Origin of the sequence: Bradyrhizobium macuxiense (assembly GCF_007993935.1) — a bacterium.
Classification (GTDB): Bacteria; Pseudomonadota; Alphaproteobacteria; order Rhizobiales; family Xanthobacteraceae; genus Bradyrhizobium; species Bradyrhizobium macuxiense_A.
The window spans coordinates 170,286-227,096 of the sequence record NZ_VITY01000015.1 but is presented as its reverse complement, the minus strand read 5'-3'; the positions used below and the strand labels follow the sequence as shown (position 1 = coordinate 227,096).

Below are 56,811 nucleotides of genomic sequence, written 5' to 3'. Positions count from 1 at the left end.
AGCCGTTCGCAAGGCCTTCCCGGCCGCCGAGCACGTGGTCTACCTCGACAGCGGCTTCCAGACGCCGCTCTCCCGGCCGGTGAAGGAGGCCTTTGAGCGCTTTCTCTCGGAAGGCTTCGAAACCGCCGGCCCGAAGCAGGTCTGGCTCAATCGCCTCGAAGAGACCCGCGCGAAAGTCGCTGATTTCCTCGGGGTCAAGCCACATGAGATCGCCTTTACCAAGAACACGTCCGAGAGCATGAACATCGCGGCCAACGCGCTGCCGCTTCGTGCCGGCGACAAGGTTCTGATGATCCAGGGCGATCATCCCAACAATGCCTACGCCTTCCTCAATCTGCGCAAGAAGGGCGTCGAGATCGTCTTCATCCCGATGACCGAGGTGATCGACGCGGAGAGCTTCCGGCCACATATCGACGAGCGAACGCGCGCGATCTCGATGTCGCATGTCACCTTTCACGCTGGCCATCGCTTCGATGTGGAAAGCGTGGGCGAGCTCTGCGCGCAGCATTCGCTCTACTTCGTCGTGGACGTGATGCAGGGCATCGGCGTGGTGCCGATCGACGCCAAGACGATGAAGGCGACGTTCATCGGCTCAGGCACGCACAAGGGCCTGCTCGTGCCGCAAGGGCTCGGTCTGCTCTACTGGGACGCAACGCGGACCGAACTGGAGCCGGCCTACCTCGCGGCGGCAAGCCTCGCCGATCCGCCGCTCGACTTCATCGCGAGGCCGGACAACATGGCCCTGCCCGCGACCGCAGGCCGCTTCGAGCTCGGCAATTTCAATCTTCCGGCCGTCCAGGCCCTGGGCGCGGCGATCGATCTCATCAACCAGATCGGGATCGAGAAGATCCAACAGCATTGCTTCGAGCTCGGCGATTACCTGATCGAACGTCTCGATCGGCTCGATGTCGGCCTGGTCGGCCCGCGCGACCGGCAGCATCGCGCGCCGCACATCTATGTCATCGCCCTGCCGGCGGCCGACTGGCTGGACTACTTCACGCAGAACGGCATCCGGGTCTCGCCCGAGCGCGACGGCATCCGCGTGTCGCTCGGCATGTTCAACACGATTGAAGACATCGACCGCCTGATCGAGGCGATCCGCGCCCGCAACGCGCCAACGACCCAGGCTCGCACGGCTGTGCTGTCAAAGCTCGGTTAGCCGGACCGGCTCTCCGTTCGAACTGTTCTTGTTTGAGCATGATCTTGTCGGAAAACCGGTCTCCACTTTTCCGGATCATGCTCTAGCGGCACTCCGAGACGCCGAATGAGGCGCGCCACAGCTCGGATGCCGCAACTCCCCGGTGGCGCGAAGGATCACGTCATGCAGGCAGGCAACAGAGTCCAGACCCCGAACAAGCTGACCACATACATCATGGTGAGCCTGTTCCTCGGCATCGCCGTGGGTTACGCGTGCAACACGCTCGCTAGTCCGGACCAAGCCAAGGCGATCGCGGGTTACTTCGCCATTCTGTCGGATATCTTCCTGCGCATGATCAAGATGATCATCGCGCCACTGGTGTTCGCGACCATCGTGTCCGGAATTTCCAGTCTCGGCGCGAGCGGCGGTGCCGTCGGTCGCATCGCCGTCAAATCGCTGGCCTGGTTCATCACCGCATCAGTGGTGTCGCTGGCGGTCGGGCTCGCGCTGGCGAACCTGCTGCAGCCGGGGCACGGTCTCAGCCTTGCGCTGCCCGATGCAAATGCCACCGCCAATGTCCAGACCAGCAGCCTGAACGTCAAGGATTTCGCCGCCCACGTCTTCCCGATCAGCGTCGTCCAGGCGATGGCCGGAAACGAGGTGCTGCAAATCCTCGTCTTCTCGATGTTCTTCGGCTTTGCGCTCAGTGCGGTCAAGGGCACCCTTGCGCCCGATATCGCAAGGTCGATCGATCAGGTCGTTCCTGTCATGCTGAAATTCACCGACTACGTCATGCGCTTTGCGCCGGTTGGCGTCTTCGCGGCCATGGCTGCCGTCATCACCACGCAGGGGCTTGGGGTTCTCGTCACCTATGGAAAGTTCGTCAGCGCGTTCTACTTCGGACTGCTGGTGCTCTGGGTGATCATCATCGGCGCGGGCAGCGTCGTGCTCGGCGGGTCGATCAAGCACCTGCTTCGCCTGTTGCGGCAACCGATGATGATCGCCTTCTCGACATCCAGCAGTGAGGCGGCCTTCCCGAAGATGATCGAGCAGTTGATGAAGTTCGGCGTATCGGAGCGGATCACCGGCTTCGTCCTGCCGCTCGGCTATTCGTTCAATCTCGACGGTTCGATGATGTATCAGACCTTCGCCGCGCTGTTCGTGGCCCAGGCCTTCAACATCGAGATGCCGATCACGACCCAGATCGCAATGCTGCTGCTCCTGATGATCACCAGCAAGGGCATCGCCGGCGTGCCGCGCGCGTCGCTTGTGGTCGCCGCCGCCACCCTTCCCGCCTTCGGCCTGCCGGCAGGCGGCCTCGTGCTGCTGATCGGAATCGATGCTTTCCTCGACATGGGACGGACGATGACCAATGTCATCGGGAACGGCGTTGCGACCGCCGTCGTTGCGAAATGGGAGGACGAGCTGCGCGAGCCTGCTGAAGCAGACGCCAAATTCCTGCCGAATGCCGTTGCGGGGTAGCGAGCAATTTGCAGATCGCACGACGCGATGTGTCGGCCCCGAAACAATTCTCTGGAACCAGGCGGCCGTCGCTCGACTTCACATGACAGGATCGGCAACACCGAAAAAATATCTGACGATTGCCTGCGCGTCTTCGTATCTCCGCAATTCAGTCGGCGAATGGGTCATCCGATTGATCGCTCAGCAGGTTTGAAGATCGCGCACGCCGCTGCGTCGAAGTGCCGCAAATTTCTGTCATCTGCGCGTTAAAAACCTGCCAGATTCCGGCAACAACGCGCGGCTAGCGTCCCCGATACCAAACAGAAGCATTTGTCGACCATTGCGGTCGCAAGACGTGGACTGACGTCACGCGTGGCGTCGGTCGCGCGCTTGCGCGCGCGTGGCGGCGTATAAGCGGGGCGGCGTGGCACGACGACTTTCGACCGTTTGTTGTGTCATCGCCGCGGCTTGCCTCGGGCTGGCTGCGAGCGGCATGACGACATGGCTCGCCGCAGCAAGCTTGCAGGATGCGCCGCGAACGCAGCAGGACGTTTGTGCCCGGCCCGAGCCCGGAAGCGCGATCGCCGAACCCGCTGAATTGCGTAGCCGCGACGGCGTGCTTGAAACCGACCTCACCATCCACGACGAGAAGATGCCGGATGGAACGAGCCGCTACTGCTACCTGACACCGGACGGCAAGCCGTCGCCGACCCTGCGGCTGCAGCCGGGCGATCAGCTGGTGATCCATTTCAAGAACGACCTCGTCGACCTCGACACGGCAACGCCTGCGATCGACCGCCCACTCGCCGGCGCGCCGATCTGCACGACGCGGAAGCAGGCCGACATCTGCGAGAGCGGCGCGATGACGCCGATCTCGACCAATCTGCACTTCCACGGGCTGACCGTGCCGCCGGTCTGTCACCAGGACGATGTGCTGAAAACCTCGATCCAGCCCGACGATGCGCCGTTCGACTATCGTCTGCGGATTCCCGACAACGCGGCACCCGGCCTCTATTGGTATCACCCGCATCTGCACGGCTTCAGCAAGACACAGGTGCTCGGCGGCGCCTCCGGCGCCATCATCGTCGAAGGCATCGAGCGCGCCGATCCACAGCTCGCCGACTTGCCCGAGCGCGTGCTCGTGATCCGCGACCAGGACCTCGTCAATCCAAACGCACCGCCGTCGAAATTCGAGCCGGTCATGACCAAGAGCCAGCTCGACAATGACGGCGACGTCGCCAACTCCGGCACCGGCTTCGGCAAGCCGTCGAAGGATCTCTCCGTCAACTTCGTGCCGGTGCCCTATCCGAACTATCCGCCGGCCAGGCTGACGATGAAGCCGGGCGAGCGCCAGCTCTGGCGCGTGCTGAACGCGTCCGCGATCACCTATCTCAACCTCGCGCTGCTGGTCGGCCGCGCGCCGCAGGAGATCGGCATCGTCGGGCTCGACGGGGTGCCGTTGCAATTCCAGGGCAGCCCGTCGCCGCCGGTGCAATGGGTCAACCATATCGGCCTGCCGCCGGGCTCGCGCGCCGAGTTCATCGTCGAGGGACCGCCGGCCGGCGCGTCAGCCTTGCTGGTGACGCGCGCGGTCGACACCGGGCCGGCCGGCGAGAACGATCCCAACCGCGCGCTGGTCGCCATCACGGCCTCGGCCAACGCTGGCGAGCCACAGGCCGTCCTGCCCGCTCACGCCGAGCCGCTGCCGCGACCTGAGCGGCCGTGGGTCGGCAACGTCGCACCGGTGCGCGTCAGAAAACTGTTCTTCTCCGAGCAGCCGGAGAACCCGAACGATCCGAACAGCCCGACCAAGTTCTTCATGACCCTCGACGGCGAGACGCCGAAGCCGTTCGATCCGAATTCGGATGTTCCCGACATCACCGTGCGGCAGGGCGACGTCGAGGACTGGATCATCGAGAACCGCTCGATGGAGCTGCATGATTTCCACATCCATCAGCTTCACTTCCAGCTGCTCGACTGGTCCGGCGTCGCGGTCAACGAGCCGTTCCTGCGCGATACCGTCAACGTGCCCTACTACAACACCCGGATGCTGAAATATCCGAGCGTGCGCCTGCGCATGGATTTCCGCGATCCCAACATCGTCGGCACCTTCGTCTACCACTGCCACGTCCTCGAGCATGAGGACGGCGGCATGATGGGGCGGATCAAGGTCGTGCCGCGAGACACTGCAAGTTCCACCAAGCCGCTCAACCAGCAAAAAGGAGAGCTTTAATGCGCGACAAACGGAAGTCACGTTGGCTGCAGAGTTGCCGCCTCACCCTCAGCGCACTGGCGCTGGGCCAGTTCACCGCCGGCCCCGTCCTTGCGCAGGACTGGGACCACCACGGTGGACACGAGACCCGTTCGCCGATCAAGCACGTGATCGTCATCATCGGCGAGAACCGTAGCTTCGACCACGTGTTCGCGACCTACGTGCCCGAACGGCGCGGCGAGAGCGTGTTCAACCTGCTCTCGCAGGGCATCGTCAAGCTCGACGCTAGCAAGAATGCGATCCCGGGGCCGAACTTCGAAAAGGCGCATCAGCACGCGGCGATGGATAACGGCCCGAACGATGCGTTCCTGCTGAGCCCGCCGAAGCAGAACTTCCCGAAGGATCAGTTGCCGGCTCCGCTGGTCGGCGGCCCCAAGGTCTCCTACATCCCGAACAAGTGCGGCAGCTCGCCGATCACCACCTGCGAGGCCTCGCTGGTGCTGGCGCAGCAGTCGGAATCCGGCCTGCCGTCCGAGTATTACCAGTTCCTGCTCTCTGGTGGCACCGGCCAGACCTCGCAGACCCCCGACCAGCGCATCACCAATGTCAGCGCGCTGCCGGCCGGTCCGTTCCAGCTCACCAACAGCGACGCGATGCCCTACGACTCCTATTCGGCAAGCCCGGTGCATCGCTTCTACCAGATGTGGCAGCAGCTGAACTGCAACCACTCGGCGGCCAGCCGCGACAATCCGTCGGGCTGCGGCGCCAACCTGTTCGCCTGGGTCGAAGTGACCGTCGGCGCCGGTGCCAACGGCGCGGCGCAGCCCTCGAACTTCTCCACCGACTATTCGCCGACGGCGACGACCACGGGTGAAGGCTCGACGGCGCTCGGCTTCTACAATGTGCAGAAGGGCGACGTGCCCTACTTCACCTCGCTGGCGCAGAAATATGCGATGAGCGACAACTTCCACCAGTCCGTCAACGGCGGCACCGGTGCCAACCACATCATGTTCGGTCATGCCGACATGCTCTACTTCAGCGACACCTACGGCAACGCCGCGGTCCCGCCGAACGGCACGCAGGTGTTCGGCGGCACGCCCGACGCCGGCATCGTCCATGAGATCGAGAATCCGAACCCGGCTGCTGGCACCAACAACTGGTACACCGAGGACGGCTACGGCGCCGGCGGCAATGGCGGCTTCGCGCCGCCCTTCCAGACGAGCCCGGTGTCCGGCGGCGGCTCCTACAGCGACTGCTCGGATCCGACCCAGCCCGGCGTCAAGCCGATCCTGGACTATCTGAAGAACATCCGGATCAACGCGAATTGCGAGCCGGGCCACTATTATCTGTTGAACAACTACAACCCGGGTTATTTCGGCAACGGCAAGAACGCCTACACCGACACCAATCCGTCCAACACGCCGTTCACGATCCCGCCGTCGACCCGCAAGAGCATCGGCGACAGCCTGAACGAGCGGAATATCTCCTGGAAGTATTACGGCGACCAGTGGAACAACTACGTCAACGATCCCTACCAGCTCAACTGGGGCGTGGCCGGTCCGACCGCCGACGAGTACTGCAACATCTGCAATCCGTTCCAGTACGACACCTCGATCATGTCGCACCCGGAACAGGTCGCGGCCCATATCAAGGACTCGGTTGATCTGTACTCCGACCTCTCCAAGCACTCGCTGCCGGCGGTTTCGATCGTCAAGCCGAGCGGCTTCACCGACGGTCACCCGTCGTCGTCCAAGCTCAACCTGTTCGAAGGCTTCGCGAAGAAGATCGTCGACCAGGTCCAGGCCTCGGACTACGCCAAGGATACCGCGATCTTCATCACGTTCGACGAAGGTGGCGGCTACTTCGACTCCGGCTACGTGCAGCCGCTCGACTATTTCGGCGACGGCACCCGTATTCCGCTGATCGTGGTGTCGCCGTACGCGCGGCAGGGCCACATCTCGCATGAATATGCCGATCACGTCTCGATCATCAAGTTCATCGAGCGGAACTGGCGCCTGGAGCCGATCACCCATCGCAGCCGCGACAACTTCCCGAACCCGGTTGCGGCGCCCGGCAATCCCTACGTTCCGGTCAACAGCCCGGCGCTCAGCGATCTGTTCGACTTCTTCGACTTCGACGGCGGCGGCCATCACCACGGTGACGGCAACGACCAGGGCGGCAATTGGAACAACTGACGATTGCTTTTGACGACACACAGTCCGCCGGCCCGAAAGGCCGGCGGATTTCGTTTGTGCGAGCGTCAGAACAGCGCGGACCGCATGATCACAAGGTCTCGATGCGGTGCGGCCGAGCGCTTGTGACACGGCGCGAACTTCGGCAGTCTCTTCGATCATCGGAACGACACCGGAGCCGATAGCATGCGGCGCTTCTTGCTTCCGACGGCCTTGCTGATCGCGATCTGGCTTCCGCTTCCCGTCCTAGCCGCGCCTTGCATGCTCGTTACCTTGACCGGCACGATGAGCGGGCCGGCCCTCATCAACGGCGTCGCCGGCGCCGGCACCCTCGTGCGCTACGGCGACGACAGCGCCGGCTGCGGCACGACGAAGCTGCAGTTCGACGCCGGCCGCGGCACGGTCTTGCGGCTGTCGCAACTGAACATCGATCCCGGCCGGCTCGATGCCGTGTTCTTCACCCATATGCATTCGGACCACACCGAGGGCTTCGTTGACCTCCTGCTCGCGCGCTGGAACTGGAGTTCCAGCGGAGCCAAGGTCGATGTCGTCTGCAGCAGCGATGTGTCTTCACCGCTCGGCTTCACCATGAGCTGCGGTAAGTTCGTGACGCATATCGGTGACGCCTTCGTTCAGTCCGGCGAGATCGCGCAACGCGTCTCGGAGGACAAGCGACGATTGGCGGGCGGACCTGCCGAGCTCGCGCACCTCATCACGTTCGAGCCGCGCGACGAGCCGCAGGTGGTTTGGACGAAGGGCGACGTCAAGGTGAGCGCGATCCGCTCCACCCACGTCGCCGGTCACGCCTCGTTTCGCGTCGACACGCCGGCCGGCAGCGTCGTGATCGGCGGCGACGCCAGCAACGACAGCCCCGCGCCACCCCGCCCGACCTCGACATCGGCGCAAGTCGAAAGGCTGGCGCAGGGCGCCGAGGTGATCGTGCACTCGACCATGCATCCGGTCATGGGTCCGGAGCACGACAGCGGCATGCCGCCTCCGGTCTACTATCGCCAGAGCCTGACATCAGACCTTGGCGCCATGGCGAAACGCACGGGCGCCAAATACCTGATGCTGACCCATCTGGCGCCGCAGGTCCGGGCGACGCATCACGGACCCTACAAGGTGCCTGGTGGTGCGCTGACCGAAGCGGACTACCGCGCCGCCGCCGAGGCAGGCGGCTTCACCGGCACGACGATCGTCGGCTCCGACCTCGCGACGTTGCGCCTTCCCGCCCAATAGCGCGGTCGGGATTTGACGTGTCAGTCACGCGTGTTGGCGCAGGATCGCGAATAGGCGGCGCGATCGCCCTGGTTCAGGCCGCTGGCTGCGGCGTCGTCGAGACACCGGCTGACACGGTCGCCGAACGAGCTGCGCGCGGGAGCACGCAGGTTCGGCTGCGTGACCGCGTCCATCTTGGGGACCGGCGGCACCTCGATTTTGGGTGGCGGAGGTGGCGGTGGCGGCGGCGGCAGCGTTGGATTGTAGATCGAACCGCCGGGCCCGAGGATTTGCCTTTGCGCAAAGGCGCTCGGCGCGCCGATGACCCAGAGCAAAGTGCAGGCAACAATCAAGGATCGCTTCATGGCCTATATCTCGTGACGGCGCGGCACTGGTTCAAGTGATTGCCCGATGCGTCAACGCCGCCCTCGATATGCGAGTTCCCCGGCCGGCCTTCACGGCTTCTGATAGATCACGTGACCTGCGCGGATGGTGGTGCTCACTTTCGCGAGATTGGCGACATCGCTGAGCGGATCGCCGTCGAGCACCACGAGATCGGCGTCGAAGCCCTGCTCCACCTTGCCTTTCTTTGCCGCCTTGAAGAACCGTGCCGGATTGGTCGTCAGCGAGGCCAGCACCTGGCGCTCCGACAATGCGCGGTGCATCAGCTGATACTCCTGCGTGGTGTCGTACAGCTTGGTGAAGCCGACATCGGTGCCGAACAGCACCGGCCCGCCATTCTCCGAGAACTGCTTGAGCTGGTTGACGGTCGCGGCCAGCAGCCGGTTTGTCACGGCGGGATCGAGAACGACGGTCGTGAACAGCGACAGCGTCGGGATCAGTGCAATGCCCTGCGCCTTGAACCGCGCCAGCTGCTCCGGCGTATAGCCGCCCTCGCTCGGGTCGGTGTGCGCCATGATATCGACGCCGGCCGTGATCACCGTTTCGACGCCGGTCTTGTTCTGCGGATGGGCGAACACCGGCTTTCCCTGCGCATGCGCCACGTCGACCGCGGCCCTAGCGATCGCCGGGTCCATGTTCACGACCGGCTTGTTTCCCTTGTAGACACCGGTGAACAACTTCACGCCATCGAGGTTGAGATCCATGTAGCTGCGCGCCAGTTGCGTCGCCTCGTCCGGCGTGGACGCCTCGGGCAGCTGCATGTCGGCGGGCAGATAGGCCGGATGGCCGTCCTTCGGGAAGACGCTGCCGGCGAGGAAGATGTTGGGGCCGGCGACCTCGCCCGCGGCGATGCGCTTGCGCAGCGGCAGGATGTTCCGCGGATCGGAGCCGAGGTCCCAGACCGTCGTGAAGCCCCACCGCGTCAGCATCTCCTGCATATGCTGGGTCAGCGGCGCGGCCGGCGTCTCGCCGGCGTTGTGCCAGACGTGCTCGGTGAAATGCACATGGCTGTTCCAGAACCCGGCAACCACGGTCTTGCCGCTGCAATCGATGACGCGCGCGTCCGCGGGCACCTTGACGTCGCCGGACTTGCCGACCGCGCTGATGACACCGTCCGAGATCACGATCACCGCATCCGGCAGCGCAGCCGCATCGGCCGATGCGTAGAGCGTGCCGCCGCGAAGCACCATGGTCTCGGCATGCGCCGCCACCGAGGCGACGGCTGAGCCGATGAGAAAGAGCGCGATGCGTAGCCAGGTCCCGGTCATGGACAGCCTCTTTGATGATGGCATGCCGGCAACCACCGGCGCGCGGCAACATAGAGGCTGTGCGCGGCGCGGTTTGATCGTTCTTGCTGTCCGCGACGGATATTGCAGGGCGGCGCCCGGCCGGTCACTCCTCGGGCGCGTTCTCGATCGGGTCGAACCGGTCGGCCTCGAGCCCGAGCAGATTCCAGGATTGCAGCATGTGCGGCGGCAGCGGCGCGCTGACATCGATCACGCCGCCGCGCGGGTGCGGAATCACGATGCGGCGCGCCAGCAGATGCAGCCGGTTCTGCAAGCCGCCCGGCAGCTGCCAGTTCTCCTTGTTGAAATATTTGGGATCGCCGACGATGGCGTGATCGATATGCGCCATGTGGGCGCGCAATTGATGGGTACGGCCGGTCACCGGCTTGAGCGAGACCCAGGCGAGCTTGGTCGCAGAGGCCTCGACCACGGCGTAATAGGTCACCGCGTGGCTTGCACCCTCGTCACCATGCTCGGCGATCCGCATGATGCTGTCCTCCTCGCTCTCCTCCTTGGCGAGGTAGGTCGAGATCCGGCCCTGCTTCGGCTTCGGCACGCCGGCGACCAGCGCCCAGTAGATCTTGCGCGCAGAGCGATGGCGGAACGCGCCGGTGAGGAACGATGCAGCGAAACGCGTCTTGGCGATCAGCAGGCAGCCGGAGGTCTCGCGGTCGATACGATGCACCAGGCGCGGCTTCTGCCCTTTGGCGTCGCGCATCACCTCCAGCATCTGGTCGACATGACGCGTCATGCCGGAGCCACCCTGCACCGCGAGGCCGACGGGCTTGTTCAGCACCAGCACGTCGTCGTCCTCGTATAGCGTCATGTCCTTCAGCGCCTGCAGCGTCTTCGCCTCGGCCTCCGAGAGCGTGCCTGACGTCTTCGGCGTGTCGAGCCGCAGCGGCGGAATCCGCACGCTCTGGCCCTCCTCCAGCCGGTCCTTGGAATCGGCGCGCTTGCCGTTGACCCTGAGCTCGCCCTTCCGGACGATGCGCTGGATATGGGAGAACGACAGGCCCGGAAACCGCGCCTCGAGGAAGCGGTCGACACGCATGCCGTTCTCGTCGGACGTGACGACGACGGTCTGCACCTTGGTCGGCAATGGCTGCTCGGCCGCCTGCTTCCCAGCGGCAGGCTCCATCCGCTCCTGGCGGTCGCGGCGCGGCTCGGCAAAGCGCGGCGGCTTTCCGGGCGTGCGGTGCGCGAACGGCCGATCACCGGATTTGCGCTCACCGGACTTGCGATCGTCAGGCTTGCGGCTGCGCTGCGCCGATCCGCTCGTACCACGTTCCTTGCCGCGATCGCCGGCGCGGTCCCTGTCACGGCTCTTGTCGCGCCCTTTGGCACGGTCGCCCGGCGATGTGGTTCTCTTGATACGGCGGCTCATGGTGGTTTTTCGGCTCCAGACCTGCATTGTGCCTAGCGCAAATGCCGCGAATCGTCACGGCGAAATCGGTGTGAATCCGCCGCGACATCGGCCACGTTCGCGGCGGGCGCTGGCAAAATATCGAAAACAACCCCATGCAAAGCAGCCGGCGGCCGGCGTTCGACCAACCACCTTGACACGTCGGGCAACTCAGGGGTACATTTCTAATATTCAGAAGTCATGCAAATGCTCCACGCACGGCTGTTGCGTACGGCATTTGTGGGGGTCTGCAACTGCAGCTTCACGCCGCAGGCAGGAACGGACCGCGCGTTGTTCGCGGCCGCAGCCTCATCTCATCTTGGTTTAGCTCCTGCCCCGCTCCTTGCGCAGCCGCGCCCAGTAATCCAGCCGCTTGCGGATCTCGCGCTCGAAGCCGCGGTCGGGTGGATCGTAGAAGGTCTGGCGGCCCAGCGCCTCCGGGAAATAGTCCTGGCCGGAGAACGCGTCGGGCTGATCGTGATCGTACTGATAGCCGGAGCCATAGCCCTCCGACTTCATCAGCTTGGTCGGCGAATTCAGGATGTGCTTCGGCGGCAGCAGCGAGCCGCCCTGTTTTGCGGTCTGCATCGCCGCGCCGAACGCAGTGTACACCGCGTTCGATTTCGGCGCGGTGGCGAGATAGACCACGGCCTGCGCGATCGCGAGCTCACCCTCCGGCGAGCCCAGGAAATCATAGGCATCCTTGGCGGCGTTGCAGACCGCCAGCGCCTGCGGATCGGCCAGGCCGATGTCCTCGACCGCCATCCGCACCACGCGCCGCGCCAGGAACAGCGGATCCTCGCCGGCATCGAACATCCGTGCGAGGTAATACAGCGCCGCATCCGGATCGGAGCCGCGCACCGACTTGTGCAACGCCGAGATCAGGTTGTAGTGGCCGTCGGCCGACTTGTCGTAGATCGGTGCACGGCGCTGCAGGATGGCCTGCAACTGCTCGGCGTTGAACACCTCGCCCTTGCGCGCGGCGCGCCAGACCTCTTCGGCCAATGTCAGCGAGGCGCGGCCGTCGCCGTCGGCCATCCGCACCAGCACGGCGCGCGCTTCCGCGTCGAGCGGCAGGCTCTTGCCCTCGATCTTCTCGGCATTGGCAAACAGCCGTTCGATCGCAGCCGTATCGAGCGAGTGAAACACCAGCACGCGGGCGCGCGACAGGAGCGCCGCGTTGAGCTCGAAGGACGGGTTCTCGGTGGTGGCGCCGACCAGCACCACCGTGCCGTCCTCCATCACGGGCAGGAAGGAATCCTGCTGCGCGCGGTTGAATCTGTGCACCTCGTCGACGAACAGCAGCGTGCCCTTGCCGGTCTCGCGGCGGGCGCGCGCGGCATCGAATGCCTTCTTCAGGTCGGCGACGCCGGAGAACACCGCGGAGATCTGCTCGAAATGCAGCTCGGTGGCGTCGGCCAGCAGCCGCGCGACGGTGGTCTTGCCGGTGCCGGGCGGGCCCCAGAACACCAGCGAGCCCAAAGTGCGCGTCTCCAGCATGCGGGTCAGCGCGCCGTCGGGGCCGAGGATGTGATCCTGGCCGACGACGTCGGCCAGCGTGCGCGGGCGCAACCGGTCCGGCAGCGGGTGTGGCGCGTCCTGCTCCATCCCCGCCGCGGCGAACAGGTTGCTGGCCTCGCGCGGTTGTTTCGGGCTCATCCGCCGAGCGTCACGTTGATCTGCTGGCCGCCGCGCACCAGCGTGATGCGCCAGACCCGCGAGCCCGCCTTCGATACCTTGTCGAGGTCACTGGTTCGCACGATCTTCTCGTTGTTGACCGCCAGGATGATGTCGCCCTTCTGGAAGCCGACATTGGCGGCGGTGCCGTCATCGGCGAGCTCGGTCACCACCACGCCCTCGGCGCCGGCGTCGAGATGCAGCTCATCGGCCAGCGCCGGCGAGATGTTGGCGACCCGCGCGCCCTGGAACGGCGAGCGCGCGGTCAGCACGATCTCGTCGCGGTTAGTGTCCGGTGCGGTCTCCAGCGGCACGGTCAGCTTCACCGGCTTGCCGGCGCGCTGCACCTCGATCTCGGCGTTGCCGCCGAGCGGACGGGTCGCGAAGCGGTAGTCGAACGCGTTGGGATCGTCGATCGGCGTGCCGTCGATGCCGACGATCAGATCGGACAGCTTCAGCCCGGCCTTCGCCGCGGGGCTGTTCGGCGCGACGTTGGCGACCAGCGCGCCGGTCGGCAGCTTCAGTCCCAGCGTCTCCGCGATCTCGGGCGTCACGGCCTGCAGCCGCGCGCCGAGCCATGGCCGCTTCACGGCCTTGCCGCCGCTCTTGGCGGAGGCCACCACCACCCGCACCATGTTGGCGGGGATCGCAAAGCCGATGCCCTGCGAGCCGCCGGAGCGCGAGAAGATCGCGGTGTTGATACCGGCGAGCCGTCCGGTCATGTCGACCAACGCGCCGCCCGAATTGCCGGGATTGATCGCGGCGTCGGTCTGAATGAAGAATTGATAATCCGTGATCCCGACTTGAGTACGCGCCAGCGCCGAGATGATGCCATGCGTCACGGTCTGGCCGACGCCGAACGGGTTGCCGATCGCAAGCACCACGTCGCCGACTTGCAGCTGATCGGAGTTGGCGAAGTCGAGCGTCGCGAACTTCTCCTTGTTGGTACCCTTCAGCCGCAGCACCGCAAGATCGGTGCGGCTGTCCTTCAGCACGATCTCCGCCTCGTATTCGCGCTTGTCGGCGAGCGAGACCTTCACCTGGTCGGCGCCCTCGATCACGTGATTGTTGGTCACCACGAGGCCGGAGCCGTCGACCATTACGCCGGAGCCGAGCGAGCGCTGCATCTGCTCCGGCTGCTGCCCCGGCACGCCGAAGAAGCGGCGGAAGATCGGATCGTCCAGGAACGGATTGCGGTTCTGCACCGTCTTGGCGGCATAGACATTGACCACCGCCGGCTGCACCCGCTGCACGATCGGCGCATAGGACAGCTGGAGCTCAGCCTGCGACGACGGCACGCGACGATCCTGGGCCGCGGCCGGGGACAGATTCCCTATCAAAGCCAAGGTGCACAGAGCGGATATGGCAGCGAAACGGACGGGTTGGAGCATTCTCACCTCTCGTGGAAACGCCGGAATATAGGCGTGTTCGCCGGGCAAATGAAGGGCGCCGGGGCGGATAACTGGCCCCCCGCCGGACCGGTGCAAAACCCCTGGCCGCCGCGTTGAAGCGCGTCGCCAAGCTTCTATGATGGCTGTCATCTCACTGCGCCGCTCCGCTTGTTGCCTGCGGACAACAAGCGGAACTGCGAGGCTCGAAATCGCTGTCGTCCGTCAGTCACGTTCGACTCCTAGGACGTCTCAGTGAGTGAGTGGGGACTTCAAACACAACAGGGGTGCACAATGGGTGCGACAAAAGTTGGTGCAATCGCCATCGGGCTTGCAGGGGCGCTCGCCGCCTCACCGGCCTATGCGCAATCGGCCGGAAGCGGCAGCGACGCGGAGATCGCGCTGCTGAAGCAGCAGCTGAGGATGCTCGAGCAGAAGCTCGACAAGCTGCAGAAGCAGACCAATGCCAATACGGCGACCGCAGCCAGCGCAAACGCCAATGCGAAGGCGGCGGATGCCAAGGCAGCGCGCGTCGCAAGCGCCAATGCTGCGATCCCGGTGAAGGGCCCGGTCGCACCGTCCGGCGTCGTGGTGACGATGCCGAATAACCGGCCGACGATCTGCACCGCCGACGAACAGAACTGCGTCGCGATCACGAGCCGCGTGCACTGGGATGTCGGCGGCTACGATTATCGTCCGAACACCGCGAACACCTCGCCGCAGAAGCTCGACAGCGGCGAGAACCTGCGCCGGGCCCGCATCGGCATCGTCGGCAAGTTCTTCGGCGACTGGAATTACGCGCTGATCTACGACTTCGGCGGCTCGGCCGATGGCTTCGGCGGCGCAGCACCGGGATCGCTGCCCGGCGGCGGCACCTCCGGCGTCGAGAATGCCTATCTGAGCTACACCGGCTTCAAGCCGTTCGGCGGCAAGATGGCGATCGAAGGCGGCATCATGGACATCCCGTGGACGCTGGACGAATCGACCAGCTCCAACGACATCCTATTCATGGAGCGCGCCTCGGTCGGCATCATCGCGCAGAACATCGCGGCCGGTGACTTCCGCTCCGGCGCCGGCACCCGCTGGTGGAACGACCAGTTCTGGATCGGCGGCTATGTCACCGGACCGACGACAGGCGCGATCCACTCCGCGTCCTCGGTCACGCCGCCCGGCACCTCCGAGCAGTATGGCGGCGTTGTCCGCGTCGCCGGCAATCCGATCAGCGGCAAGAACTACTCGGTGCATATCGGCGCCGATGCGGAATGGCTGGTGCAGCCGCCGCGCAACCAGCTGACGCAGGCACAGACGCTCACGCTGAGCGACCGGCCCGAGCTGCGCATCGACCCGACGACGCTGATCTCGACCGGCACGATCGCCAACGTCTCGGGCGCGCAGGTCTACGGCGTCGAGGCGGCCGCGACCTACGGCCCGTTCATCGCGCAGGGCGAATACTACTGGTTCAACGTCGACCGCTCCGCGAATACCGGGCTGCCGCCGTTCGGCGCGCCGAGCCTGAAATTCGACGGCGGCTACGCGCAGGTCGGCTACGTGCTGACCGGCGAGAACCACGCCTACAACCCGGCAACGGCCTCCTATGGCGGTATCAAGCCGCACGATCCGTTCTCGCTCGCCGGCGGCGGCTGGGGCGCCTGGGAAATCGCCGGCCGCGTCAGCACGATGAACCTCAACGACCAGGTCGGCCAGGCGGTCGGCGTCGCGGGTGGACGGCAGACCGTCTACACCGCCGCGCTGAACTGGTACGTCAACAACAACGTCCGCTTCATGCTGAACTACCTGCACGGCGACGTCGCCAAGCAGGCCTCGGCAACCTCGAGCGCGGATGCCGGCTCGAAGTTCGACGCGGTCGCGCTGCGCACGCAGGTTGCGTTCTGAGACGACTTACCTCTCCCCTATGGGGAGAGGTCGAATTGCGAAGCAATTCGGGTGAGGGGTGCCGCTCCCTCGATGGAGTGTAATCCCTCACCCGGCTCGCATCTTGCGATGCGATCCGACCTCTCCCTCCGGGAGAGGTGAAGCGCGAACGCCCATCACGCCGCGCGCTTCTTCTTCACAACGACTTCCGGCGCCGGTGCGCAGGACAGCCGCTCCTGGTGGCCCTCGCCCCAGGCCTTCAGAATATCGATCACCGGACGCAGGCTCTCGCCGAGTTCGGACAGCGTGTATTCGACCCGCGGCGGCACTTCGGCATAGACCTTGCGGATCACGAGACCATCGTCCTCGAGCGCCCGCAGCTGCTTGGTCAGCATGCGCTGGGTGATGCCGGGCATCCGCCGCCGCAGCTCGCCGAAGCGCTGGGTGCCGGCCTGCAAATGATACAGGATCACGCCCTTCCATTTGCCGTCGATCAGGTCGAGCGCGGCCTCGACCGCGCAGCCCGGCCGGCGGGCGAAATTCTTCCGTTTCATCGGTAATTTCCCAATAGTATACAAACAGGGACTAGTTCCCTGTTTTTACAGTACTTGCCAAAAGGACGCCAGCGCGACAGGTAAGACGGCAGGCAATCGCCCACCAGGGAGACCAGGCATGAAGGCCGTCGGATACCAAAAGTCGCTGCCGATCGAGGCGGCGGATTCGCTCGTCGATTTCGAGATCGCCAAGCCCGAGCCGAAGGGACGCGACATCCGCGTCGCGGTGAAGGCCATCTCGGCCAACCCGGTCGACTACAAGGTGCGCAAGCGCGCGGCGCCGACCGATGGCGGCTACAAGATCCTCGGCTTCGATGCGGCCGGGGTGGTCGACGCGGTCGGGCCCGACGTGTCGCTGTTCAAGCCCGGCGACGAGGTGTTCTACGCGGGCTCGATCCTGCGCCAGGGTACCAACTCGGAATTTCATCTGGTCGACGAGCGCATCGTCGGCAACAAGCCGGCATCGCTGTCTTTCGCGCAGGCCGCCGCCCTGCCCCTGACCTCGATCACCGCATGGGAGCTGCTGTTCGACCGGCTCGGTGCGGTGCCGGGCAAGAGCCTCGATCCGCGCACGCTCTTGATCACCGGCGGCGCCGGCGGCGTCGGCTCGATCCTGATCCAGCTGGCGCGCCGCCTCACCGGGCTGACCGTGGTTGCGACCGCGACGCGGCCGGAGTCGGCGAAGTGGTGCCGCGATCTCGGCGCGCACGCCGTGATCGATCACTCGCAGCCGATGAAGGAGCAGATCGAGAAGTTGAAGCTGCCGCCGGTCGGCCTCGTCGCCAGCCTCACCTTCACCGACCAGCACTACAAGTCGATCGCCGACTTCATCGCACCGCAAGGCAAGTTCGGCCTGATCGACGATCCCGCCGAATTCAACGTTGCCGCCTTCAAGGGCAAAGCGGTGTCGATCCACTGGGAGTCGATGTTCACCCGCTCCTCGTTCCAGACGCCCGACATGATCGCGCAGCATCATCTGCTCAACGACGTCGCCGACCTGATCGACAAGGGTGTGCTGCGCACCACGCTCGACCAGACCTTCGGCACCATCAACGCCGCCAACCTCAAGCGCGCCCACGCCCTCCTCGAAAGCGGCAAGTCGCGCGGCAAGATCGTGCTGGAGGGCTGGTAGCCCTCCGATCCGTAGGTAGGTTGAGCTTACCGCGTCGCGGTTCTGCCCCCGCCGTCATTGCGAGCGAAGCGAAGCAATCCATCTGCCCGCAAACGCGGTTGGATGGATTGCTTCGTCGCTATCGCTCCTCGCAATGACGGTCGAACTCGCTCGCCGCAGGATCCGTGGCAAGCAGCTCCAAGGTAGTAAGAGCAGCTAACCCGCCCTACGCACCTCCCGAGATATCCCCACAGGCCGACGCGTGGCTTTTGCCAAAGCCACGATCGCCTGTATGATTTGCGCAACGATCACTCCGTCCTCAATCGGGCCGCGCATGACGCGGCCGAGCGGTGGTGACGCCCCAAGGGGATACAAGGGGATGGGAGGAAACCGATGAGTTTGCTCACGGCCGATCCGTCGCGGATCGATCCGGAGTGGATGACGCGGGCATTGCGCGAAGCCGGCGTGATCGACCAGATCAGGGTCATCGATCTCGCCTGCCAGCCGGTCGGCAACGGCCTCGTCGGCGACAGCTATCGGTTTCATCTGAGCTATGACGGCAACGAGCCGCGCGCGCCCGCGAGCGTCGTCGGCAAATTCCCGGCCGCAGATCCCGACAGCCGCCGCTCCGGTTCCGCGCATACGCTTTACGTCCGCGAGGTCGCATTCTATCGCGAGCTGGCGGCGACCGTCGCCATTCACACCCCGCGGCCGATCCTCGCCGAGATCGATCCGGCCACCGACGACTTCACGTTGATCCTGGAAGATCTGGCGCCCGCGCGACCGGGCGACCAGCTCGCCGGATGCGCGATCGCCGATTGCCTAACGGCGCTGACCGAGGCCGCCGCGCTGCATGCGCCGCGATGGAACGATCCGACGCTCGACACGGTGCAATGCTTCGTGGTTGCCGCCAGCCGGCGCAGAGACCTTCGCGCGCTGCTGCCCGCCATTATCGGTCAATACAAGGATCGCTATCGCGGCGTGATCGAGCCGGAATTCCTTGATCTGATCGACCGGCTTCCGGACGCGATCCCGCGCTACCAGTCCGATCGATCGACGCCGAGAACATTGCAGCATGCGGACTTCCGGCTCGACAACATGCTGTTCGAGGTCCGCGGCAACAGCCATCCGATGGCGACGCTGGACTGGCAGACGCTGACGGTGGGGCCAGGGATCGTCGACGTCGCCTATTTCCTGTCGGCCGGCATCGACCCGTCCGAGCGGCGATTACATGAAATTGATCTGGTGCGTTTCTATCATTCGGAGCTGATCCGCCGCGGCGTGCGGGACTATGGCTGGGATGATTGCTGGCGGGATTACCGCCGCTACACCCTGCATGGCATCATGATGGGCGTGGTCTCCGCGCTCAGCGTGCAGCGCTCCGAGCGCGGCGATGCGCTGTTCCTGAAAATGACCCGCGGCGCCTGCGCGCAAGCCCTGGATCACGACAGTTTTGCATACTGGCAGGACTGAGGCGTTTTCGAACGAAGTGATCGAAAGGGATCGGCGTGCTCAACAAACTTGACGACTTCCCCATCCACCAGACGCCCGAGCCGATCGCGGTTCCCTCAACCAGCGACCGCAATGTCTATGACCGCACCTGGTTCAACGGCTATACCGCCGACGGCGCGTATTATTTCGGCATCGGCATTGCGATCTACCCGCACCGCAAGATCCTCGACTGCGCCTTCAGCGTGGTGGAGCGCGGCGGACGGCAGCACTGCTTCTACGGGTCGCGGCGCGCGCCGCTCGAGCGCACCGAGATGCAGGTCGGCCCGTTCAGGCTCGAGGTCATCGAGCCGATGCTGCGGACCCGGGTGGTGCTCGACGACAATGCGACCGGCCTTTCCTGCGACCTGACCTTCTCGGCACGCACGGCCGCGATCCAGGAAGCGCGCCAGACGCTCTGGTCGGGCGACCGCCGCGCGATGGACGCGACCCGGTTCGACCAGTTCGGCCGCTGGAGCGGCGTCATCAGCCACCCCGACGGCGAGATCAAGGTCGACGATCGCACCTGCTACGGCACCAAGGATCGCTCCTGGGGCGTACGCAATGTCGGCGAGCGCGATGTCGGCGGCGCGCCGATGCCGCCGCCGAGCGTGTTTTTCCTATGGGCCCCGCTGGTCTGGGACGATCACATCTCGCACGCGATCTTCTTCGACGGGACGCAGGGCGAGGCGCTGGTCCGCGAGGGCATCACCGCGCCGCTGTACCGCAGCGAGGCCGATATCCCCGGCGTCGTCGACGGGCTGGACCGCCGCATGGCGACCGCGCGGCATCGCGTCAAATACGTGCCGAACACGCGGCTGGCGCAGTCGGCCGAGATCGACCTCGTCGACATCGACGGTCACACCACGACCATCGCGCTCGATCCGATCCTCAAATTCCAGATGAAGGGCCTCGGCTACGGTCATCCGCAATGGGGCCAGGGCATGTGGAAGGGCGAGCTCGAGATCGGCGGCGAGTCGTTCGATCCTGCGACGCTCGACCCGCTCGCCCGCGAGAACGTGCATGTGCAACAGGTGGTGCGCGCTCGCCAAAGCGACCGGACCGGAATTGGCGTGCTGGAGCAGATATGCTTCGGCCCCTACCGTCCCGCAGGGTTCAGCGAGTTTCTCGACGGGGCCAAAGGATAGCCTGCTAGATCGGCGGCACACCGTCGACGAACAGCAGCCGTCGTTCCAGCGCGGTTGCGCGATGCTTCAGCGCTTCGGCGTATTCCGGTGACGCGTACCATTCGCGCAAACGCGCCATGGTCGGAAATTCGACGATGACGATGGCGTTCGGCGCCGGACCACCCTCCACCACTTCGGCCGCGCCGCCGCGCACGATGTAGCGACCGCCATACTGTTCGATGGTTTTCGCCGCCAGCGCGCGATAGGCCTCGAATGCCGCAGCGTCCCGCATCTCGACCTCTGAAATCACATAGGCCGCCATGCACCCTCACGCGATGGTATTGACGATGCCGCCCTCGACGCGCAGCGCGGCGCCGTTGGTTGCTGAGGCCTGCTTCGAGCAGGCGTAGACCACAAGGTTGGCGATCTCCTCGGTGCTGGCAAACCGTTGCAGCAGCGAGGTCGGCCGGTGCTGCTTGACGAAGTTGGTGGCCGCCTCCTCGACCGACTGGCCGTTCTGCTTGGCGAGATCCTTGACGAAGGTCTCGACGCCTTCGGACATCGTCGGTCCGGGCAGCACGGAGTTGACGGTCACGGCGGTGCCCTTGGTCAGCTCCGCGAGCCCGCGCGCGACCGCAAGCTGCGCGGTCTTGGTCATGCCGTAATGGATCATTTCGGTCGGAATGTTGAGCCCCGACTCGGATGAGATGAAGACGATGCGGCCCCAGTTGCGCTTCAGCATGCCCTGCATGTAGCCGCGCGACAGCCGTACGCCCGACATCACGTTGACCTCGAAGAAGCGGCTCCAGTCCTCGTCCGGAATGTCGAAGAAGCCCTTCGGCTCGAAGATGCCGGCATTGTTGACGAGGATGTCGACCTCGGGCAGCGCCGCGAGCAGTGCCTTGCAGCCGGCCGCGGTCGAGACGTCGGCGGCTATGCCGCGCACCTTTGCGCCGGATACCGCCTGCGCGATCGCGACGACCGCTGCATCGACCTTGGCCTGGCTGCGGCCGTTGATGACGACATCGGCGCCGGTCCCGGCCAGGCCCTTGGCGATGGCGTTACCGATACCCGCGGTCGAGCCGGTCACCAGCGCGGTCTTTCCGGAAAGGTCGATCTTCATGAGAGGTCTCCTGTCTGCCTGTCAGGCATATTTGGATGCGCGCACACGGATGCAACCGGGGGTCAGGCAGGCATGCGCAAATTCGCGTAAATACGGAGCGGCATCTCAGCACCGCCGGCTGCCGACCGCAAGCAGGTCACGCGGATGACATGTGTGAGGCACGATGCACATTTTCGTCGCGAGTGACCACGCGCGATCTTGGTTGATGCATCGCTACTGCGACCTTCATCCAATCTTCATATGAAACATCGCGTGCGCGCTGAACGCTTTCACACATTGTCAATTCGCCGCCGCTAAGCGTCGCCGCAAACAGCGCGAGCTGTTGTGTTGGCAACCGGATGCGACCTTCGCTTCAACAACGACGTCCGGAGCTCCGCGACTGACAGGAATGCACCAGATGCTCGTTGTGTCCAGGATCAAGCCGTTCGCCGCTGATATCCTGAAGCGATTTCGCCCCAGCCTTAAAAGCCAGATCGCGATGCTCGGGATCGGCGGCGTCGCCATCGTCAGCGTCGCCTGCCTCGGCGGCCTCGACTACGCGGCCCGTGTTCAGCGCGGGTCGGACGACAGCATGCGCTTCAGGGCGCAGCTATCCGAGCTGTCGGACGGATTCCTGGAGACGCAGCAGATCGCGGCCCGCTTCCTGAAATCGCGCGATGAAGGGTTGGCGAAACAGCTCACTGGGCGCGTCGCCGACGAGCTGGCCCTGCTCGACAAGCTAGACGCTTTCGCTGCGACCGTGCCGGACGGCGATCCGATCCGGCAGGTTACGTCGCTACGCAGCGGCATCAATCTCTATGCGACACGCTTCCAGAATATCGTCGGCGCCCAGCGCATCCTCGGCTTGAACCCGAATGACGGCTTGCAGGGCAAGCTGCGCAGCGCGGTTCAGCAGTTCGAGACCAAAGTCGGACAGATCGATCAGCCGCGCCTGACCATCCTGCTGCTGACGATGCGCCGGCTCGAGAAGGATTTTGCGCTGAGCGGCGAAGAGCGGTTCGGCGACCAGCTCAACGAACGCGAGGACGAGTTCGAAACCGCGCTGGCGGCGTCCGCCCTCCCCACGGATGTGAAGACCGAACTGCTCGGCCTTGCCCGCGCCTACAAGCTTGCCTTCGCCGGCTTCCTGGTCTCGCGCCAGACGCTCGACGACCAGCTCGACGACCTCTCGCAGATCTTCGATCGCACCCGGCCGGCGCTGGTCAAGGTCGCGGACGCCGCCAACGCGCGCGCCGAGCTCGCCCAGCGCAAGGCGGACGCGTTCCGGCAGACATTCAGCTGGCTGATCGGGATTGTTGCCTTCGTCCTGACGCTGTTTGCGATCCTGTTCGGCCGGCGGGTCGCGGGCCTGATCAGCCGGATGAGCGCGGCGATGCGGCAACTCGCCGACGGACAGTTCGACGTCGTGCTGCCCGGCCTCGAGCGCAGCGACGAGATCGGCGGCATGGCGCGGGCGGTCGAAAGCTTCAAGACGAAGGCGCAGGACAAGGCACGCGCCGAGCTCGACGCCCGGCGCGAGGAAGACCGCCGCGCGGCTGACCGGCACAAGGCCGAACTGGCGCGGCTCGCGGCGGCGTTCGAGGCGAGCGCCGGCGACGTCATCGCGACGGTCTCGGCGGCCTCCGAGGAGCTTGCGGCGTCGGCCCGCGATCTGAGCGACACCGCCCATCACACCCAGGACCTGTCCGCCAATGTCGCAGCCGCCTCCGAGGAGGCCTCCAGCAATGTCAGGCTGGTTGCGGCAGCCACCGAACAGATGATCGCCTCGGCTGCCGCGATCGGACGCCAGGTCGGCGAATCCGCCAGCTTCGCCAGCGACGCCGTCGCGCAGGCGCAGCAGACCGACGCGCGGATGGCGCAGCTTGCGTCCGCTGCCGACCGCATCGGCAACGTGGTGCAGCTGATCGCCGCGATCGCGCGGCAGACCAATTTGCTCGCGCTCAACGCGACCATCGAGGCCGCGCGCGCCGGCGCGGCAGGCTCGGGCTTCGCCGTGGTCGCGCAGGAGGTCAAGACGCTCGCCAGGCAGACCGCCGAAGCCACCGAGGACATCCGCACCCAGATCGCGGACATCCAGGCCGCAACGCGGGAGTCCGCCGGCGCGATCAGCGGTATCACCGGCATCGTCCAGCGAATATCACAGATCGCTTCCGACGTGGCCGATGCCATCGAGGAGCAAGCGAGCGCGACGCGAAGCATCGCGGACAACGTTCAGATCGCCTCGGAGCGAACCGCGCAGGTCGCCGTCAGCATCGGACAGGTGGCCAGCGGTGCCTCTCGCACCGGCAGCGCCTCGTCGCAGGTGCTGAGCTCGTCGCGGCTGCTGTCGGACGGCAACGTCCGCCTGAGGCAGGAGCTCGACAATTTTATCGCGACGATACGCGCAGGCTAGCCACAAAACAAAAACGGCGCCCGAAGGCGCCGTTTTCAAAACCTTGGGCTCGAAGCCGGCTTACGCCGCCTCGGCTTCGTTGCCCTGGGCGGGACCGGAGTCCTGGCCCTTGGCGTCGACGTCGCGGTCGACGAATTCGATCACGGCCATCGCCGCGTTGTCGCCGTAGCGGAAGCCGGCCTTGATGATGCGGGTGTAGCCGCCCTGGCGGTCCTTGTAGCGGGTCGCCAGCGTGTCGAACAGCTTCTTGACCTGATCCTGGTCGCGCAGCTCCGAGATCGCCTGGCGGCGCAGCGCGAGGCCGCCCTTCTTGCCGAGGGTGACGAGCTTCTCGACGATCGGCCGCAGCTCCTTGGCCTTCGGCAACGTGGTGACGATCTGCTCGTGCTTGATCAGCGCGGCCGCCATGTTGGCGAACATCGCACGCCGGTGCTCGGCGGTGCGGTTGAGCTTCCGATGAACCTTGCCGTGACGCATTGACTTATTCCTTCTTCAATTCTGTCGCGGTGGTTCAGCGACAAGTGCAGGTGGGCATCCTGCGTTCGCCCATTAAAAAATCGTGGCCGGAGGTTCTCCGGCCACGACGGTGAAAATGGATCAGTAGTGATCCTCGAAGCGCTTGGCGAGCTCGTCGATGTTCTCCGGCGGCCAGCCCGGCACTTCCATGCCGAGGTGCAGACCCATCTGGGCCAGCACTTCCTTGATCTCGTTCAGCGACTTGCGGCCGAAGTTCGGGGTGCGGAGCATTTCCGCTTCCGACTTCTGCACGAGGTCGCCGATGTAGACGATGTTGTCGTTCTTCAGGCAGTTTGCCGAACGCACCGACAGCTCGAGCTCGTCGACCTTCTTGAGGAACGCCGGGTTGAACGCGAGATCGGGGATGATCTCCTGCGTGACTTCCTTGCGCGGCTCTTCGAAGTTGACGAACACGTTGAGCTGATCCTGCAGGATGCGCGCGGCGTAGGCCACCGCGTCCTCCGGCGTGATCGCGCCGTTGGTCTCGATCGTCATGGTCAGCTTGTCGTAGTCGAGGATCTGGCCCTCACGGGTGTTCTCGACCTTGTAGGAGACCTTGCGGACCGGCGAGAACAGGCTGTCGACCGGGATCAGGCCGATCGGCGCGTCCTCGGGACGGTTGCGCTCGGCGGCGACATAGCCCTTGCCGGTGGTGACCGTGAACTCCATGCGGATCTCGGCGCCGTCGTCCAGCGTGCAGAGCTGCAAATCAGGGTTGAGCACGGTGACGTCGCCGACGGTCTGGATGTCGCCGGCGGTGACGGCGCCCGGGCCCTGCTTCTTCACGACCATGCGCTTCGGGCCTTCGCCCTGCATCTTGATCGAGATGTCCTTGATGTTGAGCACGATGTCGGTGACGTCTTCACGGACACCGGCGATCGAGGAGAACTCGTGCAGCACGCCGTCGATGTGCACCGACTGCACCGCCGCGCCCTGCAGCGAGGACAACAGGATGCGACGCAGCGCGTTGCCGAGCGTCTGGCCGAAACCGCGCTCAAGCGGCTCGGCGACGACGGTGGCGAACCGGCTCGCGTCCGAGCCCGGCGTCACCTGCAGCTTGTTCGGTCGAATGAGTTCTTGCCAATTTTTCTGGATCGTCACTGTTTCACCCTTTGCCGGTCATCGGGCCAATCGATCGGCCAAACCTGGCGTTGGAGATCGCGGATCAGTCCGCGCGGTCAATTCCAAAAACCATCGCAGGGCGGCGAGATGCCGCCCGCGACTTACAGATCAAACGCGCCGACGCTTGCGCGGACGGCAGCCATTGTGCGGGATCGTGGTCACGTCGCGGATCGAGGTGACGGTGAAGCCCGCAGCCTGCAGCGCACGGAGCGCCGACTCACGGCCCGAACCCGGGCCGGCCACTTCAACCTCCAGCGTGCGCATGCCGTGTTCCTGCGCCTTCTTGGAGACGTCTTCCGCCGCGACCTGCGCGGCATAGGGGGTCGACTTGCGCGAGCCCTTGAAGCCCATCGTGCCGGCCGACGACCAGGCGATGGTGTTGCCCTGCGCGTCGGTGATGGTGATGGTCGTGTTGTTGAACGACGAATTCACGTGCGCGATGCCGGAGGCGATGTTCTTGCGTTCGCGGCGGCGTACGCGGGTTGCTTCCTTGCCCATTTCAAACCTTTCCTGTGATCTCAACGCCGCCGTAGTGCCAGCGGCTACACCTCAAAACGCAAATGGCGAGTAGCGAATTTCGATTCGCTACTCCCCACCTGCAATTCGCAAAACTTACTTCTTCTTGCCGGCGATCGCCTTGGCCGGCCCCTTGCGCGTACGCGCATTGGTGTGGGTGCGCTGGCCGCGCACCGGCAGACCGCGGCGATGACGCAGGCCGCGATAGCAGCCGAGGTCCATCAGCCGCTTGATGTTGATGCCGACCTCGCGCCGGAGGTCGCCCTCGACCAGATAGTCGCGGTCGATGACTTCGCGGATCTGGAGGACCTCCTGGTCGGTCAACTGGTTGACGCGACGATCCAGGGGGATCTTCACCTTCTCGATGATGTCGGCAGCGTTCTTCTGGCCGATACCATGGATGTACTGAAGCGCGATCAGGACGCGCTTGTTGGTCGGAATGTTGACGCCGGCAATACGGGCCACGGACTTCTCTCCTGTCGCCGCTCCATCACGGATACGGGCTTCTCAAGTTCTTGCTACTCGCGGGCTTGTGTCCACAAACGCGAACACGACGCCCACCCCTCGTGTCCTTTGGGGCCCGGCATCGTCATAAAACTATCCAACTTGGATGCGGGGCTTATTAAAGGATTCATGTCGGTTTCGTCAACCGCTCCTAGCGTTTAGCTCGCTTTTTCGTGAGCTTTTTTGCTGCCTTTTTGAGCGCTTTTACCCCCTTCCGGGCATTCGCAGCGCTGGCGGCCTTCTTTCCAGCCTTCTTGGCGGCTTTCTTCGTTCCCCTGGCGTTAGAGACCGCCTTGGTGGCCTTCCGGGCCGGTTTGGTGGACTTCTTAGCCGATTTAGCAGCCTTCGTGGTCGCCTTCTTCGCGGTCTTCCTGGCCGTCTTGGAGGCCTTCGACGCACTCTTGGCAGCCCGCTTGGGCTCCTCGTGCTCCTTCGGTTCCAGCGCGCCGAGCGCGGTCAGGATCCGGTTGATCTCGCGAGTGACGTGCTCGATGGTCATCATGCCATCGACCGTCAGAAGCTTCCGCCGCTCCGAATAATAGTGAATCAGCGGTTCCGTCAGCGAACGGTACTGCGCCAGGCGCTTGGTCAGCACTTCCGGCGTGTCGTCGAGGCGGACTTCCTCGCCGCGCGCACGGGTTTCCTCGGCACGTTTCTCGACGCGGGCGAGCAGCGCGCTCTCGTTGACGCGGAGCTCGACGACGGCGTCGAGCTTGAGATGCTTCTTCCGGAGCAGGTCGTCGAGCGCCTCGGCCTGCGGCACGGTGCGCGGGAAGCCATCGAGAATGAAGCCCTTCTTGGCATCGGGCTCCTCGATTCGGTCGGCGATGATTCCTACCACGACCTCGTCGGGAACCAGGCCGCCATTGGCCATGATCTCCTTGGCTTGCAATCCGACCGGGGTGCCCGCGGCAACCGCTGCGCGCAGCATCTCGCCGGTCGAGAGCTGGACGATGCCATGCCGGTGCACCAGCCGCTGCGCCTGGGTTCCCTTGCCCGAGCCCGGCGGTCCCAAAAGGATCAATCTCATATCTGTTTCGCCCCCCGGCTAGGTGGGCGACGTCCGCACACCTGTGTTTTGAGTTTGGCGCCGCGCCGCGATCAGCGGCGGCGGCCTCCCCTGAGCTTCGACTTCCTGATCAGCCCTTCATACTGATGGGCGAGCAGATAGCCCTGCACCTGCGACACCGTATCCATCGTTACGCTGACGACGATCAGGAGCGAAGTGCCACCAAAGTAGAACGGGACCGAGGCATAGGAAATCAGAATTTCCGGGATCAGGCAGACGATCGCGAGATAGATCGCGCCGAGCACCGTGATGCGCGAAAGCACGTAGTCGATATATTCCGCCGTGCGCTCACCGGGCCGGATGCCCGGGATGAACCCGCCATGCTTCTTCAGATTGTCCGCGGTCTCGGTCGGGTTGAACACGATCGCGGTGTAGAAGAAGGCGAAGAACACGATTAGCGCCAGATAGAGCAGCAGGAACAGCGGACGGCCGTGGCTGAGCTGGGTGGTGAGCCACTGGAACCACTCCGGCCCCTTGCCGGCGTTGAAGTTCGCAACCGTGGTCGGCAGCAGCAGCAGCGACGAGGCGAAGATCGGCGGAATCACGCCCGAGGTGTTGAGCTTGAGCGGCAGATGCGAGGACTGGCCCTCGAACATCTTGTTGCCGACCTGGCGCTTCGGATACTGGATCAGCAGCCGGCGCTGGGCGCGCTCCATGAACACGATGAAGGCGATCACGGCGACCGCCATCACGATGACGATCAGGATCAGGCCGGTCGACATCGCGCCCTGGCGGCCGAGTTCCAGCATGTTGGCGAGCGCCGACGGCAGCTCGGCGACGATGCCGGACAGGATGATCAGCGAAATACCGTTGCCGATGCCGCGCGAGGTAATCTGCTCGCCGAGCCACATCAGGAACATGGTGCCGCCGGTCAGCGTGATCGCGGTCGAGATCCGGAAGAACATGCCGGGGTCGCTGACGACATTGCCGGCGCCTTCGAGGCCGATCGCGATGCCGTAGGACTGGAACAGCGCCAGGATCACCGTCAGATAGCGGGTGTACTGGTTCAGCGTCTTGCGGCCCGCCTCGCCTTCCTTCTTGAGCGCCTCGAGCTGCGGCGACACGGTGGTCAGCAGCTGCACGATGATCGACGCCGAGATGTACGGCATGATGTTCAGCGCGAAGATCGCCATGCGGTGGATGCCGCCGCCGGCGAACATGTTGAACATGCCGAGGATGCCGCCGGACTGGCTGCGGAACACCTGCTCCCAGATGTTGGGATCGATGCCGGGCAGCGGGATGTAGGTGCCCAGCCGATAAACAAGCAGCGCACCCAGGGTGAACCAGATGCGCTTCTTCAGCTCGTCGGCTTTCGCCAGCTGTCCGAAATTGAGGTTGGCGGCAAGTTGTTCGGCTGCTGAGACCATGTTCGGCTTTCTCCCGGAGCCCGCTTCGCCGACGCCCCAAGAACTCGTTCTATCGGGGCAATCGGCAGACACCGGACATTATCTGGTGCTCGGCCTCGATAAGTCCATCATTCGATCTGCGGATTGCCCGCGCCGCGCGCGGGCAATGACGCAGATGTTACGCCGCCTCGCCTTCTTCCTTGGCGGGGGCCAGGATCTTGACCGAGCCGCCGGCCTTTTCGACCGCGGCAATGGCCGACTTGGAAGCGCCGTGCGCTTCGATGGTCAGCTTGGTCTTGATCTCGCCGCGGCCGAGCAGCCGCAGGCCGTCCTTGGCGCGGCGCAGCACGCCGGCCTTGACCAGCGTCTCGACGGTCACGGTCTCGCCGGCGTCGACCAGCTTGTTGTCGATCGCTTCCTGCAGACGGTCGAGATTGATCTCGGCGAAGTCGAGCCGGAAGATGTTGTTGAAGCCGCGCTTCGGCAGACGGCGATGCATCGGCATCTGGCCGCCTTCGAAACCCTTGATGCGGACGCCCGAACGCGCGGTCTGGCCCTTGCCGCCGCGGCCCGAGGTCTTGCCCTTGCCGGAACCGATGCCACGGCCGACACGCATGCGCTTCTTGCGCGAGCCGGCGTTGTCGGCGATATCGCTGAGCTTCATCGCCCTTCTCCTTATCTCTGCTTACTCGCCGACGACGCGGACGAGATGCTGAACCTTGCTGATCATGCCGCGAACTTCAGGAGTGTCCTGCAGCTCGGCAACCCGGCCGATCTTGTTGAGCTTGAGGCCGATCAGCGTCGAACGCTGCGAGTGATGGCGGCGGATCGCGCTGCCGGTCTGCTCGACCTTGATCGTCTTGCTGGCCTTGGCCATGACAGTAACTCCGAATAGCGCTTCGAGAAGCGCGCGTTGTTATTCCGCCACCACTTCGGCGTCGCCGCCGACGCGGCGCGACTGCAGGGTGGAGACCTTGATGTTGCGGCGCGCAGCCACCGAACGCGGCGAATCCTGATGCTTCAGCGCGTCGAAGGTCGCGCGAACCATGTTGTAGGGATTCGACGAGCCGATCGACTTCGCCACCACGTCCTGGATGCCGAGCGTCTCGAACACCGCGCGCATCGGGCCGCCGGCGATGATGCCGGTACCCGCCGGAGCGGTGCGCAGATAGACGCGGCCGGCGCCGTGACGGCCGGCGACGTCGTGATGCAGCGTGCGGCCTTCGCGCAGCGCGACGCGCGTCAGGTTGCGCTTCGCCGACTCGGTCGCCTTGCGGATCGCTTCCGGAACTTCGCGCGCCTTGCCGTGGCCGAAACCGACCCGGCCCTTCTGGTCGCCGATCACGACCAGCGCCGCAAAGCCGAAGCGCTTGCCGCCCTTGACGACCTTCGCCACGCGATTGATGTGGACGAGCTTGTCGACGAACTCGCTGTCGCGCTCCTCGCGCTCCCTGCTCCGTTCGCGTCCGCCGCGTTCGCGTTCACCTGCCATGGTGTTTTCCAATCTCTAGGAGGCTTGCGCCTCTTTCCTCGTAATCGTTCAAATTCGGTTAGAAGCTGAGCCCGCCTTCGCGCGCCGCATCCGCGAGCGCCTTGACGCGCCCGTGATAGATGTAGGCGCCGCGATCGAACACGACTTCCTTGACACCCTTCTGCGCCGCGCGTTCCGCCAGCAGCTTGCCGACGGCCTTCGCAGCATCGATGTCGGCGCCGGTCTTGCCGGCGTCGCGCATGGTCTTCTCCAGCGACGAAGCGGAGGCGAGCGTCTCGCCCTTCTGGTCGTCGATGACCTGAGCGTAGATGTGCTTGGACGAGCGGAACACCGACAGCCGCGGACGGCCGCCTGCCGAGCGGCGAAGCGCAAGGCGCACGCGCTGCTTGCGCCGGGCATTCGTAACCTTGAGTGACATGACCGGCTCCGTTACTTCTTCTTGCCTTCCTTGCGGAAGATGAATTCGTTGGCGTATTTCACGCCCTTGCCCTTGTAGGGCTCCGGCGGACGGTAGGCGCGGATCTCCGCGGCGACCTGGCCGACGCGCTGCGGATCGTTGCCGGTGATCGTGATCTCGGTCGGCTTCGGCACCGCGATGGTGATGCCTTCCGGGATCGCGTAGACCACGTCGTGGCTGTAGCCGAGCGCGAGCTGCAGGTTCTTGCCCTGCATCGCGGCGCGGTAGCCGACGCCAGTGATCTCGAGCTTCTTCTCGAAGCCCTTGGTGACGCCCTCGACGAGGTTGGCGACCTGCGCGCGCGCGGTGCCGTACATCGCCTGCGCGCGGTTGGTCTTGACGCGCGGAGCGACCTTGACCTGGCCGTTCTCGAACTTCACCTCGACGTCGTCATGCACGACGAACTGAAGCTGGCCCTTCGGCCCCTTCACCTTCACCGTCTGGCCCTCGACGGTCGCCGTCACACCCGACGGGATCGCCACCGGCCGCTTGCCGATACGTGACATCGTAAAATCCTTCCTCAGAACACCGTGAAGAGAACTTCGCCGCCCACGTTGGCGTCGCGCGCCTCGTGGTCAGCCATGATTCCCTTCGGCGTCGACAACACGGAAATGCCGAGACCGTTGTTCACGCGCGGCAGGTTCTTCACCGAGGCGTAAACGCGGCGGCCCGGCTTCGACACCCGCTCGATCTCGCGGATGACGGGCTCGCCGTCGAAATACTTCAGCTCGATCTCGAGCTCGCTGCGGCCCGAGGCATGCTCGACACTGGCGTAGCCGCGGATGTAACCCTCGGACTTCAGCACTTCGAGCACGTTGGCGCGCATCTTCGAGCCGGGGCTCGAGACCTTGGACTTCGAACGCATCTGCGCGTTGCGGATGCGGGTGATGAGATCGCTGATCGGATCGTGCGTAGACATTGTTCCGACCCTCCCCTTACCAGCTCGACTTCACGAGGCCGGGAACCAGGCCCTTGGAGCCGAGTTCACGCAGCGCGATGCGCGAGAGCTTGTTCTTGCGATAGTTCGAGCGCGGACGCCCGGTCAGCTCGCAACGGTTGCGGATGCGCGTCGGCGACGAGTTGCGCGGCATCTCGGCGAGCTTCAGCGTCGCCGCGAAGCGCTCTTCCATCGGCTTGGTCTTGTCGGCGATGATCGCCTTCAGCTTCTCGCGGCGCGGGCCGGCGTTCTTCGCCATCCGCTTGCGCCGGTTGTTCTTCTCGACTGAACTCTTCTTTGCCATGCTTGGCTCCTGGGTATCCGCGTTTGAGTGGCTTTGGCTCAGCTACTCACTGCCGGAACGGGAAATTGAAAGCGGTCAACAAGGCACGCGCCTCGTCGTCGGTCTTGGCGGTGGTGCAGACCGTGATGTCCATGCCACGCGCTTCCGAGACCTTGTCGAAGTCGATCTCGGGGAAAATGATGTGCTCCTTGATGCCGAGCGAATAGTTGCCGCGGCCGTCAAAGCTCTTCGGGTTCAGGCCGCGGAAGTCGCGGACGCGGGGCAGCGCCACGTTCACCAGGCGGTCGATGAACTCGTACATATGGGCCTTGCGCAGCGTGACCTTGCAGCCGATCGGCTGGTTCTCACGCAGCTTGAAGGTCGCGATCGCGATCCGCGAATAGGTCACGATCGCCTTCTGGCCGGCGATCTGGGTCAGCTCGGCGGCGGCGGTCTCGGCCTTCTTGCGGTCGTTGACGGAATCGCCCACGCCCATGTTGAGCACGACCTTGTCGAGGCGCGGCACCTGCATCACGTTGGCATAACCGAACTTCTCGGTCATCATGCCGCGGATCTTCTTGTCGTACTCCGCGCGCAGACGCGGCGTGTAAGCTGTATCAGCCATCGATCTCTGCTCCCGAGCTCTTGGCAACACGAACCTTCTTGCCATCGGCCTGAATCTTGAACCCGATGCGGGTCGGCTTTCCGTCCTTGCCGACATACGCAATGTTGGAAAGGTCGATCGGCATCTCCTTGGAGATGATGCCGCCTTCCTGGGTCTGGGTCTGCTTCTGGTGACGCTTCACCATGTTGATGCCGCGAACGAGAGCCTTGTTCTCGTCCGGACGCACCTCGAACACCTCGCCGGTGCGACCCTTGTCGCGGCCGGTGAGCACCATCACCTTGTCGCCCTTGCGGATCTTGGCAGCCATCACAGCACCTCCGGCGCGAGCGAAATGATCTTCATGTGGTTCTTGGCGCGCAGCTCGCGCGGCACCGGCCCGAAGATACGGGTGCCGACCGGCTCGGACTGATTGTTGATCAGCACGGCGGCGTTGCGGTCGAAACGGATGACCGAACCGTCGGCGCGGCGGATGTCCTTGCGGACCCGGACCACGACGGCCTTCATCACGTCGCCCTTCTTCACCTTGCCACGCGGAATGGCTTCCTTGATCGACACAACGATAACGTCGCCCACGGTGGCATAGCGGCGCTTGGAACCTCCAAGAACCTTGATGCACATGACACGGCGTGCGCCAGAATTATCGGCCACGTCGAGGTTGGTCTGCATCTGAATCATTGATGCACCTCGTCCTCTTTCTGCGCTTTAGCGCGCTCAAAATTTCCCTGAATGACTTCGGCCAGGCCGAGGTAATCAGGCCGTTTTCTTGTGTTCGCCCCGGACCACGGTCCAGCGCTTCAGCTTCGAGATCGGCTTCGATTCCTCGATCCAGACCATGTCGCCCGGCTTGAACTGGTTGTTCTCGTCGTGCGCGTGGTAGTTCTTGGAACGGCGGATCGTCTTCTTGTAGATCGGGTGGGTGAAGCGGCGATCGACGCGCACCACGATGGTCTTGGCTTGCTTGTCGCTGACGACCACGCCCTGCAGAGTACGTTTCGGCATAGCAGGCCCCTTACTTCTTCTTCGCGCGCAGCTGCGCGGCGATGGTCTTGATACGAGCGATATCGCGGCGTGCTTCCCGCATCCGCGAGGTGTTCTCCAGCTGCCCGGTGGCGCGCTGGAAACGCAGGTTGAAGCGTTCCTTCTTCAGGTTCAGGACCGCATCTTCCCGCTGGTCGTCGCTCATCGCGCGAATGTCTTCAACTTTCATCTCGGCCATGGCGATTACTCCGCAATGCGCGCAACGAAGCGCGTCTTGATCGGCAGCTTGGCGGCGGCGAGCGACAGCGCTTCCTTCGCGGTCTGCACCGGCACGCCGTCGATCTCGAACATCACGCGGCCCGGCTTGATCCGGACCACCCACAATTCCGGGGCACCCTTGCCGGAGCCCATGCGGACTTCGGCGGGCTTCTTCGACACCGGCACGTCCGGGAACACGCGGATCCAGACGCGGCCGGCGCGCTTCATGTGACGGGTCAGCGCGCGGCGGGCGGCTTCGATCTGGCGGGCGGTGACGCGCTCAGGCTCCATCGCCTTCAGGCCGAACTGGCCGAACGCCAACGTCGCGCCAGAGGTCGCAACGCCGTGGATACGGCCCTTATGCGCCTTCCGGAACTTCGTTTTCTTAGGTTGCATCATGGCTTTAAGCCCTCAAATTCCTGCTTTGCCTCAAGCGGCGTCGCGGCGCGAACGCGGCGTGTTGTCGCCCTCGGCCATCTTCTTGTCCTGGGCCATCGGGTCGTGCTCGAGGATCTCGCCCTTGAAGATCCAGACCTTGACGCCGCAGGTGCCAAAGGTCGTGAACGCGGTGGCGACGCCGTAGTCGACGTCGGCGCGCAGCGTGTGCAGCGGCACGCGACCTTCGCGGTACCACTCCATGCGCGCGATTTCGGCGCCGCCGAGACGGCCCGAGCAATTGATGCGGATGCCCTCGGCGCCGAGACGCATCGCCGACTGAACGGCGCGCTTCATGGCGCGGCGGAACGCGACGCGGCGCTCGAGCTGCTGGGCGATCGATTCAGCGACCAGGGTCGCGTCGAGCTCCGGCTTGCGGATTTCGACGATGTTGATCACGACGTCCGACGAGGTGATGTCGGCGACCTTCTTGCGCAGCTTGTCGATGTCGGCGCCCTTCTTGCCGATCACGACGCCCGGACGGGCCGAGTGGATCGTCACGCGGCACTTCTTGTGCGGACGCTCGATCACGATGCGGGCGACGGCCGCCTGCTTGAGCTCCTTGTGCAGGATCTCGCGGATCTTGACGTCTTCGTGCAGGAGCTTGCCGTATTCCTGCTTGCCGGCGAACCAACGGGAGTCCCAGGTCCGGTTGATGCCGAGACGCAGCCCGATTGGATTGATCTTTTGACCCATCGTCTTCTCCTGCGCCCTTCTTAAGCGCTTGCCTCGGCCTCGACCTGACGAACCACGATGGTCAGGTGCGAGAACGGTTTGAACACACGGCCCGAACGGCCACGGCCGCGCGGAGCAAAACGCTTCATCACGATGCCATTGCCGACATGCGCCTCGGCGACGATCAGATCGTCGACCTCGAGGTCATGATTGTTCTCGGCGTTGGCGATCGCCGATTCCAGGCACTTCTTGACGTCGACCGCGATCCGCTTGCGCGAGAACTGCAGGTCGGCGAGCGCAGCGGACGCCTTGCGGCCGCGGATCAGCTGCGCCACCAGGTTCAGCTTCTGCGGGCTGACGCGCAGCATGCGGGCGACGGCCTTGGCCTCATTGTCCGCGAGGCTACGTTCGCGCTTTGGTTTGCTCATCGTCTATTCCTCAAGCCTTCTTGGCTTTCTTGTCGCCCGAGTGGCCGTGGAAGGTCCGGGTCGGCGAGAACTCGCCGAACTTGTGACCCACCATTTCCTCGTTGATCGCCACCGGCACATGCTTCTGGCCGTTGTAGACACCGAAGGTCAGGCCGACGAACTGCGGCAGGATGGTGGAGCGGCGGCTCCAGATCTTGATGACGTCGTGACGGCCGGACGCGCGGGCGGCATCTGCCTTCTTGAGCAGAGAACCCTCGACGAACGGGCCTTTCCAGACTGAACGAACCATGTCCGGCGTTCCTTACTTCTTCCGCTTGTGGCGGCTGAGGAGAATGAATTTGTTGGTCGACTTGTTGGTGCGGGTCTTCTTGCCCTTGGTCGGCTTGCCCCACGGAGTGACCGGGTGACGACCGCCCGAGGTACGACCTTCACCACCGCCGTGCGGGTGATCGATCGGGTTCATGACGACGCCGCGGTTGTGCGGACGCCAGCCGAGCCAGCGGGTACGACCGGCCTTGCCGATCGAGATGTTCATGTGATCCGGGTTGGAGACCGCGCCGATCGTGCCGCGGCAACGGCCGTGCACGAGACGCTGTTCGCCCGAATTCAGGCGGACGATCACGTAGTCCTGGTCGCGGCCGACGATCTGGGCGTAGGTGCCGGCGGAGCGCGCCAGCTGGCCGCCCTTGCCGATCTTCAGCTCGATGTTGTGCACGATCGTGCCGACCGGCATGTTGCCGAGCGGCATGACGTTGCCCGGCTTCACGTCGACGTAGTTGCCGGCGACGACGGTGTCGCCCGCCGCCAGACGCTGCGGCGCCAGGATGTAGGCGAGCTCGCCGTCCTGGTACTTGATCAGCGCGATGAACGCGGTGCGGTTCGGATCATACTCCAGCCGTTCCACGACCGCCGGCATGTCCACCTTGTCGCGGCGGAAGTCGACGGTGCGGTAGGCCTTCTTGTGGCCGCCGCCGCGGAAACGCACGGTGATGCGGCCGGTGTTGTTGCGACCGCCATTGCCGAGCTTGCCCTCGGTCAGGGTCTTCACCGGCTTGCCCTTGTAGAGCGCCGAACGATCGACCATGACCAGCTGGCGCTGGCCCGGCGTCGTGGGATTGTAGGTTTTCAATGCCATCGTCGTTGCGCCTTATAGTCCGGTAGTCACGTCGATGCGGTGGCCCTCTTCCAGGGTCACGATCGCGCGCTTGGTGTCCGACTGCGAGCCGAGATTGCCGCGGAACACCTTGGTCTTGCCCTTGCGAACGAGCGTGTTGACGCTCTTCACCTTGACGTCGAACAGCTTCTCGACCGCTTCCTTGATCTGCGGCTTGGTCGCCTTGCCGGCGACCTTGAACAGCACCTTGTTGTGCTCGGAGGCGAGCGTCGCCTTTTCCGTCACGACCGGCGAGATGATGACGTCGTAGTGGCGCGGATCGATGTTCTTCATTTGAAGCGCGCCTCCAGCGCATCAACCGCAGCCTTGGTCAGAACCAGCTTCTGGCGGCGGAGAATGTCGTAGACGTTGATGCCCTGGATCGGCAGCACGTCGATGTTCGGAATGTTGCGGGCCGCGGTCGCGAAACCGGCGTTCAGCTCGGCGCCGTCGATGATCAGCGCGTTGGTGAGCCCGAGGCCGGAGAAGTGACCGAGCAGCGCCTTGGTCTTGGCGGCCTCGAGCTGCGCATTGTCGATCACGATCAGCCCGCCGTCCTTGGCCTTGGCCGACAGCGCATGCTTCAGCGCCAGCGCGCGCACCTTCTTCGGCAGGTCGGTCGCATGGGAGCGAACCACCGGACCGAACGCACGGCCACCGCCGCGGAACTGCGGCACGCGGGCCGAGCCGTGACGGGCGCCGCCGGTGCCCTTCTGCTTGTACATCTTCTTGCCGGTGCGCCAGACGTCGGCGCGGCCCTGGGCCTTGTGGGTGCCGGCCTGACGCTTGTTCAGCTGCCACTGCACGCAGCGCTGAATGATGTCGGCACGGGGCTCGAGACCGAAGATCGCATCCGAGAGCTCGACGGATCCGGCGTCCTTGCCTTCAAGGGTCGTGACTTTCAGTTCCATCTCACGCGCCCTCCTGCTCGGCCGCAGCCTCGACGGCTTCGCCGCCGGCAACCTTGAACTTGCCGGGCTTCGGGGCTTCCTTCGGCAGCGGCTTCTTGACCGCGTCGCGCACCGAGATCCAGCCGCCCTTGGAGCCGGGAACGGCGCCTTCGACGAGGATCAGGCCGCGCTCGACGTCGGTCTGCACCACGCGCAGATTGAGCGTGGTGATGCGGTCGACGCCCATGTGGCCGGGCATCTTCTTGTTCTTCCAGGTCTTGCCGGGGTCCTGACGGCCACCGGTCGAACCGATCGAGCGGTGCGAGATCGACACACCGTGAGTGGCGCGCAGACCGCCGAAATTCCAGCGCTTCATGCCGCCGGCGAAGCCCTTACCGATCGAGGTGCCGGTCACGTCGACGAACTGGCCGACCACGAAATGGTCCGCCTGGATTTCCGCGCCGACCGGGATCAGCGCATCCTCGGACACGCGGAACTCGGCGACCTTGCGCTTCGGCTCGACCTTGGCGACTGCGAACTGGCCGCGTTCGGCCTTGGGCATGTACACGGTCTTGCGGGCGCCCGAGCCGAGCTGCAGAGCGACATAGCCGTTCTTCTCGGTCGTGCGGTGGCCCAGCACCTGGCAGTTGCCCAACTTCAGCACGGTCACAGGGATATGCTCGCCGGTCTCCGTAAAGACCCGCGTCATCCCGACCTTTTGTGCGATCACTCCGGAGCGCATCGGCGTGCTTCCTGTCTTTCTGTCCGCAAGCGGCGGACGTAAAAATCCAAAACCTTAGAGCTTGATCTCGACGTCGACACCGGCGGCCAGGTCGAGCTTCATCAGCGCATCGACGGTCTGCGGGGTCGGGTCGACAATGTCGAGAAGGCGCTTGTGAGTGCGCATCTCGAATTGCTCGCGGCTCTTCTTGTCAACGTGCGGCGAACGGTTGACGGTGAACTTCTCGATGCGGGTCGGCAGCGGAATCGGTCCGCGAACCTGCGCACCGGTGCGCTTCGCCGTGTTCACGATCTCGCGGGTCGACGTATCGAGGATTCGATGGTCGAACGCCTTGAGACGGATGCGAATATTTTGGCCGTTCATTGCCGTATTCTTTCTTTAGTGAGTGGCGAGTAGCGAATAGCGAATGGTTACCCACCCGCTACTCGCCATTCCCTATTCGCGTACTTACTCGATGATGGCGGCGACGACGCCGGCGCCGACGGTGCGGCCACCTTCGCGGATCGCGAAGCGCAGCTTCTCTTCCATCGCGATCGGCACGATCAGGTGCACTTCCATCGCGATGTTGTCGCCCGGCATCACCATCTCGGTGCCTTCCGGCAGATGCACGACACCGGTCACGTCGGTGGTGCGGAAGTAGAACTGCGGACGGTAGTTGGTGAAGAACGGGGTGTGACGACCGCCCTCTTCCTTGGTGAGGATGTAAGCCTCAGCCTTGAACTTGGTGTGCGGCTTGACCGAACCGGGCTTGCACAGCACCTGGCCACGCTCGACTTCCTCGCGCTTGGTGCCGCGGAGCAGCGCACCGATGTTGTCGCCGGCCTGGCCCTGATCGAGCAGCTTGCGGAACATTTCGACGCCGGTGACGATGGTCTTCTGGGTGTCGCGGATACCGACGATTTCGATTTCCTCGCCGACCTTGATCACGCCGCGCTCGACACGGCCGGTGACGACGGTGCCGCGGCCCGAGATCGAGAACACGTCTTCGACCGGCATCAGGAACGGCTGGTCGATCGGACGCTCCGGCTGCGGGATGTACTCGTCGACATTGCGCATCAGCTCGAGGATGGCGTCGTGGCCGAGCTTCTTGTCCTTGTCTTCGAGGGCGGCGAGCGCCGAGCCCTTGATGATCGGAATGTCATCGCCCGGGAACTCGTACTTCGAGAGCAGCTCGCGAACTTCCATCTCGACGAGCTCGAGCAGCTCCGGATCGTCGACCATGTCGCACTTGTTGAGGAACACGACGAGCGCGGGCACGCCGACCTGGCGGGCGAGCAGGATGTGCTCGCGGGTCTGCGGCATCGGGCCGTCGGCAGCCGACACGACCAGGATCGCGCCGTCCATCTGCGCGGCGCCGGTGATCATGTTCTTCACGTAGTCGGCGTGGCCGGGGCAGTCGACGTGAGCATAGTGGCGGTTGGTCGTCTCGTACTCGACGTGAGCGGTCGAGATCGTGATGCCGCGCGCCTTCTCTTCCGGCGCCTTGTCGATCTGGTCGTAGGCGGTGAACGTCGCGCCGCCGGTTTCTGCAAGCACCTTGGTGATCGCTGCGGTCAGCGAGGTCTTGCCATGGTCGACGTGACCGATGGTGCCGATGTTGCAGTGGGGCTTGTTACGCTCGAATTTTGCTTTGGCCATTTGACTCTCCGTTCAGTCGTTAGCTGCTAACCAACGACAATCAAGCAAACTTTTTCTGGACTTCAGCCGACACGTTCGCCGGAGCTTCGGCGTAGTGATCGAACTGCATTGTAAAGGTCGCGCGACCCTGGCTCATCGAGCGCAGGTTGTTCACGTAACCGAACATGTTCATGAGCGGCACCATCGCGTTGATGACGTTGGCGTTGCCGCGCATGTCTTGGCCCTGGATCTGGCCGCGCCGGGAATTCAGGTCGCCGATGACCGAACCGGTGTAGTCTTCCGGGGTCACCACCTCGACCTTCATGATCGGCTCGAGCAGAACGGACTTGCCCATCTGCAGCGCCTCGCGGAAGCAGGCGCGCGTGGCGATTTCGAAGGCCAGCGCCGACGAGTCGACGTCGTGGAACTTGCCGTCGATCAGCTGCACCTTGACGTCGACGATCGGGAAGCCCGCGACCACGCCGGAGGACAGCACGCTCTCGAGACCCTTTTCGACGCCGGGGATGTATTCCTTCGGCACCGCGCCGCCGACGATCTTCGATTCGAACTCGTAGCCCTTCCCGGCTTCGTTCGGCTCGACGATGATCGTCACGGCCGCGAACTGGCCGGTACCGCCGGTCTGCTTCTTGTGGGTGTAGCTGTGCTCGACCCGCTTGGTGACACGCTCACGGAACGCCACCTGCGGCGCGCCGATGTTGGCGTCGACCTTGTAGGTGCGCTTGAGGATGTCGACCTTGATGTCGAGATGCAGTTCGCCCATGCCCTTGAGGATGGTCTGGCCGGACTCGTGGTCGGTCGACACGCGGAAGGACGGATCCTCCGCGGCGAGCTTGGCCAGCGCCACGCCCAGCTTCTCCTGGTCGGCCTTCGACTTCGGCTCGATCGCGATCTCGATCACCGGCTCCGGGAATTCCATCTTCTCGAGGATGACGGGCTTGTTGGGATCGCACAGCGTGTCACCGGTGCGCGCTTCCTTCAGGCCGGCCAGCGCGACGATGTCGCCGGCATAGGCTTCCTTGATGTCTTCACGGTTGTTCGCATGCATCAGCAGCATGCGGCCGATACGTTCCTTCTTCTCGCGGGTCGAGTTAACGACGCCGGTGCCCGACTGCAGGATGCCGGAGTAGATGCGGCAGAAGGTGATGGTGCCGACGAAGGGGTCGTCCATGATCTTGAACGCGAGCAGCGCCAGCGGCTCCTTGTCGTCCGCCTTGCGCACGACTTCGTTGCCGTCCTCATCGGTGCCCTTGATCGCGGGCACGTCGATCGGCGACGGCAGATAGTCGACGACGGCGTCGAGCAGCGGCTGCACGCCCTTGTTCTTGAACGCGGAACCGCACAGCACCGGATAGAACGCACCGGTCAGCACGGCCTTGCGGATCAGGCGCTTCAGGGTCGCCTCGTCCGGCTCCTTGCCGTCGAGGAACGCAGCCAACGCGTCGTCGTCGAGCTCGACGGCGGCTTCCACCATCTTCTCGCGATATTCCTTGGCCTGCTCGACCAGGTCTTCCGGGATGTCGACATAGTCGAACTTGGCGCCGAGCGATTCATCGTTCCAGATGACGCCCTTCATCTTCACGAGGTCGACGAGACCCTTGAAGTTGCTCTCGGCGCCGATCGGAAGCTGGATCGCGATCGGCTTGGCGCCGAGGCGGTCGACGATGTCGGCCAGGCACTTGAAGAAGTCGGCGCCGGTCTTGTCCATCTTGTTGGCGAAGACGATGCGCGGAACCTTGTACTTGTCGCCCTGGCGCCAGACGGTCTCGGTCTGCGGCTCGACGCCCTGGTTGGAGTCGAGAACGCAAACGGCGCCGTCGAGCACGCGCAGCGAACGCTCGACTTCGATGGTGAAGTCGACGTGGCCGGGGGTGTCGATGATGTTCAGGCGCTTGCCGTTCCAGAACGCGGTGGTCGCAGCCGAGGTGATCGTGATGCCACGCTCCTGCTCCTGCTCCATCCAGTCCATCGTCGCGGCACCTTCGTGCACTTCGCCGATCTTGTGGCTCTTGCCGGTGTAATACAGGATGCGCTCGGTGGTCGTGGTCTTGCCGGCGTCGATATGCGCCATGATACCGAAGTTGCGGTAGTCCTCGATGGCATGTTGGCGGGGCATGAGACTGTTCCTTAGATTCCGTTGTTCGCCTTACCAGCGATAGTGCGAGAACGCGCGGTTGGCTTCCGCCATCCGGTGCACGTCTTCACGCTTCTTGACGGCGTTGCCGCGGTTGTTCGAGGCGTCGAGCAGCTCGGCCGAGAGACGCTCCGTCATGGTCTTCTCGTTGCGCTCACGGGCGGCCGAGATCAGCCAGCGGATGCCGAGCGCCTGACGGCGCACCGAACGAACTTCCACCGGAACCTGGTAGGTCGCGCCGCCGACGCGGCGGGAGCGAACCTCGATGGTCGGCATCACGTTCTCAAGCGCCTGCTCGAACACGCCGAGCGGGTTCTGCTTGGTCTTGCTCTCGATCATGCCGAGCGCACCGTAGACGATGTTTTCGGCAACCGACTTCTTCCCGGCGTACATCACCGAGTTCATGAACTTCGTAATGATGATGTTCCCGAACTTCGGATCCGGAAGAACTTCACGCTTCTCGGCAGAATGGCGACGCGACATCTGATCGTTTCCCGCTTACTTCGGACGCTTCGCGCCGTACTTCGAACGACGCTGCTTACGGTTCTTGACGCCCTGGGTATCCAGCACGCCGCGGAGGATGTGGTAGCGCACGCCGGGCAAGTCCTTGACGCGGCCGCCGCGGATCATGACCACCGAGTGCTCCTGAAGGTTATGGCCTTCACCCGGGATGTAGCCGATCACCTCGAAGCCGTTGGTCAGGCGCACCTTGGCGACCTTACGAAGCGCCGAGTTCGGCTTCTTCGGGGTCGTGGTGTAGACGCGCGTGCACACGCCGCGCTTCTGCGGCGACTGCTGCAGCGCCGGCACCTTCTTACGCGACTTCTGCACTTCACGCGGTTTTGCGATCAGCTGGTTGATCGTCGGCATGTAGCCTTCACCCTTTAGTTCGCGAAGCCTTGAATGGCCCCGCCAATTCTTCTCGGGAAAAGCCGTCCCGTACGGCCCGCTCGACGCGAATCAAATACCCGCGCAAAGCGAAATCGCGCCAACCACTCATCGCTGAGCGGAAAGCGCTTCGACGCCACAGAGGACCGCGATCCCGAACCGTTCAGCGTTCGCTGTCCGGTCCGCCACCGAGGTCATGCATCCGAAATCAATCTCAAGAGGACGAGCTCAAGAGAACCAATATCGTCCTGGCATTGCCTAGCTATCATCGACAGCGTTTGAGCGGCATTCGTCGAGGTTGGTGCCCGTCCGGCGCCTGAAAAAGGGCCTTCGGGTGTTCCGTTCCGACGCTGGCGTAGCTCACCGCCTGTCGTTAAGTGGGCGCCTTGTATAATCGAGAGATAGTGAAGTCAAGCAAAACGACAAGCAAAGAAACGCCTCTGCCACTTGCGGATTTCGCATTTCGCCGGCGCCCGCCGGGCGACGAAATATGACAGCGTCCGCGCTCGCCTCGCCCCAGTCCGAATTTCCGGCACGGCAGCGGACTCATATTTCACCCGGATAAAATATGAATAGAAACAATTCTCCCCAACTTAGACCTGAAGGCAAATTTCGAAACTAAGCCTTTATTTGCCATTCGCAGCGCAAAAATCGCGATCGACGGCCACGGAATCTCTCATGCGGTACACCGACATCGCGATCATCGGCGGAGGTCTTGCGGGCTCGATCGCCGCCGCCATGCTCGGCCGTGCCGGAATACCGACCGTGCTGATCGACCCGCACCGGGTCTATCCGTTCGATTTCCGTGTCGAAAAGATCGGCGGCGACCTCCAGCTCGAGCGATTCGCCAGGACCGGCCTTGCCGAATCCGTGCTCCGCTCGGCGACACTAGACGGCGAGAACTGGATCGCGCGATTCGGCCATCTGCTCGACCGGCAACCGAGCCGGCAGTACGGCATCATGTACGAGGCGCTGATCACCGCGATTCGGGACGAAATCGCGCGGCCGGCGGAATTCATTTGCGACAAGGTCGTCAACGTCGCGACCAGCTCCGAACGGCAGAAGGTCGTGCTTGCCAACGGCGAGGAGATCTCGGCCCGCCTCGTGGTGCTGGCCAACGGCCTGAATGTCGGGCTGCGCCGGATGCTCGGCATCGAGCGGCTGGTCACCAGCCATTGCCACTCGATCTCGCTCGGCTTCGATTTCGTCCCCGTCGGCCGCCCCGCCTTCCCGTTCGCGGCCATGACCTATTTCTCGGAGCGGCCGAGCGACCTCATCCCCTACATCACGCTGTTTCCGATCGGAAACCGGATGCGCGCCAACCTCTTCACCTACCGCCAGGCCGACGATCCCTGGCTGCGGACGATGCGGCGCAATCCGGTCGAGACGCTGAACGCCGCGCTGCCGCGGCTGCGCCGGCTCACCGGCGAATTCGGCGTCGCCGGCGACATCAAGGTCCGGCCCGCCGACGTCTATGTCAGCACCGGCTATCGGCAGGCCGGCGTCGTCCTGGTCGGCGACGCCTTCGCCAGCACCTGCCCGGTCACCGGCACCGGAACCGACAAGGTGTTCACCGACGTCTCCCAGCTCTGCAACGTCCACATCCCGGCCTGGCTTGCGACCGACGGCATGGGCGAGGAGAAGATCACCGCGTTCTACGACGATCCGGTGAAGAGGGAATGCGATGCCTGGTCGAACGCCAAGGCCTTCAGCTTCCGTGAGGTGTCGATCGGCAGCGGACCCTACTGGCAGGCCCAGCGCTGGGCGCGCTTCCTCGGCTATCTCGGCCGCGGCTCGTTGCGCCGGCTGCACCGCCCGCAGGCGGCCTCGGCAACACGGACGGCCAGTCAGTTCCGGCAACGTCCGCAGGCGGCAGACAGGGCATAGCGGCCGGACGTCACGAGCCGCTGGCGTCACGCCTCCTCGTCTTCGTCCTCATCCTCGTCGTCATCATCCTCGTCTTCATCGTCCGCGTCATCGTCTTCGTCGTCCGCGTCGTGATGGACATGGCCCTGGTCGTCCCACAGCTTGCGGTAGACGCCATTCCGGGCCAGCAGCTCCTCGTGCGAGCCGCGTTCGATCGCCCTGCCGCCTGAGATCACGATGATCTCGTCCATCTCGACCACCGAGGTCAGGCGGTGCGTCGACCAGATCATGGTGCGGCCCTCCGCGACCTTGAGCAGCGTGCGGTTGATCGCGGCCTCCGTGGTCTGGTCCAGCGCCGAGGTCGCCTCGTCGAGCAGCAGCACGGATGGATTGCGGATGATCGCGCGCGCGATCGCGATGCGCTGGCGCTGGCCGCCGGACAAGGTATCGCCGCGTTCGCCGACCGACGTGTCGTAGCGCTGCGGCAGGCTCATGATGTAGCGATGGATCTCGGCCTTCTTGGCCGCGTCCTCGACCTCCGCGTCGGTGGCCCCTTCCTTGCCGATCCGGATGTTCTCGCGGATCGACATGTTGAACAGCATGTTCTCCTGGAACACGACCGCCATGTTCGCCCGCAGCGACTCGCGCGTCACCCGGCGGATATCGACGCCGTCGATGGCGACGCGGCCCTCGTCCGGCACGTAGAGCCGCAAGATCAGGTTGATCAGCGTGCTCTTGCCGGAGCCGCTCGGGCCGACGATCGCGATGCTCTTGCCGGCATTGAGCTTGAGGCTGAGATTGTCGAGCACCGGCGTCTGCGCGCCTTCATATTGGAAGGTGACGCGCTCGAACGAGATGTCGTTGGTGATGCGCGGCAGATCCGGTGCACCGGGACGGTCGGCGCCGCGGGTCGGCTCGTCGAGCAGTTCCTGGATATGCCGCACCGCCGCCGCCGACGAGATCGACACCGGGATGAAATGCATGAGATGGGCGATGTTGTACGACACCTCCCAGAATGCGCTCTCGAAGGTCACGAAGGTGCCGACCGTGATCTGCCCCTTGGTGGCGAGATAGGCGCCGATCGCCAGCACCACGAGGTGGAGCAGCAGCACCGCGATGGTGACGGTGCGTTCCACCATGGTCGACAGGAACATGGCCGAGGCGGCCTTGGCGCGGACGTCGCGGTTGCGCAGCGTGAACCAGCCGAGCGCCCGGCGCTGCAGGTTGAACGCCTTCACCACCGCCTGCGCGGCGACGTTCTCCTGCACGGTTCCGAGCAGCGCGGCTTCGTTCTGCTTCTGCTCGTAATTGGCCTGCACCGCCTTCGGCGTCAGGATGCGCGGCCCGATCAGCGTGATCGGAAACACCAGCAGGGCGACCGCGGCCAGCTGCCAGTTCAGGAACAGCATCAGGATGATGCCGGCGATCAATTCGAAGCCCGGCAGCGCCGCGCTGTTGGCGAAGGTCTTGACCGAGCCCTCGAAGGCCGACAGGTCGATCGAGAAGCGCGACAGGATCTCGCCGCGCTTGGTGCGCGCGAAATAGGCCGAGGGCAGGTTCTGGACATGCTCGAAGATTCGGGTCCGGACGTCGGCGATGATGCCGGCACCAAGCCGCGCATCCCAGCGCTCGTACCAGACCGCGATGATCGAGGTGACGATGCCGGCGACCGCGAGCACGCCGAGGATCTTGTAGAGCGCCTGGAAATCCTCCTCGCCGAGCGCATCGTCGATCAGGAATTTCAGGCTGAGCGGCATGATGACGTTGAACAACGTCTCGACCAGCACGCCGATGGTGACGAACGCGAGCGGCTTCTTGTAGTTGGTCAGGATCGGCCTGATGAAGCCATAGATCGTCGACAGCGCGCCGGCGGCTTCCTTGGCGGTGAAGACGACGAGATCCTCGTCATCATCATCGTCAAGCTCGAACTCGTCCTCCTCCTCGTCGTCCTCATCTTCGTCGTCGGCCGGTGCCGCGGCGGGCTTTGCGGAGGCTGCCGCCGCGGGCGGACCGGGCACGGGCGCCGGCTTCTTCTTCAGCTCGGGATCATCGGCCGCCGATCTCGTCGGATCGTCTGACGCAGGAGGTCTTGATGCAGGAGGTCTTGGCGCCATGAAACCAACCGATGCTCCACGGCCGGCATGACCGCAAATCGAAACCGCAGCTGACAACGCTGCGGCTGCAATTCTATGCGATCACGGAGAATTCGGCAAAGCGTTTGGGACAGCGCGACGCGCAGCGACACCGTTCCGTGGATTCGGGATCACAGGTTGGGCCGTCGTTCGACAATTGGTTGGCGCAAGACCAATTCGCCTTGCGCCGGACCCTGCTCGTCTTGTCGCTAGTCGTCGAGGTCGGCCTCGACCTTGTCGAAGAACGAATAACGCAGGCTGTCGGAGTCGGCGTACCACTGCCCCGGCCCCTTGTTGGCGGCGAGCGTCAACGTCCACAGCGCATCGGTGCAGTCGCGGCGATGCATCGACAGGTCGAAGCCGTTGCCGAAGAACAGTTCCGACCATTCCCACCAGGTGCCGAGCTTCTTCACGCCGCGCAGCAGATCGTAGCGATCGATCACCGCCGGCGCCATGTCCGAGGTCACCGACGCGAACACGACGCCGGTCTTGACCACGCGGTTGAGCTCGCGCACCCCGCGCACGACCTGCTTCTCGCCGAGATGGCATAGCGAGGTCTCGAACACGAAGTCGAACTCATCGTCCTTGAACGGCATGTCGGCGATCGAGCCGAGCTTGTTGTACTTCTTGAGCGCCTTCGGCGTCTTGCCGTGGATGTAGCGGTTGTTCTCGATGCCCCAGGCATCGATGCCGCGCTCGCGCAGCGCGCCGACCAGCTCGCCGCTGGCGGAGCCGGCGATCAAGAGCTTGTAGCCCTTCGCCCTGCCCCAGACCGTCTTGATCAGGTCGGTCAGATAGGCCGGGTCGGTGAAGTTGCGCCAGACTTCGCCGTAAGGACCGGCGCCGCGATAATTGTCGAAATAGGCGCGGTCGACCTTGTCGGACAGCGTGCCTTCGTCCTGCGCGCGGGCGCGGCGCAGCCGCATCATCTCGGTGACGACGATGTCGGTCGCGGCATCGGAGGAATCGAGCAGCCCGTTCAGTGTCGAATCGAACAGATAGTCGCCCACCACCACGAGGCCGGGGTGCTCCTTCGGCTCCGGACGATGGTTGGTCATGACGTCGCGCACCGGCAGGCCGCCCGGCAACGCGTTGACCGACGACAGCCAGCGGTGGGTCTTGCCTTCGAGGAAGTGTTCGCGCGCGTTGCCGAGCGAGGCCGGCAGCGACTTCAGCGCGGCGTCGATCAGCTCCTCGTCGCTGAGATTGGCGTAGGCCAGCGCGTCGGAGCCGGCGATCAGCCAGTTCAGCACGCCGTGCTTGCCGACATCGTGGCGCGCGCCCTCATTGTAGACGCAGCAGCCGCCGAACGCCTCCGACATGAACCAGGCGCCTGGGATCTTCTCGCCCCAGAACGGCTCGTCGAACAGGATCGAGACGCGCAGATAGTGCGCCGGCCGGTCGAAATAGGCGACGTGCTTGACCATCGATTTGCGCAGCTGCTCGCCGTCCCAGCGCATGGTCGCGAGCCAGGAGTGCGGCAGGCAGACCAGCACGAGGTCGAAGTCGCGCGTCTCCGGCCCCTTGCCGTTCATCATGTTGAGCTGGTAGCGGCCCTGCTCGGTCTTGCCGACCTTGAGGACGCGATGGTTGAGCTGGATATCGGCGCTGACCTCCGAGCGCAGGCAATCGATCAGCTGCTCGTTGCCGTTCTGGATCGAATACAGGCCGATATAGCCGTCGACATCCATCACGTAGTTCTTCAGCGCGTTGAGGCCGTTGGTGTTGTGGCTCTCGGTCGCGATGTCGGAGCGCGCCATCACCTTGAAGAATCGCTTGGCGGTCGCGTCCTCGACCTCTTCGTCGAGGATCTGCTCGGCGGTCTTGTAGGCCCAGGGGTGCTCGTTGTCGTGGGCGCCGATGCCCTCGTAATACTCGTGCGGCGACACCAGGTCGGCGCAGCGCTTGCGGAATGCCTCGATCGCGGCCGCGGTCTTCGCGCCGTATTTGCGGCGCATGCCCGGAACGTCGGCGAGCAGTTCGCCGTCGAGCTGCACCTGCTCGGCATCCATCGGGATCGTCTGCAAGCCGAAATGCTGGATCAACTCGCGCAGCGGGTCGGGTCCCGTCATCGAGTAGTCGTAGATCTCGGCAACGCCGGCCTCGTACATCGCCGGCGCGCTGTCGAATTTGCGCGTGACGATCTTGCCGCCGAGGCGGTTCGACGCCTCGAAGATGGTGATGCGACAGAGGTCGCCGAGTTTGCGCTTCAAATACCAGGCGCTCATCAGCCCCCCGGGGCCGCCGCCTACGATAGCCAAGTCAAGCATATGGATTCCGTCACCTCCGGCAGCCAAACAGCCGGTCTAAGTCACCCTAGCAAAAGCACTTTTTTGCCTGAAGGGAAGATGAACAAACTGCGTCCCTGCACCGCAGCAGGGAAAGAAAGCAGCAAAAAGGCCGGCAAAACGCCGGCCTTCTCGCCATTACCGTAGTCTTGCGGAGGCCTATTCTGCGGGCGGCAGCGCCAGCGGCTCCGCTTCCGGAGCCGTCGGCACGATCGCCGCCTGCTGCTTCTCGCGCTCGTCGAGGATCAGCTTGTCGCGCTTGACCGCGACTTCGCGGATCCGCGCCATCGAGGCGCCGGTGCCGGCCGGGATCAGGCGGCCGACAATGACGTTCTCCTTGAGGCCTTCAAGCGGGTCGATCTTGCCGTTGACGGCAGCCTCGGTGAGCACGCGCGTGGTCTCCTGGAACGACGCCGCCGAGAAGAACGAGCGGGTCTGCAAGCTCGCCTTGGTGATGCCGAGCAGAACCGGCGTACCCGTGGCGGGCTTCTTGCCCTCCTCCTTGGCCTTGGTGTTGAGCGCGTCGAACTCGATCTTGTCGACCTGCTCGCCCGAGATCATGTCGGTGTCGCCCTGATCGGTGACTTCGACCTTCTGGAGCATCTGACGGACAATCACCTCGATGTGCTTGTCGTTGATGAGCACGCCCTGCAACCGGTAGACCTCCTGGATTTCGTTGACCAGATAGGCAGCGAGTTCCTCGATGCCCTTGATCGCCAGGATGTCGTGCGGCGCCGGATTGCCTTCGACGATGAAATCGCCCTTTTCGACGATGTCGCCGTCCTGAAGGTGGATGTGCTTGCCCTTCGGGATCAGGTACTCGCGCGGCTCCTCGGTCTTATCCATCGGCTCGATCGAGATGCGGCGCTTGTTCTTGTAGTCGCGGCCGAAGCGGATCGTTCCCGCGGTCTCCGCGATGATCGCCGCGTCCTTCGGCTTGCGAGCCTCGAACAGTTCCGCCACCCGCGGCAGACCGCCGGTGATGTCACGCGTCTTGGCGCTCTCGGTCGAGATACGCGCCAGGATGTCGCCGGGCATCACCTTCGCGCCGATGTCGACCGACAGAATGCCGTCGACCGACAGCATGTAGCGGGCATCGCCGCCACGCGCGAGCTTCAGTACCTTGCCGTCCTTGCCCTTGACCACGATGGCCGGACGCAGGTCCGAGCCGCCGCGCGTCGTGCGCCAGTCGATGACCACGCGCTTGGCAATACCGGTCGATTCGTCGAGCGTTTCCGAGATCGACTGGCCTTCGACCAGGTCCTCGAATCCGATCGTGCCCTCGACTTCGGTGAGCACCGGGCGGGTATAGGGATCCCACTCGGCGATGCGCTGGCCGCGCTTGACCATGTCGCCGTCGTCGACGTGCATCTTCGAACCGTACTGAATACGGTGGGTTGCACGCTCGGCGCCGTCGGCATCGACGATCGCAACGACCATGTTGCGCACCATCGCGACCAGGCTGCCTTCGCTGTTGCGGGCGATGGCCTTGTTCTTGATCACGATCTTGCCGTCGAAGTTCGATTCGACGAACGACTGCTCGTTGAGCTGGGCGGCGCCGCCGATGTGGAACGTGCGCATCGTCAGCTGCGTACCGGGCTCACCGATCGACTGCGCCGCGATGACGCCGACGGCCTCACCGTGGTTGACCGGGGTGCCGCGGGCCAGATCGCGGCCGTAGCACTTGGCGCAGATGCCGTTGATCAGCTCGCAGGTCAGTGCCGAGCGGATCTTCACTTCCTGGATGCCGGCCTGCTGGATCGCGTCGACATGGCTCTCCTCCATCAAGGTGTCGCGCTTGACGACGACCTCGTTGGTGGCGGGATCGCGCACGTCATCGCAGGCCGTGCGGCCCAGGATGCGCGAGCCGAGCGAGGCGACCACGGTACCGGCATCGACGATGGCGCGCATCTTGATGCCGAGCTTGGTGCCGCAATCGGTCTGCGTGATGATGCAGTCCTGCGCGACGTCGACCAGACGACGGGTCAGGTAGCCGGAGTTCGCGGTCTTCAACGCGGTGTCCGCGAGGCCCTTGCGGGCGCCGTGGGTCGAGTTGAAGTACTCGAGCACCGACAGACCTTCCTTGAAGTTGGAAATGATCGGCGTCTCGATGATCTCGCCCGACGGCTTGGCCATCAGGCCGCGCATGCCGGCGAGCTGGCGCATCTGGGCCGGCGAACCACGCGCACCGGAGTGCGCCATCATGTAGATCGAGTTGATGTCGGCATCGGCTCCCGCCGCCGTCTTCTTGGTCGACGAGATCTCCTTCATCATCGCCTTGGCGACTTCTTCACCGGCCTTCGACCAGGCGTCGACGACCTTGTTGTACTTCTCGCCATGGGTGATCAGGCCGTCATTGTACTGCTGCTCGAAATCCTTCGCCAGCGTACGGGTCTGGTCCACGATCTTCCACTTCGACGCCGGCACGACCATGTCGTCCTTGCCGAACGAAATGCCCGCCTTGAAGGCGTTGTAGAAGCCGAGCGCCATGATGCGGTCGCAGAAGATCACCGTCTCCTTCTGACCGCAGTGCCGGTAGACCTGGTCGATCACGCCGGAGATCTCGCGCTTGGTCATCAGCTTGTTGATGATGTCGTACGAGATCTTGGTGCTCTTCGGCAGCAGGTTGCCGAGCATGACGCGGCCCGCGGTGGTTTCGATCCACCGCTTGGACAACTTGCCTTCCTCGTCGAGGCCTTCCCACCGGTACTTGATCTTGGTGTGGAGGTGGATGACCTTCGAATGCAGGGCGTGCTCGAGCTCGGCCATGTCGCCGAAGATCTTGCCCTCGCCGGGCAGGCCTTCGCGCATGATCGAGACGTAGTAGAGGCCGAGCACGATGTCCTGCGACGGCACGATGATCGGCTGGCCGTTCGCCGGATGCAGGATGTTGTTGGTCGACATCATCAGGACGCGCGCTTCCAGCTGCGCTTCGAGCGACAGCGGAACGTGCACGGCCATCTGGTCGCCGTCGAAGTCGGCGTTGAACGCGGCGCAGACCAGCGGATGCAGCTGGATCGCCTTGCCCTCGATCAGCACCGGCTCGAACGCCTGGATGCCGAGGCGATGCAGCGTCGGCGCGCGGTTGAGCAGCACCGGATGCTCGCGGATCACCTCATCGAGGATATCCCAGACCTCCGGACGCTCCTTCTCGACCAGCTTCTTGGCCTGCTTCACCGTGGTGGACAGGCCCTTGGCGTCGAGCCGCGAGTAGATGAACGGCTTGAACAGTTCGAGCGCCATCTTCTTCGGCAGGCCGCACTGATGCAGGCGCAGCTCGGGACCGACCACGATCACCGAACGGCCCGAATAGTCGACGCGCTTGCCGAGCAGGTTTTGACGGAACCGGCCCTGCTTGCCCTTCAGCATGTCGGCGAGTGACTTCAGCGGGCGCTTGTTGGCGCCCGTGATGACGCGGCCGCGGCGGCCGTTGTCGAACAGCGCGTCGACGGCCTCCTGCAGCATGCGCTTTTCGTTGCGGATGATGATGTCGGGCGCCCGCAGCTCCATCAGCCGCTTCAAGCGGTTGTTGCGGTTGATGACGCGGCGATACAGGTCGTTGAGGTCCGAGGTCGCGAACCGGCCGCCGTCGAGCGGCACCAGCGGACGCAGGTCCGGCGGAATCACCGGCACCACCGTCATGATCATCCATTCCGGCTTGTTGCCGGAGACGCGGAAGGCCTCGACGATCTTCAGACGCTTGGCGAGCTTCTTGTGCTTGATGTCGGAGTCGGTCTCCGCCATGTCGGCACGCAGCGTCGCCTCGAGCTTCTCGAGCTCGAGACCCTTGAGCAGCTCGCGGATCGCCTCGGCGCCGATCATGGCGGTGAAGCTGTCCTGGCCGTACTCGTCCTGCGCCTTCAGATACTCGTCTTCCGACAGCAGCTGACGGTCCTTCAGCGCGGTCAGACCCGGCTCGAGCACGACGTAGTATTCGAAATACAGGATCCGCTCGAGATCCTTCAGCGTCATGTCGAGCAGCAGGCCGATGCGCGACGGCAGCGACTTCAGGAACCAGATGTGGGCGACCGGCGCCGCCAGCTCGATATGGCCCATGCGCTCGCGCCGGACGCGCGACAGCGTCACCTCGACCGAGCACTTCTCGCAGATGATGCCCTTGTACTTCATCCGCTTGTACTTGCCGCACAAGCACTCGTAGTCCTTGATCGGCCCGAAGATGCGCGCGCAGAACAGGCCGTCGCGCTCCGGCTTGAAGGTGCGGTAGTTGATGGTCTCCGGCTTCTTGATCTCGCCGTACGACCAGGACAGAATCTTCTCCGGAGACGCGATCGAAATCCGGATCTGGTCGAAGACCTGAGCCGGCGTCGTCGGATTGAAAAGATTCATAATCTCTTGATTCATGGTCTTCTCCTCGCGTGCCGATCGTCACCGGCAGCAAATTCGAAAGTTTTAGTCAGCGCGCGCCCCACTCAACGTCCGAGCGGAGCGCGAAGGCCCGGCGCGTCTCGCGCCGGGCATCAATCACGGCGTTACTCGGCCGCTTCCGACGTCGGCGCCGGTCCCACCTTGGAATTGTGCAGGTCGACGTTGAGGCCGAGCGAGCGCATTTCCTTGACCAGCACGTTGAACGATTCCGGAATACCGGCCTCGAAGGTGTCGTCGCCGCGCACGATCGCCTCGTACACCTTGGTACGGCCGGCGACGTCGTCCGATTTCACGGTCAGCATCTCCTGCAGCGTGTAGGCGGCGCCGTAGGCTTCCAGCGCCCAGACCTCCATTTCGCCGAAGCGCTGGCCGCCGAACTGCGCCTTGCCGCCCAGCGGCTGCTGGGTGACGAGCGAGTACGGTCCGATCGAACGCGCGTGGATCTTGTCGTCCACGAGATGGTGCAGCTTGAGCATGTAGATGTAGCCCATCGTCACCTTGCGATCGAACGCATCGCCGGTGCGGCCGTCATAGACGGTCGACTGGCCGGAGGCGTCGAAGCCCGCGAGCTTCAGCATCTCCTCGATGTCCGCTTCCTTGGCGCCGTCGAACACTGGGGTGGCGATCGGCACGCCGTGGCTCAGGTTGCGGCCGAGCTCCAGCAGTTCGTTGTCGTTCAGCGACTTGATGGTTTCATCCTCGCCGTAGATCTTCTTCAGGGTCTCGCGCAGCGGCTTGAGATCCTGCCTCTGATAATAGGCGTCGATGGTCTGGCCGATGCGCTTGCCGAGGCCGGCGCAGGCCCAACCGAGATGCGTCTCGAGGATCTGACCGACGTTCATGCGCGACGGCACGCCGAGCGGATTGAGCACGATGTCGGCATGGGTACCGTCCTCGAGGAACGGCATGTCCTCGATCGGCACGATCTTCGACACCACGCCCTTGTTGCCGTGACGGCCGGCCATCTTGTCGCCGGGCTGGATCTTACGCTTCACCGCGACGAAGACCTTGACCATCTTCATCACGCCGGGCGGCAGCTCGTCGCCACGCTGCAGCTTCTCGACCTTGTCGAGGAAGCGCTGCTCGAGGCCCTTCTTCGACTCGTCGTACTGCTTCCGCATGGCCTCGATCTCGGCCATCAGCTTGTCGTTCGGCGAGGCGAACAGCCACCACTGCGACTTCGGATACTCGTCGAGCACCGCGCGGGTGATCTTGGTGTCCTTCTTGAAGCCCTTGGGACCTGCGATGCCCTGGCGGTTCTCCAGCAGCTCGGCGAGGCGGTTGTAGACGTTGCGGTCCAGGATCGCCTGCTCGTCGTCGCGGTCCTTGGCCAGACGCTCGATCTCCTCGCGCTCGATCGCCAGCGCACGCTCGTCCTTGTCGACGCCGTGGCGGTTGAACACGCGGACTTCCACGATGGTGCCCTGCACGCCCGGAGGCACGCGCAGCGAGGTGTCGCGGACGTCGGAGGCCTTCTCGCCGAAGATGGCGCGGAGCAGCTTCTCTTCCGGCGTCATCGGGCTCTCGCCCTTCGGCGTGATCTTGCCGACCAGGATGTCGCCGGCGCGGACTTCCGCACCGATGTAGACGATACCGGCTTCGTCGAGGTTCTTCAGCGCTTCTTCCGAGACGTTCGGAATGTCGCGGGTGATTTCCTCAGGACCAAGCTTGGTGTCGCGGGCCATCACCTCGAATTCTTCGATATGGATCGACGTAAACACGTCGTCCTTCACGATCCGCTCGGAGAGCAGGATCGAGTCTTCGAAGTTGTAGCCGTTCCACGGCATGAACGCGACCAGCACATTGCGGCCGAGCGCGAGCTCGCCGAGATCGGTCGACGGACCGTCAGCGATGATGTCGCCCTTCTTGACGATGTCGCCGACCTTCACCAGCGGACGCTGGTTGATGCAGGTCGACTGGTTGGAGCGCTGGTACTTCATCAGCCGGTAGATATCGACGCCCGACTTGGTCGGATCGAGATCCTCGGTGGCACGGATCACGACGCGGGTGGCGTCGATCTGGTCGATCACGCCCGAGCGGCGGGCTGCAATCGCAGCACCGGAGTCACGGGCGACCACGCCTTCCATGCCGGTGCCGACGAACGGCGCCTCGGCGCGAACCAGCGGCACCGCCTGGCGCTGCATGTTCGAGCCCATCAGCGCGCGGTTGGCGTCGTCGTTCTCGAGGAACGGGATCAGGGCCGCGGCGACCGAAACCAGCTGCTTCGGCGACACGTCCATGTAGTCGACCTTGTCGGGCGTGACCGGCAGCACTTCGCCGGCGTGACGGCAGACCACGAGGTCGTCGGTGAAGCGGCCCTTGGCATCGAGCGGCACGTTGGCCTGCGCGACGCGGTAGCGGCCCTCTTCCATCGCCGACAGATAGACCACCTCGTCGGTGACCCGGCCGTCCTTGATCTTGCGATAGGGCGTCTCGACGAAGCCGTATTTGTTGACGCGCGCGAACGTCGCCAGCGAGTTGATCAGGCCGATGTTCGGACCTTCCGGCGTCTCGATCGGGCAGATGCGGCCGTAATGCGTCGGATGCACGTCGCGGACTTCGAAGCCGGCACGCTCGCGGGTCAGACCGCCCGGGCCAAGCGCCGACAGGCGCCGCTTGTGGGTGATCTCCGACAGCGGGTTGGTCTGGTCCATGAACTGCGACAGCTGCGAGGAACCGAAGAACTCGCGCACCGCGGCGGCCGCGGGCTTGGCGTTGATCAGGTCCTGCGGCATCACGGTGTCGATATCGACGCTCGACATGCGCTCCTTGATGGCGCGCTCCATGCGGAGCAGGCCGATCCGGTACTGGTTCTCCATCAGCTCGCCGACCGAGCGCACCCGGCGGTTGCCGAGGTGGTCGATGTCGTCGATCTCGCCCTTGCCGTCGCGCAGGTCGACCAGCGTCTTGATGACCGCCAGGATGTCTTCCTTGCGCAGCGTGCGATGGGTGTCGGGCGCATCGAGCTCAAGGCGCATGTTCATCTTGACGCGGCCGACCGCGGAGAGGT

Annotated in this window: 54 protein-coding genes (2 of these 54 running past the window's edge); 11 read left to right on the top strand and 43 right to left on the bottom strand. The window is 64.3% G+C overall.

The window, feature by feature from the left end; all coding sequences use genetic code 11:
- The 5 genes from FBZ93_RS32925 to FBZ93_RS32905 all read left to right on the top strand — a co-directional run.
- Window positions 1-1,159: the 3' portion of an aminotransferase class V-fold PLP-dependent enzyme gene (locus FBZ93_RS32925; protein ID WP_146991542.1), read on the top strand. The gene continues 23 nt to the left of window position 1, outside the view; only the last 1,159 of its 1,182 coding nucleotides appear in the window; its start codon lies beyond the left edge, outside the window; the stop codon is at window positions 1,157-1,159.
- Between the two features lie 162 nt (window positions 1,160-1,321).
- Window positions 1,322-2,620 (top strand): dicarboxylate/amino acid:cation symporter, encoded by a 1,299-nt coding sequence (locus tag FBZ93_RS32920; RefSeq protein WP_146991541.1) that lies wholly within the window; start codon window positions 1,322-1,324, stop codon window positions 2,618-2,620.
- A 472-nt stretch (window positions 2,621-3,092) separates the two neighbouring features.
- On the top strand, window positions 3,093-4,832 hold the full coding sequence (locus tag FBZ93_RS32915) for a multicopper oxidase family protein (RefSeq protein ID WP_146991540.1): 1,740 nt from the start codon (window positions 3,093-3,095) through the stop codon (window positions 4,830-4,832).
- Entirely contained in the window at window positions 4,832-7,006 is a 2,175-nt protein-coding gene (locus FBZ93_RS32910; protein WP_146991539.1) for an alkaline phosphatase family protein, read from the top strand. The genes FBZ93_RS32915 and FBZ93_RS32910 overlap by 1 nt, the downstream gene beginning before the upstream one ends.
- A 258-nt stretch (window positions 7,007-7,264) precedes the next feature.
- The gene (locus FBZ93_RS32905; RefSeq protein ID WP_167529322.1) at window positions 7,265-8,242 is read left to right on the top strand and encodes an MBL fold metallo-hydrolase; all 978 of its coding nucleotides are present in this window, start codon (window positions 7,265-7,267) and stop codon (window positions 8,240-8,242) included.
- Window positions 8,243-8,262: 20 nt separating this feature from the next.
- Here the strand turns inward: FBZ93_RS32905 and FBZ93_RS32900 are convergent, their stop codons facing one another.
- The 5 genes from FBZ93_RS32900 to FBZ93_RS32880 all read right to left on the bottom strand — a co-directional run bounded on the left by FBZ93_RS32900 (window position 8,263) and on the right by FBZ93_RS32880 (window position 14,382).
- Entirely contained in the window at window positions 8,263-8,586 is a 324-nt protein-coding gene (locus tag FBZ93_RS32900) for a hypothetical protein (RefSeq protein ID WP_146991537.1), read from the bottom strand.
- Between the two features lie 90 nt (window positions 8,587-8,676).
- Window positions 8,677-9,891 (bottom strand): amidohydrolase family protein, encoded by a 1,215-nt coding sequence (locus FBZ93_RS32895; RefSeq protein ID WP_167529321.1) that lies wholly within the window; start codon window positions 9,889-9,891, stop codon window positions 8,677-8,679.
- A 124-nt stretch (window positions 9,892-10,015) separates the two neighbouring features.
- Window positions 10,016-11,296: an RluA family pseudouridine synthase gene (locus FBZ93_RS32890; protein ID WP_146991535.1), complete on the bottom strand. Its 1,281-nt coding sequence runs from the start codon at window positions 11,294-11,296 to the stop codon at window positions 10,016-10,018.
- Window positions 11,297-11,638: 342 nt separating this feature from the next.
- Window positions 11,639-12,973 carry a replication-associated recombination protein A gene (locus FBZ93_RS32885; RefSeq protein WP_146991534.1) on the bottom strand — a complete coding sequence of 445 codons (1,335 nt, stop codon included), beginning with the start codon at window positions 12,971-12,973 and terminating at the stop codon, window positions 11,639-11,641.
- Complete coding sequence (locus tag FBZ93_RS32880; RefSeq protein ID WP_146991533.1) at window positions 12,970-14,382, bottom strand: DegQ family serine endoprotease; 1,413 nt, start codon at window positions 14,380-14,382, stop codon at window positions 12,970-12,972. The genes FBZ93_RS32885 and FBZ93_RS32880 overlap by 4 nt, the downstream gene beginning before the upstream one ends.
- Window positions 14,383-14,673: 291 nt before the next feature.
- Between FBZ93_RS32880 and FBZ93_RS32875 the strand changes: the two genes are divergently transcribed.
- Entirely contained in the window at window positions 14,674-16,272 is a 1,599-nt protein-coding gene (locus FBZ93_RS32875) for an OprO/OprP family phosphate-selective porin (RefSeq protein ID WP_146991532.1), read from the top strand.
- 155 nt (window positions 16,273-16,427) lie between these two features.
- On the opposite strand, the gene FBZ93_RS32870 is transcribed toward FBZ93_RS32875, so the two are convergent.
- On the bottom strand, window positions 16,428-16,805 hold the full coding sequence (locus FBZ93_RS32870) for a winged helix-turn-helix transcriptional regulator (protein WP_021081638.1): 378 nt from the start codon (window positions 16,803-16,805) through the stop codon (window positions 16,428-16,430).
- Window positions 16,806-16,923: 118 nt separating this feature from the next.
- Here FBZ93_RS32870 and FBZ93_RS32865 point away from each other — a divergent pair, with 118 nt between their 5' ends.
- The 3 genes from FBZ93_RS32865 (at window position 16,924) to FBZ93_RS32855 (ending at window position 20,552) form a co-directional block, all read left to right on the top strand.
- A complete protein-coding gene (locus FBZ93_RS32865; protein ID WP_146991531.1) occupies window positions 16,924-17,937 on the top strand; it encodes a zinc-binding alcohol dehydrogenase family protein in 1,014 nt (337 codons plus the stop codon).
- Window positions 17,938-18,309: 372 nt separating this feature from the next.
- Complete coding sequence (locus FBZ93_RS32860; RefSeq protein WP_146991530.1) at window positions 18,310-19,389, top strand: phosphotransferase; 1,080 nt, start codon at window positions 18,310-18,312, stop codon at window positions 19,387-19,389.
- 35 nt (window positions 19,390-19,424) lie between these two features.
- Window positions 19,425-20,552: a hypothetical protein gene (locus FBZ93_RS32855; RefSeq protein WP_146991529.1), complete on the top strand. Its 1,128-nt coding sequence runs from the start codon at window positions 19,425-19,427 to the stop codon at window positions 20,550-20,552.
- Between the two features lie 4 nt (window positions 20,553-20,556).
- On the opposite strand, the gene FBZ93_RS32850 is transcribed toward FBZ93_RS32855, so the two are convergent.
- Window positions 20,557-20,853, bottom strand: a complete 297-nt coding sequence (locus tag FBZ93_RS32850; protein ID WP_146991528.1) for a DUF1330 domain-containing protein — start codon at window positions 20,851-20,853, stop codon at window positions 20,557-20,559.
- Between the two features lie 6 nt (window positions 20,854-20,859).
- Window positions 20,860-21,654 carry an SDR family NAD(P)-dependent oxidoreductase gene (locus tag FBZ93_RS32845; RefSeq protein ID WP_146991527.1) on the bottom strand — a complete coding sequence of 265 codons (795 nt, stop codon included), beginning with the start codon at window positions 21,652-21,654 and terminating at the stop codon, window positions 20,860-20,862.
- Between the two features lie 397 nt (window positions 21,655-22,051).
- On the opposite strand from FBZ93_RS32845, the gene FBZ93_RS32840 reads away from it, so the two are divergent.
- Entirely contained in the window at window positions 22,052-24,046 is a 1,995-nt protein-coding gene (locus FBZ93_RS32840; protein WP_167529320.1) for a methyl-accepting chemotaxis protein, read from the top strand.
- Between the two features lie 60 nt (window positions 24,047-24,106).
- Here FBZ93_RS32840 and rplQ read toward each other — a convergent pair whose 3' ends face one another.
- The 31 genes from rplQ to rpsL all read right to left on the bottom strand — a co-directional run bounded on the left by rplQ (window position 24,107) and on the right by rpsL (window position 43,111).
- Window positions 24,107-24,523 (bottom strand): 50S ribosomal protein L17, encoded by a 417-nt coding sequence (gene rplQ, locus FBZ93_RS32835; RefSeq protein WP_050420405.1) that lies wholly within the window; start codon window positions 24,521-24,523, stop codon window positions 24,107-24,109.
- Window positions 24,524-24,643: 120 nt separating this feature from the next.
- Complete coding sequence (locus tag FBZ93_RS32830; RefSeq protein WP_018272129.1) at window positions 24,644-25,663, bottom strand: DNA-directed RNA polymerase subunit alpha; 1,020 nt, start codon at window positions 25,661-25,663, stop codon at window positions 24,644-24,646.
- A 129-nt stretch (window positions 25,664-25,792) separates the two neighbouring features.
- The gene (gene rpsK, locus FBZ93_RS32825; RefSeq protein ID WP_006021048.1) at window positions 25,793-26,182 is read right to left on the bottom strand and encodes a 30S ribosomal protein S11; all 390 of its coding nucleotides are present in this window, start codon (window positions 26,180-26,182) and stop codon (window positions 25,793-25,795) included.
- Between the two features lie 114 nt (window positions 26,183-26,296).
- Window positions 26,297-26,665, bottom strand: coding sequence for a 30S ribosomal protein S13 (gene rpsM, locus FBZ93_RS32820; RefSeq protein WP_057019544.1), 369 nt, complete (start codon window positions 26,663-26,665; stop codon window positions 26,297-26,299).
- A gap of 190 nt (window positions 26,666-26,855) precedes the next feature.
- On the bottom strand, window positions 26,856-27,734 hold the full coding sequence (locus FBZ93_RS32815) for an adenylate kinase (protein WP_146991525.1): 879 nt from the start codon (window positions 27,732-27,734) through the stop codon (window positions 26,856-26,858).
- Window positions 27,735-27,805: 71 nt separating this feature from the next.
- Window positions 27,806-29,140, bottom strand: a complete 1,335-nt coding sequence (gene secY, locus FBZ93_RS32810; protein WP_024578584.1) for a preprotein translocase subunit SecY — start codon at window positions 29,138-29,140, stop codon at window positions 27,806-27,808.
- Window positions 29,141-29,297: 157 nt separating this feature from the next.
- Complete coding sequence (rplO, locus tag FBZ93_RS32805) at window positions 29,298-29,783, bottom strand: 50S ribosomal protein L15 (RefSeq protein ID WP_146991524.1); 486 nt, start codon at window positions 29,781-29,783, stop codon at window positions 29,298-29,300.
- Window positions 29,784-29,804: 21 nt separating this feature from the next.
- Entirely contained in the window at window positions 29,805-29,996 is a 192-nt protein-coding gene (gene rpmD / locus FBZ93_RS32800) for a 50S ribosomal protein L30 (protein WP_024578582.1), read from the bottom strand.
- Between the two features lie 39 nt (window positions 29,997-30,035).
- Window positions 30,036-30,611: a 30S ribosomal protein S5 gene (gene rpsE, locus FBZ93_RS32795; protein WP_021081649.1), complete on the bottom strand. Its 576-nt coding sequence runs from the start codon at window positions 30,609-30,611 to the stop codon at window positions 30,036-30,038.
- A 58-nt stretch (window positions 30,612-30,669) separates the two neighbouring features.
- Window positions 30,670-31,029, bottom strand: coding sequence for a 50S ribosomal protein L18 (rplR, locus tag FBZ93_RS32790; RefSeq protein WP_016843760.1), 360 nt, complete (start codon window positions 31,027-31,029; stop codon window positions 30,670-30,672).
- Between the two features lie 11 nt (window positions 31,030-31,040).
- Window positions 31,041-31,574, bottom strand: coding sequence for a 50S ribosomal protein L6 (gene rplF, locus FBZ93_RS32785; protein WP_024578581.1), 534 nt, complete (start codon window positions 31,572-31,574; stop codon window positions 31,041-31,043).
- A gap of 14 nt (window positions 31,575-31,588) precedes the next feature.
- Complete coding sequence (gene rpsH / locus FBZ93_RS32780; RefSeq protein ID WP_021081651.1) at window positions 31,589-31,987, bottom strand: 30S ribosomal protein S8; 399 nt, start codon at window positions 31,985-31,987, stop codon at window positions 31,589-31,591.
- Window positions 31,988-32,003: 16 nt separating this feature from the next.
- Window positions 32,004-32,309, bottom strand: a complete 306-nt coding sequence (gene rpsN / locus FBZ93_RS32775) for a 30S ribosomal protein S14 (RefSeq protein ID WP_016843757.1) — start codon at window positions 32,307-32,309, stop codon at window positions 32,004-32,006.
- A 46-nt stretch (window positions 32,310-32,355) separates the two neighbouring features.
- Complete coding sequence (rplE, locus tag FBZ93_RS32770) at window positions 32,356-32,913, bottom strand: 50S ribosomal protein L5 (RefSeq protein WP_050420398.1); 558 nt, start codon at window positions 32,911-32,913, stop codon at window positions 32,356-32,358.
- Window positions 32,906-33,220: a 50S ribosomal protein L24 gene (gene rplX / locus FBZ93_RS32765; RefSeq protein ID WP_016843755.1), complete on the bottom strand. Its 315-nt coding sequence runs from the start codon at window positions 33,218-33,220 to the stop codon at window positions 32,906-32,908. The genes rplE and rplX overlap by 8 nt, the downstream gene beginning before the upstream one ends.
- Window positions 33,220-33,588 (bottom strand): 50S ribosomal protein L14, encoded by a 369-nt coding sequence (gene rplN / locus FBZ93_RS32760; RefSeq protein ID WP_011473865.1) that lies wholly within the window; start codon window positions 33,586-33,588, stop codon window positions 33,220-33,222. Before rplN ends, rplX begins: the two co-directional genes overlap by 1 nt.
- A 75-nt stretch (window positions 33,589-33,663) precedes the next feature.
- Window positions 33,664-33,912 carry a 30S ribosomal protein S17 gene (rpsQ, locus tag FBZ93_RS32755; RefSeq protein ID WP_016843754.1) on the bottom strand — a complete coding sequence of 83 codons (249 nt, stop codon included), beginning with the start codon at window positions 33,910-33,912 and terminating at the stop codon, window positions 33,664-33,666.
- Window positions 33,913-33,922: 10 nt separating this feature from the next.
- A complete protein-coding gene (gene rpmC, locus FBZ93_RS32750; RefSeq protein ID WP_021081654.1) occupies window positions 33,923-34,129 on the bottom strand; it encodes a 50S ribosomal protein L29 in 207 nt (68 codons plus the stop codon).
- Window positions 34,130-34,134: 5 nt separating this feature from the next.
- On the bottom strand, window positions 34,135-34,548 hold the full coding sequence (rplP, locus tag FBZ93_RS32745) for a 50S ribosomal protein L16 (RefSeq protein WP_016843752.1): 414 nt from the start codon (window positions 34,546-34,548) through the stop codon (window positions 34,135-34,137).
- Window positions 34,549-34,578: 30 nt separating this feature from the next.
- Window positions 34,579-35,280, bottom strand: a complete 702-nt coding sequence (gene rpsC, locus FBZ93_RS32740; protein WP_018272135.1) for a 30S ribosomal protein S3 — start codon at window positions 35,278-35,280, stop codon at window positions 34,579-34,581.
- 20 nt (window positions 35,281-35,300) lie between these two features.
- The gene (rplV, locus tag FBZ93_RS32735) at window positions 35,301-35,687 is read right to left on the bottom strand and encodes a 50S ribosomal protein L22 (protein ID WP_050420397.1); all 387 of its coding nucleotides are present in this window, start codon (window positions 35,685-35,687) and stop codon (window positions 35,301-35,303) included.
- 10 nt (window positions 35,688-35,697) lie between these two features.
- Complete coding sequence (gene rpsS, locus FBZ93_RS32730) at window positions 35,698-35,976, bottom strand: 30S ribosomal protein S19 (RefSeq protein WP_018272137.1); 279 nt, start codon at window positions 35,974-35,976, stop codon at window positions 35,698-35,700.
- 12 nt (window positions 35,977-35,988) lie between these two features.
- A complete protein-coding gene (rplB, locus tag FBZ93_RS32725; RefSeq protein ID WP_021081655.1) occupies window positions 35,989-36,822 on the bottom strand; it encodes a 50S ribosomal protein L2 in 834 nt (277 codons plus the stop codon).
- Between the two features lie 12 nt (window positions 36,823-36,834).
- A complete protein-coding gene (locus tag FBZ93_RS32720) occupies window positions 36,835-37,134 on the bottom strand; it encodes a 50S ribosomal protein L23 (RefSeq protein WP_016843746.1) in 300 nt (99 codons plus the stop codon).
- A complete protein-coding gene (gene rplD / locus FBZ93_RS32715; protein ID WP_050420396.1) occupies window positions 37,131-37,751 on the bottom strand; it encodes a 50S ribosomal protein L4 in 621 nt (206 codons plus the stop codon). The genes FBZ93_RS32720 and rplD overlap by 4 nt, the downstream gene beginning before the upstream one ends.
- 1 nt (window position 37,752) lies before the next feature.
- The gene (gene rplC / locus FBZ93_RS32710) at window positions 37,753-38,472 is read right to left on the bottom strand and encodes a 50S ribosomal protein L3 (protein WP_146991523.1); all 720 of its coding nucleotides are present in this window, start codon (window positions 38,470-38,472) and stop codon (window positions 37,753-37,755) included.
- Between the two features lie 54 nt (window positions 38,473-38,526).
- Complete coding sequence (gene rpsJ, locus FBZ93_RS32705; RefSeq protein WP_002712302.1) at window positions 38,527-38,835, bottom strand: 30S ribosomal protein S10; 309 nt, start codon at window positions 38,833-38,835, stop codon at window positions 38,527-38,529.
- An 84-nt stretch (window positions 38,836-38,919) separates the two neighbouring features.
- A complete protein-coding gene (gene tuf / locus FBZ93_RS32700) occupies window positions 38,920-40,110 on the bottom strand; it encodes an elongation factor Tu (protein ID WP_146991522.1) in 1,191 nt (396 codons plus the stop codon).
- A 40-nt stretch (window positions 40,111-40,150) separates the two neighbouring features.
- Window positions 40,151-42,223 carry an elongation factor G gene (gene fusA / locus FBZ93_RS32695; protein ID WP_146991521.1) on the bottom strand — a complete coding sequence of 691 codons (2,073 nt, stop codon included), beginning with the start codon at window positions 42,221-42,223 and terminating at the stop codon, window positions 40,151-40,153.
- A gap of 30 nt (window positions 42,224-42,253) precedes the next feature.
- Window positions 42,254-42,724 (bottom strand): 30S ribosomal protein S7, encoded by a 471-nt coding sequence (rpsG, locus tag FBZ93_RS32690; protein WP_066499397.1) that lies wholly within the window; start codon window positions 42,722-42,724, stop codon window positions 42,254-42,256.
- Window positions 42,725-42,739: 15 nt separating this feature from the next.
- A complete protein-coding gene (gene rpsL, locus FBZ93_RS32685) occupies window positions 42,740-43,111 on the bottom strand; it encodes a 30S ribosomal protein S12 (protein WP_028168167.1) in 372 nt (123 codons plus the stop codon).
- Window positions 43,112-43,807: 696 nt separating this feature from the next.
- Between rpsL and FBZ93_RS32680 the strand changes: the two genes are divergently transcribed.
- Complete coding sequence (locus FBZ93_RS32680) at window positions 43,808-45,016, top strand: FAD-dependent oxidoreductase (protein ID WP_146991520.1); 1,209 nt, start codon at window positions 43,808-43,810, stop codon at window positions 45,014-45,016.
- Window positions 45,017-45,042: 26 nt separating this feature from the next.
- Here FBZ93_RS32680 and FBZ93_RS32675 read toward each other — a convergent pair whose 3' ends face one another.
- The 4 genes from FBZ93_RS32675 to rpoB form a co-directional block, all read right to left on the bottom strand.
- Window positions 45,043-47,109 carry an ABC transporter ATP-binding protein gene (locus FBZ93_RS32675; protein WP_146991519.1) on the bottom strand — a complete coding sequence of 689 codons (2,067 nt, stop codon included), beginning with the start codon at window positions 47,107-47,109 and terminating at the stop codon, window positions 45,043-45,045.
- 227 nt (window positions 47,110-47,336) lie between these two features.
- Window positions 47,337-49,397 carry an FAD-dependent oxidoreductase gene (locus tag FBZ93_RS32670; RefSeq protein WP_146991518.1) on the bottom strand — a complete coding sequence of 687 codons (2,061 nt, stop codon included), beginning with the start codon at window positions 49,395-49,397 and terminating at the stop codon, window positions 47,337-47,339.
- Window positions 49,398-49,574: 177 nt separating this feature from the next.
- A complete protein-coding gene (gene rpoC / locus FBZ93_RS32665) occupies window positions 49,575-53,777 on the bottom strand; it encodes a DNA-directed RNA polymerase subunit beta' (RefSeq protein ID WP_146991517.1) in 4,203 nt (1,400 codons plus the stop codon).
- 128 nt (window positions 53,778-53,905) lie between these two features.
- A protein-coding gene (gene rpoB, locus FBZ93_RS32660; RefSeq protein WP_095735104.1) for a DNA-directed RNA polymerase subunit beta crosses the window boundary here: on the bottom strand, window positions 53,906-56,811 show its 3' portion. It continues 1,213 nt past the right edge of the window; only the last 2,906 of its 4,119 coding nucleotides appear in the window; the start codon falls outside the window, past its right edge — the gene reads right to left on this strand; its stop codon occupies window positions 53,906-53,908.

Bases quoted from the DNA above. Each gene is read 5' to 3' on its own strand.
- FBZ93_RS32885 (WP_146991534.1), bottom strand. From the start codon at position 12,973: ATGAGCCCGAAACAACCGCGCGAGGCCAGCAACCTGTTCGCCGCGGCG.
- rpoC (WP_146991517.1), bottom strand. From the start codon at position 53,777: ATGAATCAAGAGATTATGAATCTTTTCAATCCGACGACGCCGGCTCAG.
- rplR (WP_016843760.1), bottom strand. From the start codon at position 31,029: ATGTCACTCAAGGTTACGAATGCCCGGCGCAAGCAGCGCGTGCGCCTT.
- rpsL (WP_028168167.1), bottom strand. From the start codon at position 43,111: ATGCCGACGATCAACCAGCTGATCGCAAAACCGCGTGAAGTGCAGAAG.
- FBZ93_RS32875 (WP_146991532.1), top strand. From the start codon at position 14,674: ATGGGTGCGACAAAAGTTGGTGCAATCGCCATCGGGCTTGCAGGGGCG.
- FBZ93_RS32910 (WP_146991539.1), top strand. From the start codon at position 4,832: ATGCGCGACAAACGGAAGTCACGTTGGCTGCAGAGTTGCCGCCTCACC.
- rplE (WP_050420398.1), bottom strand. From the start codon at position 32,913: ATGGCTGATACAGCTTACACGCCGCGTCTGCGCGCGGAGTACGACAAG.
- rpmD (WP_024578582.1), bottom strand. From the start codon at position 29,996: ATGGCCAAGGCCAGCAAGACGATCAAGGTCGAGCAGACCGGCAGCGCG.
- FBZ93_RS32850 (WP_146991528.1), bottom strand. From the start codon at position 20,853: ATGGCGGCCTATGTGATTTCAGAGGTCGAGATGCGGGACGCTGCGGCA.
- rplV (WP_050420397.1), bottom strand. From the start codon at position 35,687: ATGAGCAAACCAAAGCGCGAACGTAGCCTCGCGGACAATGAGGCCAAG.
- secY (WP_024578584.1), bottom strand. From the start codon at position 29,140: ATGGTCTCAGCAGCCGAACAACTTGCCGCCAACCTCAATTTCGGACAG.
- rpsG (WP_066499397.1), bottom strand. From the start codon at position 42,724: ATGTCGCGTCGCCATTCTGCCGAGAAGCGTGAAGTTCTTCCGGATCCG.
- tuf (WP_146991522.1), bottom strand. From the start codon at position 40,110: ATGGCCAAAGCAAAATTCGAGCGTAACAAGCCCCACTGCAACATCGGC.
- FBZ93_RS32915 (WP_146991540.1), top strand. From the start codon at position 3,093: ATGACGACATGGCTCGCCGCAGCAAGCTTGCAGGATGCGCCGCGAACG.
- rpsH (WP_021081651.1), bottom strand. From the start codon at position 31,987: ATGTCTACGCACGATCCGATCAGCGATCTCATCACCCGCATCCGCAAC.
- rplF (WP_024578581.1), bottom strand. From the start codon at position 31,574: ATGTCACGTATCGGCAAGCGGCCGGTGGCGATCCCGTCGGGTGTGACG.
- rplD (WP_050420396.1), bottom strand. From the start codon at position 37,751: ATGGAACTGAAAGTCACGACCCTTGAAGGCAAGGACGCCGGATCCGTC.
- FBZ93_RS32870 (WP_021081638.1), bottom strand. From the start codon at position 16,805: ATGAAACGGAAGAATTTCGCCCGCCGGCCGGGCTGCGCGGTCGAGGCC.
- FBZ93_RS32680 (WP_146991520.1), top strand. From the start codon at position 43,808: ATGCGGTACACCGACATCGCGATCATCGGCGGAGGTCTTGCGGGCTCG.
- FBZ93_RS32890 (WP_146991535.1), bottom strand. From the start codon at position 11,296: ATGAGCCGCCGTATCAAGAGAACCACATCGCCGGGCGACCGTGCCAAA.
- FBZ93_RS32860 (WP_146991530.1), top strand. From the start codon at position 18,310: ATGAGTTTGCTCACGGCCGATCCGTCGCGGATCGATCCGGAGTGGATG.
- FBZ93_RS32845 (WP_146991527.1), bottom strand. From the start codon at position 21,654: ATGAAGATCGACCTTTCCGGAAAGACCGCGCTGGTGACCGGCTCGACC.
- rpsJ (WP_002712302.1), bottom strand. From the start codon at position 38,835: ATGAACGGCCAAAATATTCGCATCCGTCTCAAGGCGTTCGACCATCGA.
- rplN (WP_011473865.1), bottom strand. From the start codon at position 33,588: ATGATTCAGATGCAGACCAACCTCGACGTGGCCGATAATTCTGGCGCA.
- rpsN (WP_016843757.1), bottom strand. From the start codon at position 32,309: ATGGCAAAGAAGAGTTCAGTCGAGAAGAACAACCGGCGCAAGCGGATG.
- FBZ93_RS32675 (WP_146991519.1), bottom strand. From the start codon at position 47,109: ATGGCGCCAAGACCTCCTGCATCAAGACCTCCTGCGTCAGACGATCCG.
- rpmC (WP_021081654.1), bottom strand. From the start codon at position 34,129: ATGGCCGAGATGAAAGTTGAAGACATTCGCGCGATGAGCGACGACCAG.
- rpsC (WP_018272135.1), bottom strand. From the start codon at position 35,280: ATGGGTCAAAAGATCAATCCAATCGGGCTGCGTCTCGGCATCAACCGG.
- rplC (WP_146991523.1), bottom strand. From the start codon at position 38,472: ATGCGCTCCGGAGTGATCGCACAAAAGGTCGGGATGACGCGGGTCTTT.
- FBZ93_RS32895 (WP_167529321.1), bottom strand. From the start codon at position 9,891: ATGACCGGGACCTGGCTACGCATCGCGCTCTTTCTCATCGGCTCAGCC.
- rpsK (WP_006021048.1), bottom strand. From the start codon at position 26,182: ATGGGCAAGGAAGCAACCCGCGTACGCCGCCGCGAACGCAAGAACATC.
- FBZ93_RS32905 (WP_167529322.1), top strand. From the start codon at position 7,265: ATGCTCGTTACCTTGACCGGCACGATGAGCGGGCCGGCCCTCATCAAC.
- FBZ93_RS32865 (WP_146991531.1), top strand. From the start codon at position 16,924: ATGAAGGCCGTCGGATACCAAAAGTCGCTGCCGATCGAGGCGGCGGAT.
- rplQ (WP_050420405.1), bottom strand. From the start codon at position 24,523: ATGCGTCACGGCAAGGTTCATCGGAAGCTCAACCGCACCGCCGAGCAC.
- FBZ93_RS32840 (WP_167529320.1), top strand. From the start codon at position 22,052: ATGCTCGTTGTGTCCAGGATCAAGCCGTTCGCCGCTGATATCCTGAAG.
- FBZ93_RS32720 (WP_016843746.1), bottom strand. From the start codon at position 37,134: ATGAAGAACATCGATCCGCGCCACTACGACGTCATCATCTCGCCGGTC.
- rplB (WP_021081655.1), bottom strand. From the start codon at position 36,822: ATGGCATTGAAAACCTACAATCCCACGACGCCGGGCCAGCGCCAGCTG.
- rpsE (WP_021081649.1), bottom strand. From the start codon at position 30,611: ATGGCAGGTGAACGCGAACGCGGCGGACGCGAACGGAGCAGGGAGCGC.
- rpsQ (WP_016843754.1), bottom strand. From the start codon at position 33,912: ATGCCGAAACGTACTCTGCAGGGCGTGGTCGTCAGCGACAAGCAAGCC.
- rpsS (WP_018272137.1), bottom strand. From the start codon at position 35,976: ATGGTTCGTTCAGTCTGGAAAGGCCCGTTCGTCGAGGGTTCTCTGCTC.
- FBZ93_RS32920 (WP_146991541.1), top strand. From the start codon at position 1,322: ATGCAGGCAGGCAACAGAGTCCAGACCCCGAACAAGCTGACCACATAC.
- rplX (WP_016843755.1), bottom strand. From the start codon at position 33,220: ATGGCTGCCAAGATCCGCAAGGGCGACAAGGTGATGGTGCTCACCGGC.
- FBZ93_RS32900 (WP_146991537.1), bottom strand. From the start codon at position 8,586: ATGAAGCGATCCTTGATTGTTGCCTGCACTTTGCTCTGGGTCATCGGC.
- fusA (WP_146991521.1), bottom strand. From the start codon at position 42,223: ATGCCCCGCCAACATGCCATCGAGGACTACCGCAACTTCGGTATCATG.
- FBZ93_RS32815 (WP_146991525.1), bottom strand. From the start codon at position 27,734: ATGAGATTGATCCTTTTGGGACCGCCGGGCTCGGGCAAGGGAACCCAG.
- FBZ93_RS32670 (WP_146991518.1), bottom strand. From the start codon at position 49,397: ATGCTTGACTTGGCTATCGTAGGCGGCGGCCCCGGGGGGCTGATGAGC.
- rplP (WP_016843752.1), bottom strand. From the start codon at position 34,548: ATGATGCAACCTAAGAAAACGAAGTTCCGGAAGGCGCATAAGGGCCGT.
- FBZ93_RS32880 (WP_146991533.1), bottom strand. From the start codon at position 14,382: ATGCTCCAACCCGTCCGTTTCGCTGCCATATCCGCTCTGTGCACCTTG.
- rplO (WP_146991524.1), bottom strand. From the start codon at position 29,783: ATGAAGCTCAGCGATATCGCCGACAACGCCGGCTCGCGCAAGAAGCGC.